This window comes from Gaoshiqia sediminis (genome assembly GCF_025907915.1).
Lineage (GTDB): Bacteria > Bacteroidota > Bacteroidia > Bacteroidales > Prolixibacteraceae > Gaoshiqia > Gaoshiqia sediminis.
The window spans coordinates 1-57,671 of record NZ_JAPAAF010000009.1; the positions used below are offsets into that span (position 1 = coordinate 1).

A 57,671-nucleotide genomic window follows, 5' to 3' on the forward strand; every position below is an offset into this window, starting at 1 on the left:
CCTTCAGGTTTCAAAACCAACCCTCCATTTTTTCAGTGAACTCTTGTTTTTTGCGGCTGCAAAGTAAAGGACTTTATTTGTAACTTCCAAACACTCTTTAAAAGTTTTTTCCATTGCCAAAATCACCCAAAACCCTTACAGAACGCTGCTTCCAGATCTCCCGGCCTAACCCGGGTGGCTCTCAAAGCGGCTGCAAATATAGAGAGCTTTTTTTGTTCTGCAACATATTTTGCAACATTTTTCTAATCTATTTTTGCTACAAAACACATACACACTGACCATCAATACATTAAAGAGAAAACTTTTCCTATTTAAATTTTACCATTTCCTGGAAACAAAAACAGGCCACCTTAAAATCGGGTGGCCTGCCGTTGTTTTATGTACCGAGGAATGTTATTCCATTTCGTATTTATAGGTGCCCAAATCGCTCAAATCTGAGGTGCGAATAAATTCAGCGTGAGCTTTTACCTGTGCTTTTGCCATGCGAAGAAAGTTTTTTGCCGACTTCAGGAAGGACGGTTCCCGGTTACTATCCAGCACCAACAGGTAGCTCATAATAATATATCCGGCCATTTCAACCATCCGGCGGGCGTGGAAATCAACGAACTCGTTATCTTCAACTGCCAATACCTTGTTAACGGCATGTTCATAATCATCAGTTAGAATAATCAACGCGCGGCGCAGGTGCTCCAGCTCGGGCGAAACTTTTTCAGCTTCATAAACGCGGATTTGATCCAGGTAAGCACCGGTAGTTACGCCGCGAATGGCTGCAACAACCTGTAATTGGGTGGTTCCTTCGTAAATGGATGTAATACGGGCATCACGATAGATCCGTTCAACCGGATAATCTTTCATAAAACCAGAACCGCCATGAATTTGGACCGCATCGTAAGCCAGCTGGTTGCAGAACTCGGAAGACATTCCTTTGACCAAAGGTGTATAAAAATCGGCCAGCTTTTGGTATTTCTTCATTTCATCGCGTTCGTCTTTCTCCAATTTACGCTCCTCGGCAATATGCATGTAGGTTTTATATACATCAACAAAGCGGGCTGTTTCATACAATAAAGTACGCGAGGCATCCAACTTGGCCTTCATCGTGGCCAGCATTTCGTAAACTGCGGGGAAACGCATAATGGCTTTCCCAAATTGAGTACGTTCTTTGGCATAGGCCAAGGCTTCGCGATAGGCCGCTTCGGCAACACCTACCGATTGAGCTGCAATCCCTAAACGAGCACCATTCATCAGGGCCATCACATATTTTATGAGGCCCATTTTGCGGTCGCCCACCAATTCAGCGGGAGCATCCTTAAATACCAGTTCGCATGTTGGCGAACCGATGATGCCCATTTTGTGTTCGATGCGCCGTACCGTTACGCCACCATCATTTTTATCATAGATGAACATGGACAAGCCGCGACCATCTTTTGTGCCGGGTTCGGAACGTGCCAGCACCAGCGAAATGTGGCCATCACCGTTTGTAATGAACCGTTTTACACCATTCAACAACCACTTACCTGATTTTTCGTCGAAGGTAGCTTTCAGCTGAACTGCCTGCAGGTCTGAACCGGCATCGGGTTCGGTCAGGTCCATTGCCATGGTATCGCCCTGGCAAACGCGGGTGAGGTATTTTTCCTTTTGTTCTTCAGAAGCAAACTCATTGATGGTTTCAGCACAGTCTTGCAAACCCCAGATATTAACAAATCCGGCATCGGCCCGCGAAACAATATCAGCCGCCATAATATAAGGGACGATCGGAAAATTCAGGCCGCCGTATTTACGGGGTAATGACATTCCCATCAAGCCGGCTTTATTCAGCGCTTGAATATTCTCCTCTGTCCCACGGGCATAAATAACATGCCCGTCAACCACACTCGGTCCCTCTGCATCAATAGACTCGGCGTTGGGACCTACAATTTCCCCACATATTTCGCCAACCACTTCCAGTACCTTGTCGAAGTTGTCCATGGCATCTTCGTGGTCCATTGGTGCAAAATCAAATTTTCCTTTTTCCGAGAAATTCCTTTCCTTCAAACGGACGATTTTTTCCATCAGAGGATGATCGAGGTGGAATTTCAGATCCTTATTATCGGTATAAAAATTAGCCATTTCTAAAAAGTTTTAAAAGATAATTACTTGGTATTCCTTTTATAATACTTGATCATTTTCGGAATTATGTCCGCCACATCACCGGTGATGACATAGTCGGCAATGGCATTGATCGGAGCTTCCGGATCAGTATTAATGGCAATGATCTGAGCAGATTCTTCCATACCGGCACGGTGCTGGATCTGCCCTGAAATTCCACAGGCAATATATAACTTTGGACGAACGGTTACCCCGGTTTGACCGATCTGACGTTCGTGAGCGGCATAGCCGGCATCAACAGCTGCCCGCGAAGCCCCAACTTCACCGCCAAGCACATCGGCCAAATCGTAAAGCAACTGAAAGTTTTCCTTGGAACCCATTCCGTAACCACCAGCCACCACAATCGGCGCTGCTTTCATGTTCACTTTGCTTTTTTCCATATGCCGTTCGATGATTTCCACGGCGAAATCGGCATCAGTTACGTATTTAGAAACATCGAGCTTAACCACTTTCCCTTTATATTTTGGGTCGAGAATTTCTTTTTTCATCACCCCTTCACGAACAGTTGCCATCTGGGGACGGCAATCGGGGTTGATAATGGTGGCAATGATGTTACCGCCAAAAGCCGGACGGATTTGGTAAAGCAGATTCTCGTAAACCTTCCCCTGCTTCTTATCTTCGTGATCACCAATTACCAGGCTGGTGCAATCAGCAGTCAACCCGCTGTGCAGAGCCGACGAAACCCGGGGACCAAGGTCACGACCAATGGAAGATGCACCCATCAAAGCCACCTGCGGCTTTTGTTCTTCAAATAATTTTACAATAATGGATGTGTGCGGAAGCGTTGTGAACGGATACAACCGCTTATCATCGGCTACATATAATACATCAACCCCGTAAGGGAAGATATGACTTTCAATTCCATCGAGGTTGTGGCCAATAGCAACCGCCTCTAATTTACAGCCCAACTCGTTGGCCAGACCACGTCCTTTGGTCATCAGCTCCTGACTAACTTCGGCTACCTGACCTTCTTCAATTTCGCAATATACAAAAACACTGTTCATAATCAGATTTAATTAGAGGGTTAACCAATGGTATGGCTTTCAATCAGTTCGCGCATCAACTCGTCAATTTCGCTGTCAGCCGAAGTAATCACTTTTGCTTCTTTAGCCTGGAGGACTACGTTCTCGACAGTTTTTACTTTGGTCGGCGAACCGCTCAATCCCAGCTCTGCCAGGTTCACCTCAATGTCGTTTACCGACCACTCCGGAATGTTCAGGTATGGACGATCGTTGTACAGGTGCAGGTAATCTTCGTTGGAGCTCTGAAGTTCGGAAACCGTTTTAGCATGTTTGTATTTCATCAACAGTTTGGCGTTACGGGCGCGGCAGTCGGGTGCCGATCCGTTTACAGTCATCACCATTGGCAGTGGGCAACTCACTACTTCCACACCCCGTTCAAGGCGGCGTTTCAGAAAAATCTTTCCACCTTCAATTTTTTGTACTTCTTCCACATAAGTTACTTGCGGGAGACCCAATTTTTCGGCCACCTGGGGACCAACTTGCGCCGTATCGCCATCAATAGCCTGACGGCCCGCAATGATAATATCAACGTCATTCACCTTTTTTAGCGCCTGTGAAATGGCATAAGAAGTAGCCAGGGTGTCGGATCCGGCAAATGCACGATCGGACAGCAAAATGCCATCATCGGCACCGCGGAACATTGCTTCGCGAATGATTTCGGCGGCACGGCCTGGTCCCATGGTGAGAATGGTTACTGTTGTTCCGGGAAAATTTTCCTTGATTCGCAGTGCCTGCTCCAGCGCATTTAAATCCTCGGGATTAAAGATAGCCGGCAAAGCGGCACGGTTAATCGTACCATCGGCTTTCATCGCGTCCTTGCCAACGTTCCGGGTATCGGGAACCTGTTTGGCCAGTACGATAATTTTGTAAGCTTTCATCGTATTTAAATTTATCAGTTCTATTGATTGGTTTGGCCAATCATCCCTGGTTAATCTTTACTACCGCACGATCTTACTACCGGTAAACAACGCCCAAACAGGACGGTATTTTTCCGGATGATCACACAATAAGCATGTAAGAACTAGGGCTGATTGGTCTTGCAAAGGCTTTCGAAACACGGCAGCAGCTTTGCAAGGCAGGCAAATATAGCCAAACAGGAAAAAGAAATCAAGATTTTGGACTGGGGTAGAAAAACAGACAGATCGTTCAAAACCTGAGAATAGAAGCACAAAATGAAATTTCACTCATACCGGATTTGCTAAAAATCTTTGCCAACGCGGATTTAGAACAATCATCCCTATTTTTCAAAAAATCCTATTCCTGAAATATTCGCTTTTATTTATAATCATTTTAATCTGGAAGTCCGTTTTATTTAAACAAACATGGATACTTTAAAAAAAGAGAGATAACTCCAATTGTCTTCCATCGAGAACAACCAAATAATAATACTTTTACCGTGCAAGACTGCACACTATCCATTAAAAAGAAAAAATGAATATTGTTATGAGAGTGAGATTATTCTTGTTGATGATTACGGCATTGGGCCTTTTTTCTTGTTCGAAAAATAATGTAGAAGATAATCCGGTAATGCCCCCTACCGAAGAAGTAACTCCGGACAACAATGCAGATACGACTCCATTTGCTGCATTTCCAGGTGCCGAAGGATACGGGAAATTTACAACCGGAGGCCGGGGTGGCCATGTATATTATGTAACGACACTTCAGGATGATAATTCGGCCGGTTCACTTCGTTATGCCATCAACCAAAGCGGGGCCCGTACCATTGTATTTGCAGTTTCGGGCGAAATAAAACTAAAATCGAACCTGACAATTTCGAACGGCGACCTCACGATTGCCGGGCAAAGCGCCCCGGGTGAAGGTATTTGCATCCGCGACCATTCGGTCGTAGTGAATGCCAGTAATGTAATTATTCGTTTTTTGCGCTTCCGGCTAGGCGACGAAACAAAAACCGAAAACGACGCCTTTTGGGGCCGAAATCAGTCCAACATCATTATCGACCACTGCAGCATGAGCTGGAGCACCGACGAGTGCAGTTCTTTTTACGACAATGCAAACTTTACCATGCAATGGTGCATTCTTTCGGAAAGCTTGCGAAATTCGGTGCATGACAAAGGGACACACGGCTACGGTGGTATTTGGGGCGGTAAAAAAGCATCATTCCACCACAACTTGCTAGCCCATCACGATAGTCGCAACCCGCGTTTCTGCGGTAGTCGCTACTCGAACAAACCAGATGAAGAAATGGTGGACTTCCGCAATAATGTTTTTTTCAATTGGGGAGGTAACACGGCATACGCGGCAGAAGGTGGTTCGTACAACCTCATCAATAACTACTACAAAGCCGGGCCGGCAAGTTCCAACAAAGGCCGAATCGTTCAACCGTATGCCGATGGCGGAAGCAATGCTCAACCTGCCGGAATCTATGGTAAATTTTATGTGAGCGGAAATGTATTGACCGCCAGCAGCGCCAACACTACCGACAATTGGCTGGGCGTTAACATGCATAATTCTTCCTTTTCTTCTTATGCTCCGGGAGTAACCCTCAATGACTTAAAGTTGACTGCCCCAGTGAACGAACCCGAAATTACCACACATACTGCAACGAATGCCTTCGCTCAAGTGTTGGCTTATGCCGGCGCCGGTTTGACGCGTGACGCCGTGGACAGCCGAATTGTTTCTGAAACTGAATCAGGAATACCAACCTACATGGAGGGTGGAAACGGAAGCACCAACGGATTGATTGATACCCAATCGGCGGTGGGCGGATGGCCGGCACTGGCTACCGGCGACATCCCGACAGATACTGACCTCGACGGCATGCCCGACACTTGGGAAACTGCCAAAAACCTAAACCCTGCGGATACTTCGGATGGCAATCAAAAAAAGCTGGATGGCAAATACACCAACCTCGAAGTGTATCTGAACAGTCTGGTGAAAGTTGTTACCGAGAAGCAAACGGAAGGAGGAACTCCAAATTATTAGCCCCTGTAAGGAGATTTATTAGGATATAAACTATATGAGGCTGTTTTCAAGATTGAAAACAGCCTCGTTTTATTGGGCATAACATGCAGCCAAATAGTCAATAATAGAATGATAAATGATCACAGCCACTGAATCAGACCTGCTTCCTGACAGTCAAACTATGTTTTATCGATATGTCCTCACAAGATACCTGTTTGTCCTCATTGATGACAAGTAATAGAATTATCTTGGTATCCCTGATAAATGAGCCTTGTAAAATGTACACCGACTGAACCAAGCCGAGACGACTCAGGGGCCAATAGTAAAAAGATGTTATAAAACTCATTCCATAAGAGTACGATATACTTTTATTATTTTTGGACATCATCAAATTTCTAAATCATGAAGAAGAATACCATCTACTCAATCATTCTCTTATCTCTGATCAGCCTAAGCACACTGGCTCAAAGCAGCTTAACCCTGCATACTGATCAAGCAGAAACAAAAATCAACCGTGAAATCTACGGTCATTTTGCAGAACACCTGGGGCATTGTATTTACGGTGGAATTTATGTAGGCGAAGATTCTGACATTCCCAACATCCGGGGATTTCGGCTAGACGTAATCGGTGCGTTGAAAGACATGAATATTCCACTGCTCCGCTGGCCGGGCGGCTGTTTTGCCGACACCTACAATTGGAAAGACGGCATTGGCCCAAAACACAAACGCCCTTCAATGGTGAATGTACACTGGGGCGGAGTTACCGAAGACAACAGCTTTGGTACACACGAATTTCTGGACTTTTGCGAACTGATCAACGCCGAGCCTTACATCAACCTGAATGTTGGCTCGGGAACCGTACGCGAAGCTGCCGAGTGGGTCGAGTATGTTACCTCTGCCAACATCAGTCCGATGACCGACCTGCGCAAACAAAACGGACGTGAAGAACCCTGGAACGTGAAGTACTGGGGCATTGGCAATGAGAACTGGGGTTGCGGCGGCAATATGACTCCCGAATATTACGCCGACCTTTATAACCGGTTTGCCGGCTATTGCCGTGGTGATTTGTACCGCATTGCCGGAGGCCCGAATGTGGATGATTACAACTGGATGGAAGTACTGATGCAGAAAACTACCCGCCACCGTCAACTGGTACAGGGAGTTTCGTTGCACAATTATACCTTCACCACCAGCTGGAACGACAAAGGTTCCGCCACTGATTTCGACGAAAAAGGATGGATTTCGGTATTGGACAATACCCTGAGAATGGAAACGCTGATTGAACGGCATTCCACCATTATGGATAAATACGATCCCGAGAAACGTATTGGCCTGATCGTTGACGAATGGGGTAACTGGTTCAATGTAGAGCCCGGAACAAATCCCGGCTTCCTTTATCAGCAAAATACCCTGCGCGATGCGTTGGTGGCCGGTATCAACCTGAACCTGTTCAACAACCACGCAGACCGTGTAAAAATGGCCAACATCGCACAAACCGTAAACGTGCTGCAATCTGTCATCCTGACAAAAGAGGAACAAATGGTACTCACCCCTACCTATTATGTGTTCAAAATGTACAGCGTACACCAGGATGCCAACCTTATTCCTGCTAACCTGAAAACCGGGAAATACGAATTGGATGGTAAATCAGTTCCTGCCGTTCATGCTTCGGCTTCAACCAAAGACGGCCAGGTTTCCATCACATTGTGCAACCTCAACCCGAATAAAGCCGAAAGCATTGACATCACCCTTACCGGCCAGGAAGTATCTTCGGCCAGCGGACAAATTGTGACAGCCAAAAACATGAATGATTACAACGACTTTGGTCAGGAAGAAAAAGTCACCTTAAAGTCATTCGACGTTAAAAAACCGAAAGATGGCAAACTGACTGTTGAAATTCCAGCAAAATCAGTTGTGCTGGTCCAGCTTAAATAAGATCAGAATTTTCATGAAACAGAAAAGGGTGCCCCGTCGGACACCCTTTTTTCGTAGGATAAAAATTATTGCTTTTCCCGGATTTCAACACGCCTTATTTTCCCGGAAATTGTTTTGGGTAACTCCGTCACAAACTCCACAATACGCGGGTATTTATACGGAGCAGTAATGCGCTTGACATGATCCTGAATTTCCTTTACCAAATGATCAGAACCGGGACGGTATTCCTGAGATAAAATAATGCTGGCTTTTACAACCTGTCCACGGATTTCATCCGGGACAGCGGTTACGGCACACTCCACCACTGCCGGATGCTCCATCAAAGCGCTTTCCACTTCGAAAGGGCCAATGCGATAACCCGAACTCTTAATGACATCATCAACCCGACCAACAAACCAGAAATAGCCATCTTCATCTCGCCAGGCCAGGTCACCGGTATGGTAATAACCATCATACCAAACGGCTGCAGTTTGAGCCGGATCCCGGTAATATTCTGCAAACAGTCCAACCGGTAATTCTGCGCCGGTGTAAACCACAATCTCCCCGATCTCTCCATCTTCGCAAAGGCGGTCTTCGGGGTGGAGCAACTGCACATCATAGGCGGGATTCGGAACTCCCATGGAGCCCGGCTTTGTTTCCATCCAGGGGAACGTAGCGATGGAGACAACCGTTTCCGTCTGGCCAAAGCCTTCTTTCAGGCAAATGCCGGTCAATTTCAGAAAACGGTTGTAAACCTCTGCATTTAGCGGTTCGCCAGCCACGGTGCAATATTTCAGCGATGACAAATCGTATCTTGAGAAATCTTCGCGAATCATAAACCGGTAAACGGTTGGCGGAGCACAAAAAGAAGTCACCCTGTACTTGCTGATGACTTCAAGCATATCAGCCGGAGTGAATTTGTCGTGGTCATAAACAAACACGGCGCAACCAGCCAACCACTGGCCATATAATTTACCCCAAACAGCTTTCCCCCACCCCGTATCGGCAACCGTGAGGTGCAATCCATTTTCTTTCACATTTTGCCAATACGATGCCGTGATAATATGCCCAATCGGATAAGTAAAATCGTGAGCTACCATTTTAGGATTCCCTGTAGTCCCGGAAGTAAAATACAACAGGGAAATATCTCTGTTATCAGAAGCGTTCGCAGGTTTCACAAAAGCTGGGGCCGAAGAAATCCCCGCAGAAAAATCACTCCATCCGTCTGGAATCTGCGGACCGACAGAGATTTTCTGCTCCACGGTGGGCGACTCCACCATCGCCTGATCAATCTGATGCAATACATTTTCATCGCCCACCGACACAATAGCTTTTATTCCGGCGGCATTGTTCCGAAAAACGATATCCTTTTTCATCAGCAAGTGAGTGGCCGGAATGCATACAGCCCCGATTTTATGCAAGGCGATGATCGAAAACCAAAACTCAAAACGACGCTTTAAGATCAACATCACCTTGTCGCCCCGGCCAACTCCGAGCGACTGAAAATAAGAAGCGGTCTGGTCGCTGTATGTTTTCAAATCAGCAAAGGTAAAATCCCGGTGTTCACCTTGGTCGTTTGTCCAAACCAGCGCTAATTTATTCGGTTCCATGCGAGCGTATTCATCCACCACATCATAACCGAAGTTAAAATTGTCCGGAACCACAAACTCCAGGTTTTCCTTAAAATCAGACAGGCTCTCAAACCTGCTTTTTTTCAAATATTTTTCACTAAAAACCATATCAACAAATTAAAAAATCATAGCTAAAAATTCGGCTTCTTGTCCGTCCAGGGCTTTCATCCCGTGGGGCAATCCGGAATTAAACCAAAGCGAATCACCCTCTTCCATCACCAACTCCTTTCCATTCAGGACAACCATCAGTCGCCCCTTCAGCACCAAGTTGAATTCCTGCCCCTGGTGCTGATAAACCGCAATTGGTTTCGGTTCCGAATCGGGAGAAACAGTTACCACAAAGGGTTGGGCTTTTTTGTGGATAAAACTTTCGTTCAACGCCTGATATTTATATTCCTTGCGGCGTTCGGCCACCACTCCGGTTCCTTTGCGGGTGAGCGAATAACCAGCCATTCTCGGCATGTCGCCAGTAAGCAGCGCAGTGATTTCAATATCAAAAGTTGTTGAAAACCGATACAAAAAACTCACCGGAATGTCGGTATTTCCGGCTTCGTAATCGTTGTACTGCTCAACACTTATGCCACAAGCAGCGGCACAACTGTCTTCCGAAAGGTCTAAGGCATCACGAAAACCTCTTAGCCGATCGGCAATCTCTCGAATTTTCAGATCCATAATATGGGTGATTTTTGGTGTATGCGATTATAATTATTACCTGATGGATAAAAGTAATAATTTCAGAATAAAACACCGGGTTCCCGGACAAAATAGCACATTGGTCCGATAAATAAACAAATCAACCTGTAATGCGAAAGAGAAAAATCAAAAGGGATATCCAATAGCAAACGACAGGTTCAAATGATCGCCCGTGATCGGGTAATTCCCGATAATGAACCGTTTCCCTTGGGGCAAAGCCGGATCGCGCAGTTTCATTCCCAGATCGAGCCGGAAAATGAAGTAGGTAAAATCGAAGCGGAGGCCGGTTCCGGTCCCAATAGCTACTTGCTTGTAAAAATTATCAAACTGAAACAGTGCCCCGGGCCGGTTATCTTTGTTATTGATGGCCCAGATATTCCCGGCATCCAGGAAAAAAGCGCCTTCCACGCGCCCCACCAAGCGGTAACGATACTCCAGGTTGGCTTCCAGCTTGATGTCGCCCGACTGGTTTGGATAAACATTTTCGGGAGCCTTGTAGCTGCCGGGACCCAGGGTGCGTACCTGCCAGGCCCGGATTCCGTTGGCACCGCCGGTAAAATATTTCTTTTCAAACGGAAGCACATCAAAGTTGCCGTATGGAAGCCCGACCCCGGCAAAAGCACGGCCAACAATGGAGTTGTATTTGTTTATGGTATAACCGTAACGGTATTCAAGGTCTGTTTTCAGGTATTGGGCAAAGCGAGTATTAAAAATCTTGTAAAAATGAGATTCCCGGTTGGTAATCGAATCCATCTCAACGGCCTCCTGCTTTCCCACGAGTTTGGCATAGGCCGACAACAAATTTCCCGCCGCCTCAAACGACCACTTGAAATAATGATAATTGTCTTTCCGGCTTACCGACTGTGTGTTGTCAACCAACGTGTAGTTCATCGCCATAATCAAGTGATCGGTGAAACTGCTTTTGATGTACAAATCCTCAATTGAATTGATAAATTCCGGGTTAAACTCGTACAAATTCACATAATTGAAATCGATCAAATTCAGGAAATGGGTCCTGAAGGCCTTGCTTTTCCAGTTGTACCCAAACCGAAAGTTGGTGATGGTACGCGTGTAATCGGGCCGTCGCTGATAATTATACCCCAGCGTAAAACTCGTCTGTGGCACCTGAAAGCTGAACAAGCGCCGGTCGTCGAGCGGACTGAAAAACTTGGGTAAGGTCAGCGACCCTTCCAGCCCAAACTCCCGGGTATTGAAATTAAGTCGGCTCTCGCTCACCAGTGCCTGCTGGCGTTCGATAGCGCCCTTCAGTGTAACATTGAATATTTCGGCCCCGCGTAACAAGTTCCGGTGCTGGTAGTTCAGGTTCCCGGCCATGCCCAGGTTCCCCGAGCTGTTAGTTCCCTCCACATCTACCGAAAAGCCTTGGCGCGACAAGGGCGTCAACTGGAAATTGCAGTCCAGCACACCAATCGAATCATTACCAAGTGAGTCAACCACGTTAAAATTCAGGTTCACCACTTTAAATTGTTGTAACTGGTTAAGTGACCGGTACGTTTTTTCCACGTTTCGCAGAGAATATTCCGTACTGTCTTTTATCCGGTTCAGGTTTTCGAACAATTCCGGTTTGTACTTCAGCTTCTCCCTAAAAATAAAGGTGTAAGGCGGTTCAAAAATCGTGTCGGGCATCGCACGATTATTTGCTTCTGCCAGTTGTGGCGGCACATAATCCGGATTTACGCGGTAATTACGGACCACGTATTTCTTGTGAGCAACCACCGAATCGGACAGTCCGGCCTGATCTGCATCGGCCACCACCACGGTCAAATCCACCTGCTTTGTATTTAAGCTGCTATCGGCCAGGCAGCTGATATAGTCAGTCGAAAACCGGTAATAGCCATGATTTCGCAGCAAGGCAGACAAGCGATTGCGTTCTTCATTCAGGCGGTCAATATCAAAAATATCATTGATTCCCACCAGCTGACGGGCAGTATCGGCCATGATCAATGGAACCAGTTTTTCATCTTCAATTTGATATTCATATTTTCTGATTCGGTAAGGCTCACCGGCTTTTACATTAAACACCAGATTAACCTTGGGTTTCCGGGCATGCTGAATGACCGTATCGGTAATTATGCCGTCATAAAATCCTTTATTCTTCAAATAAATGCCCAATTGTTCTTTGGATCGAACGGTTTGGAAATCCTGATATAGGACCGGTGCTTCGCCAATACGCTTAAACCAGTTATTGTCCTTCTTCTTCGACGACAGATTATACAAAGCCAAATGAAACTTGAAAAACCCCAGAATCTTCAAGTTCTCCTTTTGCCGTACCTGACCTTTCAGTTCTTCTTTGTTGATGGACCGGTGATCGACTTTAATGTCCACATCATTTAACAGATACTTCCCTTCCGGCACATAGCGGGTAGATGAACAAGCCGCCAGCAGACTCAACGCCACAAGCAGAACCGGTAGCCGGTAGGACGATATGTTTAGATTTCCCTTCATAAAAAGTATCTCACCAAAAAACTGATCGTTTGTGAAAAAATTTTGCCGCTTCAACATATTCTTCCGGGCATTCCATTATCCCGCAAAACCGTCGATAAATGTCAACAATACCGGGCATCCTGTAACCAGCCGTGAAATGCCCCCTAAGAAGTACGGCTCCACAAAAATAAACACTCTGGATAGCAAACAAATCAAGCGGGCTTTTTATTTTTACAAAATGTTTAGTCAAACCAGTCATGCTAAGTAAAAACAAAATAAGGTTCATCCAATCGCTTGCCCGTAAAAAAATCCGGGAACAGGAAAAAGTGTTTCTTGTTGAAGGAAATAAGATGGTGCTGGAAGCCATTGAGGCCGGCAGGCAACTAAAAACACTCTGCGCCACGTCCGGTTTTCTTGCGGAGAATAACATTTCCCCCCAAATGGCTACTGAAGTTATCGAAGTTTCGCCTGAGGAAATGCAAAAAGCCAGCTTGCTGCAAACACCGCAACAGGCGCTGGCTGTGGTAAACATGCCGGAACAGCATTTCAACCTGACAGATTCCACACAGGATTTGGCGCTGGCGCTCGACTTCATCCAGGATCCCGGCAATTTGGGGACCATCATCCGGCTGGCCGACTGGTTCGGGATCAGGCACATCCTTTGCTCCGAAAATACGGTGGATTGTTTCAATCCCAAAGTCATCCAATCCAGCATGGGCGCCATTTTCCGTGTCGAAGTTCATTACCTGAACTTGGTTGAAACCTTGAAAATGGCAGCAGCTTCGGGCACAAAAATATTCGGCACCTTTCTGGAAGGTGAAAACTTGTACAAACACCCGCTGAGCAAAAATGGGATTCTGGTAATGGGTAACGAAGGCAACGGAATTTCGGAAGAAGTGGCCCGCATGGTGACCGATAAAGTCCACATTCCGGCTTTTCCCGGAGGCCAAACGGGCAGCGAATCGCTTAACGTGGCAACGGCCACCGCCATCTGTTGTGCCGAATTCCGAAGAAGAATGATGGATTAAGGCCGCTATCCTTCCACATTGCACACCAACGCTTCGGCACAGCGTTCGCCATCCATCGCCGACGAAGCAATACCTCCGGCATAGCCAGCCCCCTCGCCGCAAGGATACAATCCGCGAATGCGGATATGCTGCATAGATACCTCATCGCGCGGAATACGCAATGGCGACGAGGTGCGCGATTCCACCCCAACAGCCACAGCCAGCTCGGTGTGAAATCCATGGGCTTTGCGGTCGATTTGTATAACCGCCTCACGCAGCCGCGACGAAATACGCTTGGGCAATTTCTCGTGCAAGGCCGAAGGGATCAACCCGGGTGTATAGGATGACTCGGGAAGGTCGGCAGACTTACGTCCGGTAACAAAGTCGGTTAGCCGCTGAGCAGGGGCAAACTGAGTATGGCCGTTCAGCTCAAAGCAAAGCCGCTCCACGCTTTTTTGAAATTCCAGCCCGGCAAATACGCCCAAATGTTTGAACTCGCGCAAATCTTCGGGGTGAATTTCCACCACCAACCCCGAATTGGCAAACGGTGAATTTCGTTTAGCGGGCGACATACCATTCACCACCAGCTCACCCGGCGCTGTTGCTGCCGGAACAATAAAACCGCCCGGGCACATGCAAAACGAATATACGCCGCGGTCGTTTACCTGCTCCACAAACGAATAGCTGGCAGCCGGCAAATACGGCCCGCGCACATCCTGGTGATATTGGATGCTGTCGATCAAGGCCTGCGGATGTTCTACCCTAACACCCATCGCAAACGACTTGGCCTCCAGGTTCACACCATTCCGGTGAAGCATTTCATAAATATCGCGGGCAGAATGGCCGGTAGCCAACAAAACGCCGACAAACTCAAAACGACTGCCATCAGCCAGCACCAACCCGTTGCATTCTTCATCGCAAATAATGAGGTCGGTTACCCGGCTGTTGAAATGAATTTCGCCACCGCAAGCCAGGATTTGCTCGCGCATCCGGGTAATTACGCCAGGCAACTTGTTGGTGCCAATATGCGGGTGGGCATCAATCAGAATTTGCGGATCGGCGCCAAACTGCACGAAGACTTCCAGTATCTTCTGCACATTCCCGCGCTTTTTGGAGCGGGTATATAATTTTCCATCAGAGAAAGTTCCTGCACCACCTTCGCCAAAGCCATAGTTGGAATCCGGATCAACCAAATGTTCGCGATGAATAAGGGCAATGTCGCGTTTGCGATCGCTGACATTTTTCCCGCGCTCGAAAATCACCGGCTTGTACCCAAGTTCGATCAGACGCAAAGCGGCAAACAAACCTGCCGGCCCTGCTCCCACAATGCCAACCGGCGGACAATGTTCAACCGATCCGTATTGATATTGCACAGCAGCCACTTCGGGTTCTTCCCCCACATAAACCATCACCCCCAGGTTAATTTTAATCTGTCGCTGGCGGGCGTCAATGGAGCGGCGCCGAACAACAATGGCGGTGATATCGTCGGGATTTATACCCAGCTTGGCAGCGACCAGTGGCCGGTAATACAGTTCGTCCGACGCCTGTTTAGGGGTCAGTGATAAGTTGAAATCTTTCTTCATGAAAATCCGGTTCCGGTTGCTATTCGAAATGAAAACTCAGGGTAAAAACATTCGATGTCATCCGCTGGATGGCATGTGTATAGTAGGCGCGCTGGGTTTCGTCAGGAGCATCGCCAAGGATATTGCCCAATCCAAGGCTGACTTTTAGCTCGGTTGACAGGCGGAAGAAACGCAGGTAACTATCTAGGCCAATGCCTCCTTCCAGATAAAAACCGGCGCGTTTTGTACGTACCAACTCCTCACTGCCCGATTTTGAAATATCCAACCGCAAGGCAGGCCCGGCAATCAGGTACGGCCGTTGGTTGTTCAACCGGCTCGATTTGTATTTGACCAACACGGGCAAATCGATAAACGTTGCTTTGGTTGAGTAAAATTCCACATCCTGGTTACCGGCATTGTTGTCATAAACCGGCACATTATACACCAGCTTGCGTTCGCCAAACGATAATCCGGGCAAAACCCGCAAATCGAAATATTCACCCAACCTCAAATTGGTAACAATTCCCACCGTCAGACCCGGCACCAAATCAGGCATCCCGGCACGAATGTTGTCTGATGCAGTAATTTCATGGCCATCGGGATTTCCCCAGACTTTCTCAACAAAATCCGGATTCTTGCCAATGAGCGACCAATGCCGCAACGAAAAGTCCATGGTATTGATACCAATCGAAAACCCAAAATGAATTTTCTTGTCATCAAAAGTGGTTAGGTGTTTCACGTGGGCCAACTGTGCAACGCCTTGCAAGCTGATCAGCAGAAATAATATGGCACTAATTTGCTTTTTCACAGGATTTGTTTGTACACTATTTCAAAACAACAAGTTTACAAAAATATTGTCTGCCTGTTTACCAATAATCTCACTATTTTTCGGCCAGGTAAATGGTGGCAATGCCAAAAGTGAGCCGGTACTGGCGATAGCTGGAAAATCCAAGCGTTTCAAGAATATTCAGAAAATCATGATCGTCGGGAAAAGCCATCACCGATTCGGGCAAATAATTATAGGCAGAACCGTCTTTGGATACCATTCCTCCAATGAGCGGCAAAATATGGAAAAAATAAAACTTATACAGTTGTTTGAACGGGAAATACCGGGGTTTCGAAAACTCGAGGATGACAGCGGCGCCACCCGGTTTTAACACCCGCTTAAATTCGGCCAGCCCTTTTTCGAGGTTCTCGAAGTTCCGCACGCCAAAAGCAACAGTAATCGCATCAAACGAATCACTTTCAAAAGGCATATTTTCCGAGTCGCCTTTTTGAAAATGAATGACACCATCCAGTTTGAGCCGTTTCACTTTTTCGGCCCCCACGCGGATCATCTGTTCCGAGAGGTCAAAACCAACAATTTCGCCCGGATTTATTTTGGCCGTTGCAATGGCGAAGTCGCCGGTTCCCGTGGCTACATCCAGCACCCGGTCCGGCTGATAGGTTTTCAGCAAACGTACCGCCTTTTTGCGCCATAACTTATCAATGCCCAAGCTCAACAGATGGTTTAGAAAATCGTATTTGGGCGCAATATTGTCGAACATCTGCTCGACCTGCTGTTTCTTATTTTTATCTGAATCCTGATAGGGAGCTACCGTCATTAGGCGTTGGGTATCATTTTATCAATAAAACCGTATGATTCGTCGTCGATGCGAATTTCACCTTTCGTAGCATGTCCCAGAGTGAAAAACGGCAAGTTGGTAGTCCGCATAAAATCCACGAAGTCGTCCACATTCTGTTTGGGCACCCCAACAATCAGGCGGCCCATCGATTCGCCAAACAAGAAAGCGTCTTTGCGGATCTCGGCATCAGTGGTAATATCGAAGCCCAGGCCCGACGGCATGCCGGCCCGCAACAGGGAGAAAAACAAACCGCCTTTACCAACCGGACTGGCCGAGGTAATCAGGCCTTTGTCGATCAAACTGGCCATTACCCGGTGCAAACGGACTTCCATGTCAATATCGAAAACAGGAAGCGGCGAGTCGTCAATTTCGTGGTAAAATTCGAGATATTCGGATGAATTAAGGTCGTCATACGAGTGGCCAATCATGAAAATATTGTTTCCCTTCGATTTTAGCTGATGGGTGAGCACCTTTTCTTTGTTGTCAACGCTGCCAATCATGCTGATGATGATGGTTGGTGACACGGGCCCGTGAGCCGAAAAATAATCGAACCGGATTTTGCGGTCAGAAACCTTCAGCCCGAATTTGGCGCTGGCATTTTCGAGCCCCTTTTTAGCGCCCGAAGCGATAAACTGCCCGTTCGGATCGGCAATATTGATATGATATAAAAATGCACTGACAGCCTGAGGCTTTGCCCCATAGCAAACCATGCGGCGTGCTGCCCGGCTGATCAGAATCTCCGTGGCTGTTTTCGGATCATTCTCCAGGTGATGATGGAAGGCATGTGTCGTCATCGACATGATCTGCCCACTATCGGTGGTGAAAATACCGGCATCATCGGTATCATCGTTGGCCAGGTTATCCAGTTCAAACCCATCCTCACTGAAATCATTGAAATAATTGACCGGTGCCAAATTTGGGTTCACCATTAGGTTAAAAACAATATCATGAATATCTTTGGGCTCTTCAATCTGTTCAATAGAAAAGACTTCTTTGTTTTCAATTACTTCGGCCATATCGTTTCGTTTAAAGCTTGAATAATGGAAACAAAAATAGTCAAGTAGTTGATTTTTCCATACCAATTAAGGATTTTAATTGACGAATGAATTTTAAAACATGATACCATGGAACAACCTATTGCCTTGATCACGGGGGCAACAGCCGGAATCGGACTCGAAACGGCCCGCCTGCTGGCACAGCATAATTATGCCCTGATTTTGACCGGACGCCGGATGGACCGCTTGGAAACGCTGAAAGACGAACTGGAGCAAAACGGCGCCAAAATTTACCTCCTGAATTTTGACATCCGCTCGAAGCAGGAAGTGGACCAAGCGCTGGCCTCGCTGCCCGAAGAATGGAAAGCCGTGGATGTGTTGCTGAACAATGCCGGGCTGGCAGCCGGCCTGGATACCGTATCCCATGCCGATGTGGATGATTGGGAAACGATGATCGACACCAACGTGAAAGGATTGCTGTACATCACACAAACGGTTTCGAACTGGATGATCGAACGACAACGCGGCCACATCATCAGCATTTCGTCAATCGCCGGAAAAGAAGCCTACCCGATGGGCTCGGTTTACTGCGGGACCAAACATGCGGTAAATGCCATCAGCAAAGCCATGCGCATTGAGTTGGCGCCGCACAATATTAAGGTGAGCACCATCAGCCCGGGCGCGGTGGAAACCGAGTTTTCGCTGGTCCGTTTTCATGGCGATCAGGAAAAAGCCGATAAGGTATATGAAGGATTTACGCCCCTATGCGCAAAAGACATAGCAGAAACTATTTACTTTGTGCTCTCGCGGCCGGCCCATGTGAACATCGACGATATCCTGATCATGCCTACAGCGCAAGCCTCGGCCCGCGACATTTTTAAAAAAAAGTAGCAAGTAGTTAATGATAATTAGTTGGAAACAATCAATAAATGATTAGAAATAACTAATAAATAGTTAGAATTAATCAATAAACAACCGATAATAACCAATATTTACTTGTTTTCAACCAATTAATAAACGAAAACAAGTAATAAATAAATAATAATGAGTAATAAATACTCAGAAATAAGCAATAAGAACTCGGAAATGAGCAATAAATGCATGGAAATTAGCAATAAATGATTGGCAATGAGTAATGAAATGACTATCCCGGCATCGTACTTAAAAGAATTTACCAAACAAGTATTTGAACGAATGGGATGCCCTCCGGCCCAAGCCGAAGAAGCAGCCGACTGCCTGAACCAGGCCGATTTGCGCGGCGTGGATTCGCACGGCGTGGCCCGGTTGAGCGGTTATATCCGCCTGTGGGAGCAAAAAAGGTTGAATGCCGTCCCGCAAATGAAAATCGTTCACGAAACCCCGTCAACTGCCGTGTTGGACGGCGATTTGGGGCTGGGCCTGGTGACCGCCCCCGAAGCGATGCGCATTGCCATGCAAAAAGCCAGAAACGTGGGAAGCGGCTGGGTGGCCGTGAAAAACTCGAACCACTACGGCATTGCCGGTTATCATGCCATGATGGCCCTCAGTGAAGATATGATCGGCATTTCGCTCACCAATGCCAGCCCGCTGGTTTCGCCCACCTTTTCGAAAAGTCGCTTCCTGGGGACCAATCCGATTGCAGTGGCCATTCCGGCGCAGCAAGAACCTCCCTTTGTGATGGACATGGCTACTACTACCGTGGCCAACGGAAAGCTGGAAGTGTTGCAACGAAAAGGAGAAGATGCCCCGCTGGGCTGGGCGCAGGATCAGGAAGGCCAGCCAACCACCGATGCTTTTGTACTGAAAAAAGGCGGCTCCATGCTTCCGCTTGGGGGCGACCGTTTGCACGGCGGGCACAAAGGTTATTGCCTGGGCGCCATGGTCGATATTTTTTCGGCCGTTTTGTCGGGAGCAAACTACGGCCCGTGGGTGCCGCCCTTTGTAGCGTTTCTGGAACCGCCTGCCAACCCGGTGGGCGACGGGATCGGCCATTTCCTGGGCGCCTTCCGGATCGATGCCTTCCGCCCGGCCAGCGAATTTAAAGCCCACATGGACAACTGGATCCGCACCTTTCGAAATGCCGAAGTGGTGGCGGGTGAAGAAAAAGTGCTGATCCCCGGCGACCCCGAACGCGAAATGACCGAAGAACGCCTGAAAAACGGTATCCCCGTACAAAACGCGGTTGTGGAAGACCTGCAACAACTGGCACAAAAATTCAACTTAACTTTTAACCCAACGCAACATGACTGATATACTCGTCATTACTCCGGTAAAGGACTCCATCGACACCACCATGCAAACCATAAAAGCAGTGCATGAAGCCGAAGGAAACCACCACCATATTATTTTCAACGATTTCAGCTCGCCCGAAACCAAAGCTGTATTGGAAAAAAATAAGAGCAAATTTGGCTACGAACTGGTCAATCTGGAAGATATCACCCAAACGCCTTCACCCAACTACCGGCTGGTGCTTCAGCTGGCACAACAAAAGGCCGTTGAAATGAATGTTCCGCTGGTTATCATCGAGTCGGACGTGATCATCAAAAAAGACACCTTATCGAAAATGCTGGAACTGAGCAAAACGCAAAAGCAATGCGGGATGTTGGGGGCCATTACAACCGACGAGGACGGTGCGGTAAACTTTCCGTACCTCAACTTTAAAAACGAAAAAGCGCCCATTGCCGACACCTCGCACAGCCTGAGCTTTTGCTGCACCCTGCTGACGGTTGACCTGCTGAAAAGCTTTTCTTTTAAGGAACTGTCGGCGGAAAAAGATTGGTACGATGTTTTCATTTCGCGCAAATCGAAAAGCCAGGGCTTCCGCAACTACCTGGTAACAACCTTGCCGGTAGTGCACAAACCGCACAGCAGCCGCCCGTGGAAGCAACTGAAATATACCAATCCGGTAAAATACTATTTCAGAAAGCTGATTAACCGAAAAGACCGCATTTAATGACCCTCAGCAAAAGATACCGCAGGCTAAAAAATGCCGGCCACCTGTTGTTTTGGCTGGCCAGCCTCGGTTTTGCGCTATCGGCTTTTTACGTGGTTTCGGAGCACCAGCTCGGGTTGACCCCCGACATCATGCTGCGGGCGCTGATCATCAACCTCGGTTTTGCCGTGGCTGTTTACACCAACTTTTACCTGCTCATCCCGCGCTTGCTCAAAAAGAAAAACTACATCTTTTATGTGTTCTGGCTCATCATCACGCTGTCGGCCTCGTCGCTGATCATCATTTCGCTTTTCTTTTTGCTGAACCAGCAAGCTTTCTCGAAACACCTGTTTTCTACGCACTTTTTCACTTCGGCAGCCTACGTGGCCATTACCTCGCTGGCCAAATTCGTAACCGACTGGATCGAACTACAGGACATTTCGCTGCGCTACCACAAAGTGGAACGCGAAAAGCTGGAGGCAGAGCTCAACACCCTGAAATCACAGATTAACCCGCACTTCCTGTTCAACAGCCTGAATAATATTTATTCGCTCTCGCTGATGAACTCGGACAAAACGCCGCAACTAATCCTGAAACTGTCGGACCTGATGCGGCACGTGCTGTACGAATCGCGCGAAAACTTTATCCCCCTGAAAAGAGAGATTGAGTTTGTCCGCAACTTCATTGAGCTACAGCGTATCCGGCTGAACGAAAAAACCGACATCCGGTTTAACTTGAAGGGCGATATCTCTAATCAGAAAATCATCCCCCTTATCTTTGAGCCGTTTATCGACAACGCCTTTAAGCATGGGCCGCGATCGTTCTCCGAGCAAGCGTTCATACACATCTTTATTACGATTGAAGGCAAACAACTACTATTCGAAGTAGAAAACAGCTGCGACTGCCAAGAGCCGGAAAAACAAGGAACCGCGCACGGGATCGGCCTGGCCAATGTGCGTCAGCGCCTGGCCTATCTGTATAAAAATGAAGAATATGATTTAGACATCAGCAAAAAAGCGAATATCTTTACGGTTCGTTTAAAATTGATGCTGAAATAAACGAAAAACCCAAACTATGAACGTGAAAGCCATCATTGTTGACGACGAACCCCTGGCACAGCAAGTGATTGTGCAGTACGCCATGGACATTCCCAACCTCGAAATTGTATGTGCATGCAACAACGCCATTGAGGCCAATCAAATGCTCCGGGAAAACGAGATCGATCTCATGTTTCTGGATGTGAACATGCCCAAGCTTTCGGGGCTCGATTTCCTGAAAAACCTGAAAAACCCGCCACTGGTAGTGCTGACCACCGCCTACACCGATTACGCCCTGGAAGGATACGAGCTCAACATTCTGGATTATCTGAAAAAGCCATTCAGCTTCGACCGCTTTTTTAAAGCTTTTCAAAAAGCCGAAGAACAGCTGGCGCTGCTCAACCAACGAAACGAACCGAAAAGCAACGCTGAATACATGTTCATCAAGGCCAACAAGAAGGCCGTGCGTGTTGGCTTTGAGGATATTTTTTTTATTGAAGGACTGGGCGATTACATCAAAATCCACCTGAAAGACACCCACCTGGTAACCAACCTGTCGATGAAAAAAATGGAAGATTTGTTACCGGCAAATGAGTTTTTCCGCATCCATAAATCCTTCATCATCCGCCTCGACCGCATTCAATCCATCGAAGGCAACCAGGTAGAGATTGGCAAACACAAATTGCCGGTAGGCAACCTTTTCCGCCAGGCGTTTAACGACCTGATCGAACAGCGTTTTGTTAAATGAAAGAAAAGACCGCGAAAAGAAAAAACAGGTCCGTGACCTTATTCCGAAAACTGCATAAATGGCCAGGCATCGTGATTGCTATTCTGGCCGTTTTGTTTGCCCTGTCGGGCATAATTCTCAACCACCGCCCGGTGTTTTCGGGCATCGATATCAACCGCAACCTGATGCCACCCGGTTACCAATACGACAACTGGAACCTGGCAGCCGTCCGCGGCGGGCTTCCGCTCGATTCGGCCAACTTCCTGTTTTACGGGAACATCGGCGTCTGGAAAAAAACAGAATCGGGAATCAGCGATTTCAACCAGGGCTTTCCGAAAGGAATCGACCAACGTAAAATATACAACACGGTACTTTTTAACGGCAGAAAATTGTTTGCTGCCACCCACTTCGGGCTGTACCAGCGCGAGTTGAATAGCAGGATCTGGGAAAAAGTACCGCTCCCGCTGAAAGAAGAACGGCTCGCAGATATTTTCATCAAGCAAGACAGCCTGATGGTTTTGAGCCGCCACTACCTGCTTAAATCCGGCAACGGCAGGCAGTTTGAAACCATCCAACTTCCGGCGCCCATAAATTACCGCCGCGAAACCGGCTTATTCAACACCCTGTGGGAGCTGCACAGTGGTGAGTTGTTCGGGCTTACCGGAAAACTGGTGGTCGATTTATTGGGAATCGTAACCATCGTTTTATCCGTGACCGGCTTGCTGCATTTCTTTTTTCCGAAAATTGCCAAACGCCGTAAACAAAAACAAAAAGACAACTCGAAACTCACCGCTGCCCGCCGCTTAAACCTGCGCTGGCACAATGTTGTGGGATACGTGTTTGTAGCGTTTCTGATGATCAACACGACGGCCGGTATCTTTTTACGGCCCCCCTTGCTCATTCCGGTAGCAGGCGTAAAAGTCGGCCTGATTCCGGGTACGCATCTCGATTCGCCTAACCCGTGGTTCGACAAGCTGCGCCGCGCCACCTGGGACGATCATTTGCAGCGTTACCTGTTCTCCACTTCTGACGGCATTTACCTGGCAGACGAATCGCTGAAAAAGCCTTTGGAAAAACCGGCCATACAGCCACCCGTGAGCGTGATGGGCTGCAATGTGCTCGAAAAAACCGGTGCAGCACAATACCTGGTCGGCTCTTTCTCCGGCCTGTTTGTTTGGGACATCCCAGCCGGTTATGTACTGGATGCTTTCACGCAACAACCTCCGGTGGCCGGCAGCGGACGTCCCGTATCCAACCACATGGTATCCGGATATTTCGAAACGCCAAGCCAGGACCATTATCTGTTTTACTACGACCGGGGTATGTTTAGCTTTGAGGGCCAACCAAACTGGGAAATGCCGAAAGAATTGCTGGACAAATCCTCCATATCGCTGTGGAATGCAGCGCTGGAGGTGCATACCGGCCGCATTTTCGAACACCTGATCGGGGCGTTTTACATCCTTTATGTACCGCTTTCCGGATTGTGCCTGCTGATGGTGCTCATCAGCGGCTTTCTGATTTGGTGGAAAGCCTACCGAAAAACGAAAAAGCCGCAAGCAAAAGCATCAACCCGATAATCGTTTTTTCTAAAAATCCCCCTATTTAAGCGAAATATAAGGACTTTCATGGCGTTGTCGAAAACCCTGTTTCAAAACAAATGTCTTATCAGACGGATTTTACTTTTTGTCTTAACACAAAAAGTAAACAAAAAAGTCAAGGCTGATTTTTATCTGCAACCTCCATCTTCCGAAAAGCTAAGTTCGGCGGGTGATTTCCTCCTGTCGTCGGAACTTCCCGCCTGCACTAAGCTTTCCGTTTGATTCCGATTTTGATAAAAATAGGCCCGCTCCCATCGAAGAGCATCGAATCAACTTGAAAAGATTTCGTTCAATCTACTTTCGTCCCTGTAGGCGAATCCGGGAATCATGCTTATTTTTGCAGCCTGAAAACAGCCTATGTACACACGGGAAGAAGCCAAACAACTGCGTAAAAAATTCTGGACGCTTTTTGGCCAGCGGTGCGAAATTGTGCCCGAGCTGGCCGGACGAAAAAAGAAATGGGTTTTGTACGACACCAAAATCAGCGGACTGGACCTGAAATTCGACATCGACCGGAACGAAGCGATGGTGATGATCGAAATAAACCACCGCGACGAAGACCGACGCCTCGCCATGTTTGAACTGCTGGAAAAGTACAAGCCTTTGCTCGAAGATGGCTTTGACGAAGGACTTCACTGGGAACTTTGCTACACGCGGGACAGCGGCGAGCAGGTCTGCCGCATATTTACAACGCAACAGGGACTCGATATTCACCGGCAAAACCAGTGGCCCGACATTTATAACTTCTTTATCGAAAAGATGCTCATTCTGGAACGAAATTTTATGGATATCCGCGACGTCATTCAGGAAGAACTTAGAGATTGATGATTGGTGAATGATAAATGATGATTATCGACATGACAAGCATCGGTCCCAAAACGATAGGGTGCCCTTGTCTAACAAAAGCCGGAACCGGAAATTCCGGGAACCCGGAGTTTGAAAATCTTTCTTTTTCCCGCCTATTCGCATAGCCAGGCAACTGCATTTTCTTCGGATGAAAAAATCCGGTAGTCCACGTTCATTCCTTGAAACTGATCAAAAAACAAAAAGCTATAGGCGGTTTCTACCGGACGGTTTTGCACCACTGCCAGCTTTACCCGTGGATATTGGTCGGTCAGTATCTTGATCAATTCCCGGCTGTTCCCAATCACTTGCTCCGTTTCCGGGAATGTCGCCCTTTGCTCATCCTGAAGGATTCTCAGTACAGCTACATGAGGGTAAAACCGCACAATCTCCTTGTAGAAATTTTCCAGTTCGTTCCAACCAATCTCTCCCGTAAAGTTTGCGTAAATGGTTTCGTCAGCTTGATTGAAAAAGTAAAAAACCGTATTGTTCTCTTCGTTCTTCATGGACTGGCAAAATTAGCAATTATCCACCGCACTGATGGCTAACCGGGCCAGCTTTTAGATAAAAAAATAGCCCCGCGAACAACGGAGCCATTTTTTCAGCACTGATTATGCGCCACTTACATTCTTATCAAGCAGATTGTGCACTCGCACAACCATCCTGGTATTCGGCAATTATTTTTGAAACCTGCTGGGGTGAAACACGTCCGTAAACCTTTTCGCCCACCAGCACTACCGGGGCCAAACCACAAGCACCCACGCACCGCAGGCAGCTCAGCGAAAATTTTCCATCGGCCGAAGTTTGGCCCACCTCAATGCCAAGCTGACGCTTAAACTCAGTAAGCACTTTTTCGGCGCCCCGCACATAGCAGGCCGTCCCCATGCAAATAGAAATGGGGTGTTGTCCTTGAGGCAACATGGTGAAAAACGAATAAAAAGTAACTACACCATAAACTTTAGCCACAGAAGCATTCAGTTCTTTGGCAATAACTTCCTGCACCTCGGCAGGCAAGTAACCCAATTTGTGCTGCACCTGGTGAAGCACATTGATCAGCTCGGTTTCCTGGTTATTGAATTGTGCGCAGATTTCCCGGATCAATTCTACGGTCTTTTCTGCAAGTTTTATTTTTGGCATTTTGTTTCAATTTTGATATTAATGATCTCCTTAGCTTCTGTCGAAATATTGCGTGTGCAACAGGTGATGGGCTTTTTCGCTGAGCGGTTCGCCCAAAAATTCTTCATACAACTTCAGAATGTACGGATTTTCGTGCGATTTGCGCAGCACCTTGTTTTTGTCCTCGGCATAAATAGCCCGCTGACGTTTTTTCAATATTTCGACGTCGCCGTGGTGATATGGCTGGCCACCGCCGCCAATACACCCGCCAGGGCACGACATAATCTCGATCGCATGAAACTCACTATGTCCGGCTTTGATTTCTTCCAGCAACTTACGCGCATTCCCCAAACCATGGGCGATTCCGATGTGGATGAGCGTTCCGTCAAAGTCGATCGTTGCTTTACGTAAGCCTTCCATTCCCCGGAGTTCTTCAAAGTCCAGCCGCTTCAGTGCTTTCCCGGTCTGCACTTCGTAGGCGGTGCGCACAGCTGCCTCGATGACCCCTCCGGTAGTACCAAAAATCACCCCGGCACCGGTTGATTCGCCCAGCGGGTTGTCGAACTCTTCGTTCGGCAGCGATTTAAAATCGATGTTGCCCAGGTTGATCAGGTGGGCCAATTCGCGGGTTGTCAGTGCGTAGTCCACATCCGGGTTGCCATTCACAGCAAACTCGTCGCGCCCGCTTTCGTATTTTTTAGCGACGCAGGGCATGATGGAGACCACCACCAGGTCATCGCGTTTGATGTTCATTTTATCGGCGAAATACGTTTTGGCAATAGCCCCGAACATCTGTTGCGGCGAGCGGGCCGTGGAAGGAATGTCCTTCAGCTCGGGAAACTGATGTTCGAAAAATTTCACCCAGGCCGGACAACAGGAAGTCAGAATAGGCAGTTTTACCTGCTTGTCGCCCGCCAGATATTTATTGAGACGACCAAGCAGCTCCGTGCCTTCCTCCATGATAGTCAGGTCGGCGGCAAAGTCGGTGTCGAACACATAATCGAAACCCAGGCGGCGCAGGGCAGCGGCCATTTTCCCGGTGACAAGCGTTCCTGGCTCCATGCCAAATTCTTCGCCCAATGCGGCCCGGACGGCTGGTGCGGTTTGCACCACTACCGTTTTGGTGGGATCAGACAAGGCCCGGATGACAGCGCCGGTGTGATCTACTTCGGTTAGCGCACCGGTAGGGCAAACGGCCACACACTGTCCGCAATAAGTACAGGTAGAGTGGTCAAGGTTCATTTCGAAAGCTGGTGAAACCACCGAATGAAAGCCCCGGTTGATGGTGGAAAGCACACCTACAGTTTGCACCTCGTTGCACATCATTTCGCATCGGCGGCACAAAATACATTTGTCCATTTCGCGGATAATGGCCGGCGAAGTGTCTTCGCGGTAGTGCGATTGCGATCCCTGATAATGGATTTCGCGAATGCCGAGATGCTGGGCCAGGTCCTGCAAGTCGCAGTTCCCGGATTTGGCACACACCAGACAGTCGGCCGGGTGGTCCGACAGGATTAGCTCCACCACGGTGCGCCGGGCATTGACGGCGCGCAGCGAGTGTGAGTTTATTTCCATCCCCTCGGTAGCTTCGGTGCAGCAAGCCGGTGCCAGGTTGCGGCGTCCTTTTACTTCCACCACGCAAACGCGGCAGCCACCGGGTTTGTTTTCAATGTTCATATCGTGCAACTTCATATGGCAAAGCGTGGGAATGTCGATGCCAATGCTTGATGCCGCATCCAAAATTGTCGTTCCTTTTTTAACGACGATGGGTTTATTATCGATGGTTAAATTGATCATTTCCATAGTTCTTCCTCTTTTTATACAATTTTAATGGCATCAAACTTACACTTCTCGAAACACACCCCGCATTTGATACACAAGGTTTGGTCGATGTAATGCGGACTGCGTTTCTCGCCCGAGATGGCGCCAACCGGACAATTACGGAAACACAGCGTGCAGCCGGTACATTTTTCATCATCGATCACATATTGCATCAACGCTTTGCATTGTCCTGCCGGACATTTTTTTGAATCCACGTGAGCTTCATACTCATGCAGGAAGTTGTCGAGGGTGGAAAGCACCGGGTTGGGCGAGGTTTGTCCCAGTCCGCACAAAGAGGTATCTTTTATTACCTGACTCAACATGCGCAGCTTGTCGATGTCTTCGCGGGTTCCTTTTCCTTCGGTAATTTTCACCAAAATCTCGTGCAGGCGTTTGTTGCCAATCCGGCAGGGCGTGCATTTCCCGCAAGATTCGTCCAGGGTAAATTCGAGGTAAAATTTGGCAATCGAAACCATGCAATCGTCTTCGTCCATCACAATCATACCGCCCGAGCCCATCATGGAGCCGGCGGCCAGCAGGTTGTCGTAATCGATGGGCGTATCCAGGAACGCGGTGGTGAGACAACCGCCTGACGGCCCTCCTGTTTGTACGGCTTTGAATTTTTTGCCGTCTTTAATGCCGCCGCCGATATCGTAAATCACTTCGCGCAGGGTGGTACCCATGGGCACTTCAATCAGCCCCACATTGTTGATTTTGCCGGCCAGCGCAAACACTTTGGTGCCTTTTGATTTTTCGGTGCCAATGCTGCTGAACCAAGCCGCCCCTTTGTTGATGATGGGCGGAATGTTGGCAAAGGTTTCCACATTGTTCACGTTGGTAGGTTTTCCCATGTAGCCCGACTCGGAGGGGAATGGTGGTTTAAAAGTAGGCTCGCCGCGTTTGCCTTCCATCGAATGGATCAGAGCAGTTTCTTCGCCACACACAAAAGCGCCCGCCCCGTAACGGATTTCGATTTCGAAACCGAAGCCGGAGCCCAGGACATTTTCACCCAGCAGACCATATTCGCGGGCTTGTGCCAAGGCCGTTTTCAGACGCTGAATGGCCAGCGGATATTCGGCCCGAATATATACCAACCCCTTACTGGCGCCGATGCAATAACCGCAAATGGCCATCGCTTCGATCACCGAGTGTGGGTCGCCTTCGAGGATGGAGCGGTCCATAAACGCGCCCGGGTCGCCTTCGTCAGCATTGCAAACAACGTATTTTTGATCGGCCTGCACCTTGCGGGTAATCTCCCATTTCAAACCTGTTGGAAAACCGCCGCCGCCCCGACCACGCAGGCCCGAGTCTTTGATAACCTGAATAGTTTCTTCCGGGCTGTATTCTTCCAAGCATTTCCCCAGTGCCGAATAACCATCATTCCCGATATATTCTTCAATATTTTCGGGATTGATGAAGCCGCAATTGCGCAGGGCCACACGAACTTGTTTTTTGTAAAAGTCCATGTTTTTACTTTCGGTGACCTGTTCCTGGGTTTTCGGATTTTTATACAGCAGGCGTTCCACCTTGCGTCCTTTGATGAGATGTTCTTCGATGATTTCTTTGGTATCCTCGGGGCGCACGGTGACATAAAACGTATTATCGGGCTGGATTTTCACGATCGGCCCCTTTTCACAAAAACCAAAACAGCCGGTGTGGATCACCTGGACGTCATCGTCCAGTCCCAGTTCGGCCAATTGGTTCTTGAAATTCAATTTGATCAGTTCGCTTTCGGAGGCCTTACAGCCCGTACCTCCGCAAACCAAAATATGCGTATTGTATGCAGTCATTTTTCTGATGAAGTTTATTATTCGTCAATCTTTTTGTAGGTAACCGGAATGATGCCATCCACCATTTCGTTCAGCTTGATGTGCTTATCGATGATCTCTCGGGCCTTGACCTTGTCCACGTAACCGTAAATCACCGGTTCCTGGCCGGGGATCAGCAGTTCGATGGTGGGTTCGGCATAGCAATAGCCCATGCATCCCGTTTGGGTAACAACGGCATCAATTCCTTGGTGGTCTAGTTCTTCAATCAGAAAGTTCATCGTGTCTTTTGCGCCGGATGCAATTCCGCAGGTAGCCATTGACACTTTGATCTGGATCAGGTTCTCCGGGTGGTCGCCTTTTTCTCTCAGCTTAATTTTCGACTGAACTTCGTCCTTCAGCTTTTTCAGGTCAGCCAGTGATTTGATTTTTGTCATTTTTAAAAGATGTCAGTTGTGTTTTAATTTGTTGGTTATGTGTTTGTTGATTCTTCAAAGATCTGTCAATCGGGTCAATAAATATCTAATAATTATCATCATTCGCTTATTTGGATTTGTTCCAGGTTTTCGCGAATCATTTCCAGCAAAAAATTGCGGATTCCAGGCGAGTTGATCGATGCTCCTTCCAGTACTTTTTTTACTTCGCGCGAGTCGAATTCGTAGTCGCCTTTCGGTGTTTGATGTTTATATACGATTTCTGTTTGGTTTTCGTTGGTCATCAAAATCAATAAGGTGCCGGCCATATCGCCCAGAATGGGGCGGTCAACATGGTGAAAGCCGAAAATGGCCTTTAGGTGAGTGCCTTTGCCGGGTTCGGATTCGATTTGGAGCGCGCCACCTGCCAGTTCGGCATTTTGCCGGAACAGCGGGATACCCAGCCCCACCTTGCGGGTTGTCCGCGAAGTAAAAAAAGGATCGCCCACCCGTGTCAGAGTATGTTCGTCCATACCGGGACCGTTGTCCAAAATTTCGATCACATAGCGGTCTTGTTGCGGCTCTTCGGCAATGGTGATTTCAACCATCGACGCTTTTGCCCGAATGGAGTTTTGTGCAATATCGAGTATATGCAATGCCAGTTCTGTCATGCTTCAATTTTTACCGACCGTCCGTTTTTTTGATTGAGGGCCCAGCGTATTTCCTGAAAAGTGGGTTCATTCAGAAAGAAAACAGAACAGGCCGAACCAATGTCTTCCGGATAATGGGCATCCGAGGCCTTGATGAGCGTAATGTCGTCGTGAATGTCGTAGAGTCTTCGGATGTGGGCTTCGTCCGACTGCCGGCTGATTTGTAAGGCATCAACGTGCAGCTCGTGGGGCAAAAAACCCAGCTGGCTGAAAATGCTGTTGATTGGCCGATCGATGTGCGCCGGGATGAACAGGCCATTCAATTGATGGGTAAATTTTTCAATCTCCTCCAGTCCAACATCCAGTCCGTTGCCCAGGAAAAATGGAATTTCTTCAGTGATGCCGTTGTTTTCGTCCACCAGAATCTGATAGCCCGAATATTCAGGCTGATTGGGCAGTTTCGGCAAGTAATGATCCAGAAACTTCTGGAACTCGTTGCGTGTGTAATCGTCTTCGAACAGGCAGAGGGCATGGACTTCTTCGCGGCTGTTTACCTCGCAACCATTAATCACGATCAATCCGGAACCTTCGGCCACTTTTCTGACCATGTCGCACTGCCTGGTGCTGTTATGGTCGGTTATGGCAATGATGTCGATCCCTCGTTTTTTGGCCAGCCGCACTAGTTGATCGGGACTCATTTCCAGATCGGCGCAGGGGGACAAAACCGTGTGCAGATGGAGATCAGCCCTGTATTTTTTCATTTTTCAGCATGCAACAATTCATACAATTTACCAGCCATATCAAAGGTTGAAAGCGTGGTTGAGAGAATGGGTATTTGTTCCTCATTACTGTGCTGAATGGTATTTTCGTTCGCGGTAAGTCCTTTCACCAGAATGACTGCCGCCAGGTCCTTCAGCGAGGCTATAGCCATGACATTCTGATGGACCTGCAGGGTAATCCACACCTGATTTTCGCGGGCATTCCCCATCACATCACTCAACAAATCGGAAACGTATGCTCCGTCCACTACGCGGTTAAGCCCTTTCTCGCCGGAAATGACTTTCAACCCTAATTTTTCTACCAGATCAGAAACCTTCATTTCTTTTTCCTCTTTTATTACAATCAGCTTTAAAACGGTCTTTCCCCCACTTGCGCTCCACATTTTGCAAAGCTTTGGAGGTACTTATTTTATGTTCGTCCTGCCACAATTGTTGCAGGAATATACAGTCGGACATTTTTGCCTGCCCGCAAGCCATATCTTCGGCCAGGGCCTGGCAATTGGGCGCTCCGCACGATCCGCAATCGATGCCGGGCAAAAAGCAGATGATGCGCTGTGCCTTGTTCATTTTTTCGAGCGCCCGCTCGCGGTCTTCATCGAGTTGGAATACCGGCTTGGGCTGAATTTTATCGGCCACCAACTTCTGCTTAATACTTGAGGCATCCTGTTGCACGGGGTGGTCTTTAAACTTGAAGGCAGGCGGATAGCGTTTGGCGCGGTTTTCCAGGCGTTCCACGGTGAGGAATCGGTTCCCCGACATCAGGTTGCCACCCGCGCAACTCTGGTCGCACGCGCGCAGTTCCAGGAAGTCCAGTTCGGGGACTTCTTCATTTTCCAATCGCTCCAAAAACTTGATCACGTTGTGGATGCCGTCGATCGCCATGCTGCGTTCGCCAAAATGTTTGGCCTCGCCACGGGTAAGGCTCCACAGGATGCCGTCGCGCGTGAGCATTTCCCGCTGGTCGCTAATGTCGGGCGCCTCTTTGGTGCTGATAATTTTCATCACCCGGTTGTACAACTCGTTCATGTTGATAATGCCGTCAACAATCGATTCCTTTTCGCCCAGCGGACTTTTCACCGAGGTCATTTTGGCAATGCAGGGCGTAACGTAAAACAAGCCAATCTCGTCTTCGGTGGCACCTTGCTTTTTCAGTTGTTCGATGGCAAAGTGGGCGCCCAGGTCGTGCGGCGCTTTCCGCAAAATCAGGTGGTCGATCAGCGACGGGTATCGTAGCTGGATGAGCCGGACTACCGAGGGGCAGAAAGTGGAAATGTGCGGTTTGTGCTTTTTATTGCGACGCCGGTACTCACGGATCGAGTCTTTCAGAAAACCAATCGGCTGCTCCACCTCAAACACATGGGTGAATCCCACCTTCAGCACGGCATCGTATATCTGGTCTTCGGTATATTTCTCAGGAAACTGGCCAATCATCACCGAGGGGAACAGCACCACGCGGTACTTGAAGGCTTTTATTTTATCCAGGTCGTCCTGCTCCACATAAATGGCATGGGCCGGACAAGCCCGCATGCAGTTGCCGCAATCCACACAGCGCTTTTGCTGAATGGCAGCCAGCCCATTGCGTACACGGATGGCCTCGGTAGGGCACACCTGCATACAGTGGGTGCAACCGATACATTTTCGGGCATCTACTTTCAGCGCATGATATATGGGTGTAGCGGGCATCAAAAATAATTGATCATGGTTACTGTGGTTCCTTCTCCAACCACCGATTCAATGTTCAGCACGTCGGTGTTCTTTTTCATGTTCGACAGCCCCATCCCGGCGCCAAACCCCATTTCTCTCACCTTCTTGCTGGCGGTGGAATAACCTTCCTGCATGGCCAGTCCAATATCGGGAATTCCGGGCCCTTTATCCGTGATTTTTGTCTGTATTTTGTCTTTATCGATTTCTACCCGGATATCACCGCTCCAGGCATGAGCCACTACATTTACCTCGGCTTCGTAAAGGGCAATAACAATGCTTTTGATACATTTGGCGTCGATTCCCAATTGCTTCAACTTTTTTTTCACTTCACTCGATGCGTGTCCTGCCCGCGTGAAATCCCCTCCTTGAATCGAAAAGCTCAGTTCCATTAATAAACGGGTTTTAATCCGGCCATATACAGCAAACCGCTAGCCTTAAACAGGGTGAAAGGCGATTCCATGATGCAGATGCCATGTTCCCTGGCCAGTACCAGCATTTCTTCGCTGGCCTTTTTGTTTCGCACAAAAACAATAAACCGGATGTCTGCCACTTCGGCCGTGCGGATGGTTTGCAAGTTGCACATCCCGGTAATCAGCAACAAGTTGTCCGTGTCCAGGGTCAGCACGTCGCTCATTAAATCGGAGCTGTACCCTTTTTCCAGTTGAACGTTGCCATGTTTGTTTCCGCAAATCACTGTGGCCGACAGTAACTCGCAGATTTCAGCGACTCTCATGTGTGTTTGGTTGTTTGTGCAAATATGATTGAAAACCGGCAAATGGCAGAAAATTTCAACGAGATTATTCGCTAAAGCCTGAAATTTAGACTGATTTGAAATAGTGTGGGATTTCCAGTTATCAGTCTCAGGCATTGATCAATGATTACCATCTTTATCATCTGCCTTTCTACTTTCAACTTGGCCCCAGGAAGGCAACGCGTGCCCGACCGCCATCTGGCTGTCCGGTTTAAAACCCGTATAAATTATCGAAACCAACCGGATTAATTCTGAGCGATTTTGTAATTTGGGGACGGGAAAATGTTCACTTCAAAAAATTACGCATTCCCTTTCTGAGGAAAGATATCGGATGCTTTGGAAGAGATAAAAATGAGCTGGTGGCAAGGCTAAGAAAAAAGATATACATTTGGGATAACTAAAAATAAATAATATGACACTTGACACTGAAATTTTAGACATAGAAAGAGAACAAGATGATGATAGTGACGTACTGATCGAATATGATATTACATCTTATCCTTCAGACTTCACTTTAAGTGGGTTAGCCAAAATGTGGAAAGATGGGGATATTGCAATCCCAGATTATCAAAGAGAATTTGTGTGGTCAATTAAACAATCTTCTTTACTAATAGAATCATTTCTAATAGGCTTACCAGTCCCTCCAGTATTTTTCTACGTTGACGATTTTAATAAAAACCTAGTAATTGATGGTCAACAAAGATTACTCTCTATATTTTTCTTCTTTGAAGGATATTTTGGATATGAGAATGAAAAAGGAAAGAGACAAACATTTAGGCTAACAGGTTTGAGCGAGAAAAATCCTTATTATAACAAGAGATTTATTGATTTAGATGAAAAAGACAGAAGAAAGTTAGAAACATCAGTATTAAGAGCAATTAATATTCGCCAACTTTCCCCAAAAGAACAAACAACAAGTGTCTATCATATTTTTGAAAGACTTAATACTGGCGGTACTCCATTAAAACCTCAAGAAATAAGAAATTGTGTATTTCGTGGTGAATTTTTAAATAAACTCAGGGAATTAAATGAAAACAAACATTGGCGTTCAATTCTTGGTAAAAAGTTAATTGATAAGCACCAAAATGATGTAGAACTTATTTTAAGAGCGTTTGGTTTATGTTACCATCTGAGTGAGTATGACAAACCAATGAAAGAATTTCTAAGTAAAGTTGCAAAAAGATATCAAAACCAAACTTCAGGCAAGGTTGAAACATTTGCTCACGATTTTTTAAAAACTACTCAAATAATTAATGAAAAATTGCGCCCTAAACCATTTTCTGTTAGAGGCCCTTTAAATACTTCCTTATTTGATTCAATATTTTGTACGGTATTGAATAGCGTAAATAATCTACCCAATGATTTATCTGACAGGTACGAACAATTACTTAATGATGAGACATTCTTCGAATATACAACCTTAGCAACTACTGATGCAAAAATTGTTAAAGAACGCTTTGCATACGTTAAGAATTTTTTAATCAATAAGTAATGGCTTATCAAAATAGATTCATTGCTACTGACAATTTAATTATTCACTTAAATCCATTAATAAGTGGCATAACGGATTCTGCATTAAAATCAAATTATGCTGGATTTTTATCTGTTAGTGCAGTTACAGTATTTGAACTGGCTATAAAAGATATATTTATTGAATTTGCTCAAAAAAAGAATCCTGTTTTTGGAGGTTTTATTGAAAAGCATTTTGCTAATATTAATGGAAGGATAAGGATTGACGAATTGAAAAGTCAACATATAAAACCCTTTGGCGCTAAATATTTAGAAAAGTTTGAAAAAAAATTACGCAAAAGAGAAAAAATTGTCTTTACAGCTTCAAGAAAAAACGTGAGGTCAGATTATTCAAATTTGATAATTTGTAGACATAAATATGTACATGTTGGAAGCCCATCTTTAACATTTGAGGAAGTATTAGATAATTATCAAGTTGGAAAAGAAGTTATACATTCTCTTTATGAAGCAATGCAAAGATAATAAAGGGCAACTGCCATCTATTAAACTATCAATCTCGTCGCTGGAACCGATTTATAATCGGTTCCGTGTCTGTAAAGCAGTTTTAAGTGTTTTACATTTCATCTTTCTACCAAGCACAAATTGCTGTTAGTGCCTGCTGAAGAAACGTATCAAGAGATAGTACAATACAAATTTCATGAAAAAGACAAAAAATCAATGATTATAAAAAAGCTACTTCTGGCCTTATGCAGTTTATTGGCCTTTATCACCCCGCATGCGCAGAATTACCCGTACCAAAGCGATGTGTTGTGGGTAACCGCTCCCGACCATCCTAATTGGCTCTATCAGCTAAACGAGGAAGCAAAAATTACCGTGTCGCTTTTCGAATATGGGATTTTGCAGGACAATTTGGAAATTTACTACAGCATCGGCCCCGAAATGATGCCAAGCGAGAAAACCGGAACAGCGATGCTGAAGAATAGCCAAGCGGTAATTTCGATCGGCACCATGTCGCAACCCGGCTTTAAAGATTGCCAGCTGAAGGTTTCGCTGAATGAGAAGGAGTATAAGCACCACATCAAAGTAGGCTTTGAGCCTGAAAAATTGACTCCCTACACCGAATTCCCGAATGATTTTGTCAGTTTCTGGAAAAAAGCAAAGGCGGATGCCGACGAATGCCCAATGAAATTGGAAAAAACTTTCGCACCCGAATATTCCAACGACTTGGTGGACTGTTACCTGGTAAAGTTACAGGCCTACAAAAAAGGAAGTTATGTGTATGGCTACCTCACTCTTCCCAAAAAGGGAGGCAAGTACCCTGTCGTATTTTCGCCACCCGGCGCAGGGATCAAGCCTATGAACCCGCTGAAGGATCTTTTTTATGCCGAAAGCGGCTTCATCCGGTTCGATATGGAAATTCATGGCATTCGGCCCAATCTGGATGCTGAAACGTATAAAGAGGTCAGTCAGGCTTTTGGTAACGGGAACAACAGCTACTTGGTGAACGGACTGGAAAACAGGGACTCTTATTACATGAAAAAAGTGTACCTGGCGTGTTTGCGTGCTTTGGATTATTTAACCACCCTACCCGAGTGGGACGGAAAAAACCTGATTGTCCAGGGAGGGAGCCAGGGAGGGGCTTTGGCCCTGGTTACCGCCGGATTGGATGAAAGGGTGACCGCCTGCGCCGCAAATCATCCCGCCTTAAGCGATATGGCCGGGTATAAAGCCGGACGTGCCGGAGGCTATCCGCATCTTTTCACCAATTACGAGGGCATGGACACCCCTGAAAAGCTGAAAACACTGGAATACTATGATGTGGTGAATTTCGCCAAACGGATCAACGTACCCGTGTTTATGACCTGGGGGTACAACGACAATGTTTGTCCGCCCACTACCAGCTACATCGTTTACAATATATTGAACTGCGAGAAGGAAGCCTTGATTACACCGGTAAATGAACATTGGATTTCGCTAACAGCCCGTCATCAGATTTTGGATTGGATAAAGCAAAATCTTCGGTAGCAGCCCGGTCCCGAAACTTTTGCCAGTGCCTCCGCTCACATTCCGCGGCTTTTTATACCTTTAGGTAGCTGAAACAACACCGGTGACCTGCTACACCCGAAAAAACCAAACGCATGATCTACGACGAAAAATCATTCCTGCCCGACATGTTCGACAGCCCGGAGCTGCACCAGAAAATTATAGATGCCCTGCCCATCCCCATCTTTTACCGCGATGTACATGGCATTTATCGCTCTACCAACAAGGCACACGAAAGTTTTATCGGCCTCACCAAGGAGCAAATTATCGGCAAAACCGTGTTTGACGTGCAGCCGCCCGAAATTGCTGAAATTTATGCCCGCCGCGACCAGGAACTGTTCGACAGTCCCGGCAACCAGATTTACGAAACCAAGTTTCGCTTGCCCGACGGCACCATGCGCGATGTGGTGTTCAACAAGGCGGTGATCCGCGACGACGCGGGCAAAATTATGGGTATCGTAGGTTCCATCTTCGATGTCACCGACCGCAAAAAAGCCGAGCGCAAGCTCGAAAAAGCGCAGGAAGCTACCGTGATTGCCTCGGCCATGCTGCACAAAATCAGGGCCGGTGTCATCATTGTTGACAACGAGTACAAGGTGATCGACTCGAACCAGGGTTTTGCCCGTTTGTTTGGCGAAGAAATCGAAGAGCTTTACGAAACCATCCCTGGACTGATTGGCGCCGACCTGAAAGAGCTGGTCCCGGAGGTGGTGTACAAAATGTTTTCCTCCATCATGGTTTCGGGCGAAAATATGCTGGAGCGCGACCTGAAAATTCAAAGCCGTCTGCTGCACATCTCGGTGGTTAGCATCTACAAAAACCGGGTGGTGGGCGCTCTTATCCGCGACATGTCGGCCCCCTCGCTGGTGCGCGAGGAAATCATCAGCCGGGCACAACGGGTTAACAAGCAAAATCTGGAAACCGTGCAAAAAATCGCTTTCCTGCTGGGCGAAAATGCCTCGCTCACCGAAGAATTACTTAACTCCATCATCGAATCATACAAATACGGGGAGGACGAAAACTGATGGCTGACTTTCATGTTGAGATCGACTTTCAGCAAAAACAAGCCAAGGGCGAAGTGGTTTGCGGCGATGTGTTCCACACCCGGCGCATCAGCGAGGAAGGGCGTACCATCCTGGTGCTTTCGGATGGCATTGGCCACGGCGTGAAGGCCAACGTGCTGGCCACCCTCACCGCCTCGATGGCGCTCAACTACACCTCGTTCCACACCAAACCTGAAATTGCCGCTAACATTTTCATGCGGGTGCTTCCCCGCAGCAGCGAGGGAAAAGAGAGCTATGCCACCTTCACCATTATTGAAATCGACAACGACGAGCTGGTGCGCATCATCAACTACGACAACCCGCCCACCATCATCCTGCGCAACGGAAAACCCTTTGCCCCACGCGAGATTGAAATGAACATCCGCGGCGAGGAAAACGTGGGCAAAATTCTGCGTATCCGCGAATTCAAGCCAGTCAAAGAAGACCGTATCCTCTTTTTAACCGATGGAGTTACCCAAAGCGGCTTGGGCGGAAAGCGTCACCCCATGGGTTGGGGACAACCGGAAGTTTCGCTGTTTGCCCAAAAGCAAATCGCCCGCGAACCGGAAATATCGGCCACCCGCCTGGCCCGAAAAATCCTGAACCATGCAGCCATGAACGATAACTTTGAGATGAAGGACGACACCAGCTGCGGAGTGGTTTATTTTCGTCAACCCCGCGAGTTTATGCTGATCACCGGCCCGCCCTTTTACAAGATCAAAGACTTCGAGTTTGTGAAACGGGTACAGGATTTCCCCGGGAAGAAAATCATTTGCGGGGGTACCACGGCCGAAATCATTGCCCGTGAACTTAACCTGGAAGTGACCATCCAACACCGGTATGCCGATGCTTCCATCCCGCCGGTGGCTCACATGGAAGGCTTCGAAATGGTCACCGAAGGCATCCTGACCATGGGTAAAGTGGAAGAAATCCTGGAAACTTACACCAGCGACACCCGCCTGGGCAATTCGCCGCCCGATGAGGTGGTGAAACTGTTGATGGAGCACGACACCATCCACATCATTGTGGGTACCCGCATCAACTGGGCTCACCAGGACCCCGACCAGCCGGTGGAACTGGAGATCCGCAAATTTGTGGTCAAGCGGATTGTCAAGTTGCTGGAAGAACGCTTCTTCAAGAAAGTACAACTTGAATTTGTCTAAGACATTCCATATTAAGCATGTTTCCGATTTTTAATTCCGAAGAACTTATTGTATTTTGCACAGTCTGTTTTTGCTTTCAGCTGCCCAAATAGCTTCCTCCATCCCGGAAATACTTTTGGAATTCAGTTTCCTGATCGGAAGAATCTATACAGGCTGCCGGGTAAAGCGAACATACATTAAACCCAAAACTAAACTAACATGAAAAACCTATTGATTGTTCTGACTTTTTTGGTGGTCACAGCTTGCCAGCCAGAGAAAAAGACCGGAATCACGATCCATCTCAACTCAATTGGCTTTCTTCCTTCCGCGAAAAAAACAGCCTCGATTGTTGGCGAAGTAAAATCTTTCGTATTGAAACGCGAAGACGACCATGCCGTTGTTTTCAAAGGCGAAACTACCGTCCCCGTTCTTCAGCAGGATGTTGATCAGCACGTGTGTCTGGCCGATTTTTCCAGCTTCACGGAAGAAGGGAAATATTATCTGGAGACCCAGGATGGAAGCCGCTCTGTCTCCGTTGAAATTTCGCCAACCGTTTACCACGATGCCTTTTATACCAGCATGCGGGCTTTTTACCTGTGGCGCTGCGGAACGGCTGTGGAAGGCGAACACAACGGCCAGATTTTTTCGCATGGCCCGTGCCATCTGCACGATGGCTATGACGATTTCACCGGAAATCCCGGTCAGTGGCGCGATGGCACCGGAGGCTGGCACGATGCCGGCGACTACGGGAAATACACCGTCAATGCCGGGATCACTTTGGGCATGCTGTTCCTGGCCTGGGACCAATTTCAGCCTCAACTGGAACAGTTTCCGCTAAACCTACCCGAAACCGCTCCCGGGTTCCCGGATTACCTGAAAGAGCTGAAATGGGAAACCGACTGGCTGTTTTCGATGCAATACCCGGATGGTTCGGGACGCGTGTCGCATAAACTTACCCGGTTGAACTTTGCGCCCTTCATCGCCGCCGATGCGGACACGGCCAGACGGTATTTTACGGAATGGAGTTCGGCTGCAACAGCCAGCTTTACGGGCATGATGGCCCAGGCAGCGCGTTACTTTCAGCCTTATGATGCCGACTACGCTCAAAAATGCCTGGATGCGGCCTTGCTGAGTTACGATTTTTTGCAAAAGAACCCCGAATACAAGCGGTTTGAGCAGGGCGATTTCAAAACCGGGGGCTACCAGTCGCCCGACGAGGACGACCGCCTGTGGGCAGCAGCCGAGTTATGGGAAACTACCGACGAAAGCAAATACCTGACCGATTTTGAGGAACGCGCTGCTGCCATGGACTGTCAAGTTGATGAAGACTGGGATTGGGCCGACGTTTCCAACCTGGCCATGTTTACTTACGCGCTTTCGGAAAAAGAAGGCAAAACGCCCGAAGTGTCCGAAAAAATCACACAAAACATAGTAACTGTTGCCAACGAGATTACCGAGAAAGGACGTCAGGATGTGTACGGGCGCCCACTGGGTGGTCGCTATTACTGGGGCTGCAACGGCACCGTTGCCCGGCAGGCGATCAACTTACAGGTGGCTAACCGCCTTTCGCCAAACCCGGCATATCGTCAAACCGCGCTCGATGCCATTTCCCATCTGCTTGGCCGAAATTACTACAACCGCTCTTTCGTAACCGGCCTGGGCATTTCACCCGCCATGCACCCGCATGACCGGCGTTCGGGCGCCGACGAGCTTACTGATCCCTGGCCCGGCTACCTGGTAGGCGGCGGCCACTCGGCAACCGGCTGGAACGATCTGGAAGAAGATTATGCCACCAACGAAATCGCGATCAACTGGCAGGGGGCGCTGGTGTATGCCCTGGCCGGCTTTCTGGCAGATGAATAAATCAGCAACAAATATCAAGGCAAAAGTTAAAAGGTAAAAGACTGGAAACAGTCTGATATTGAAAACGATCCTCCGGGAAAAAGTTTTCAGACAAGAAATTCTCGTAAAAGAGGTTCACGAAGCTTTCCAAGGTGACAACGAAACGCAAACAATAGCCATAAAAAATGCCCCGTGGTACGAACCTCGGGGCATTCAACAATCAACATCTGCCAATTTCTTTTGATTTTTTCCCTTTTGACTTATGACTTGACTTTTTCCTTAAAACTGTTTACACCATCGGGTATTTTTTAAATACTTCTTCCGCTTTCATCAGGATATCAACATACTGGGCCCGTTGATAGGTGAACGGGTCCTTCATGTTTTTGCGCGATAATTTGCCGCGGAAATCGGCCAACGATTTGTATCCTTTGTCATTCATCCAAGTAGTCAAATCATTCAGCATGGTAGTTACGCAAGCAGGCTGTTTGCGGTAAATGGCCGAAACCACCTGTACGGTATCCACTCCGGCGAGCAACATTTTAACAATATCCTCGGCTCCGGAAATACCTCGTGTACCGCAAATGCTGGCATCCATATTACCATACAGCAAACCCGCATAACGAAGGGCAAGCTGATAATCTTTTTCACGGGTTAATTCCCACGGATAAAAGAAAATTTCGTCCTGAATATCAATATCCGGCTGAAAAAAACGGTTGAAAAGCACATAGCCATCGGCCCCGACCTCATCCAGTTTTTTAATGAAATTCAGCGTGTTGGTGTAAAACGGGCTCAACTTCACGCTTACCGGAATTTTCACAGCCTTTTTTACGCTTTCAACAATTTGCACCTGCTTGTATTCCACCTTTTCACCTTCCACCTCAAAATAGCCCGGCGTGGCATACAAGTTTATTTCCAGTGCATCAACGCCGGTTTGTTCCAGTTCGCGGGCATAATCCACCCAAGTAGGTTCGTAGATGGCATTTAAACTGGCGATTACCGGAACTCTTACGTTGTTCTTCAAGGTCTTCAGGTTGAACAGGTGTTCCTTCGGACCAGCATGTTCCATATTCGGGAAAAGCCTCGTCATTTCGGCATTGCGCTCTTCGTATTCGTGCAGCTCTTCTTCCATCTGGATGGATTCGAGCTGGATCTGCTCTTCGAACAGCGACTTGTAAACGATGGCGGCGATACCGGCTTCTTCCAGTTCTTCGATAATTTCGGGCTTACTGACAAGGTTACTGGCTCCCAGGATAATCGGGTTTTTCAGCTTTAACCCCATGTAGTTGGTGGATAGATCTGCCATAATATTGATTTTTTTGGGTTATTTTCTGCTAGTAAAACTTAATTTAACAAGCTTTTGTTCAAGGTTGAAAAAGAAAAATCGGCCAGCTTGGAAAATATTGGCAAGCATAATCCCGAGAATGACTACTTTCATAACCGGAATAATATCCACACCGGTTGAAATCTTACTTGCCCGAATTACTGACAAAAGCAATCTGTTTGCTATCGGGCGACCAGGATGGAACGTTGATCGTTCCCTGTCCGCCGTACAAATAACCAATCACTCTGGGTGCGCCTCCGGCTGTTGGCATCAGGCGCAGCATCACCCGTTTATAGGAAGGGTGCGAATTGAATTCGATATCGGGTGGAAACGAAATAAAAGCAATCCATTTTCCATCGGGCGAAATGTGTGGAAACCAATCGTTATATTCGTCAAAAGTCAGTTGTTCTTTTCCGCTTCCATCGGGTTTCATGCGCCACAACTGCATGGCACCTGTCTGGCTCCCGTTGTAGTAAATGCAGCGTCCGTCGGGCGAATATTCGCAGCCATCCACATGCTCTCCGGGTTTGTTGTCGGTCAAGGCCACTTCGGCACCACCGTCAATGGATTTCCTGTAAATGTTGTAAACAGGGCTGCCTTCGCGCTGTGCCACGTAAACCACCTCTTTGTTGTTGGGTGCCCAACCATGCCAATAGGAAGGAGTTTCTTTCGTAACCAACTGAGGCTCTCCTCCTTCCAGCGGCAGCACATACACGGTTGAACCTCCACCGGGCATTCCTTCGCGGTGATGACTGATGGCCAGCAGTTTTCCGTTGAAGGAAATGCCGTGGTCGTTATTGTTTCGGTTGGCAAAACCGGTATTCAGCAATTCCAGGTCACCGCCTTCCACCGGAATTTTATATAGCAAGCCATCCATATTAAACAACAATTTCTTTCCGTCGGGCATCCAGTTTGGCGCTTCAAAACGATCTTCCGTTTCATAAATCACCCTACGTACACCATTAAACACATTCATCGTTTCGAGACGGCAGCCCAGCCAGCCTTCCGTATTCGGGTCATAGCCGTCGGCAACCGGACGGTCGATGCGTACGTTCCAAATCCTGGCCTGTTCCACAACTTCCGGGTTGTGCGAGCTGATGAAAATACCGGCCAGCACTTCATTGGGCAGGTTCTCCATTTCCTTTTTACCAATCAACAGGAGTGGCTCTCCCGGATGAGCAGCACGCATGATAAGCGCTTTTCCGGAGCGCTCCAGTTGTATGATCTGATAATTGGGTTTAGGTGCAAAAATCTGATCCTGCGGATCGCGCATAAAAGCACCACGCAGAGGGCGGCACTGCATCAACGTAAGCCCGTCGCCATGTAAAACTGCCGAGCAATGTACATCCTGCTCATCATCCGAAGCCCTCACCATCCAACCAACTTTTCGGTGCGGATCAACACCTTCGCCCACAAACGAAAAGTTTGCAGTTAGGATGAAATCGCCCTTCAATTCGTTGAACAAATAGTGAAACTCGTCGCGCTCAAACCAAATGTTGTAGCCTGAGCCGGACAACGTGTACGTTTGTGAAACTTCATCGTAAGCGGATGACCCTGCCAGTTTTGGGGAACCAATATCCCGGTTAAACCGAAAAATATCGGCAGGCTGCTGGGAAAACGCAGGAGAAGAAAGCATACAAAACAGAAGTAAAGCCGCTGGTTTCATAGGAAGTTGTTTAGGTTTATGAATCGTATTATAACGATTAAAGGTAATAAATCCTTTACAAAACCCGAGCTCTATCGCTGTCTACTTCAAGCGCTTTTACCGTTTATTATCAAAAAGAATGGCGGTCATTTTTCCGGTAAACCAAGCCATTGAACCGGGCAATCACCTCGTCTGCCTCGTCAGTCACAAGCACATCATAAGCGCCGATTCGTTTAGGATCGGCCAGCTCAGTGGCGGTGGCATACAAGGTACCGTTTGACTTTCCTTTCAAAAATGAAATATTTACATTCACCGCCAGCGCCAGCTGCCCTCGGCTGTTTGATGCCACAGCAAAAGCCAGGTCGGCCAGTGTAAAAATAGCGCCGCCCTGCACCACGTTTGCAGCATTCAGGTGCTTTTCTTCAATGCCAAGTTTTGCTTTGCAAAAACCAGGACCGGCTTCCATGATTTCAACCCCGGTTAGGGCCGCATAACGATCGTTTTTAAAATAATTCTTCAAATTTTCGGTCATTTGTCTTTTTATTAAGAAGAAAAACCTGCGAACGGCAGCTCACAGGTTTTCCCAAATCATGCATTAATTTCTTTTTACATCAGGCTTAATGTCACGGTTAAACCGGCCATAACCACTGACACCATGGTCATCAGTTTGATGAGGATGTTCAACGATGGACCCGAAGTATCCTTGAACGGATCGCCAACAGTGTCGCCCACCACACTGGCTTTGTGGGTTTCGCCACCTTTACCGCCATAATTTCCTTTTTCGACAAACTTTTTAGCATTGTCCCAAGCGCCACCGGCATTGTTCAGCATCACCGCCAAGGTAAAACCGGAAGTCAAGCCACCTGCCAACAAGCCTACTACACCAGCAACGCCCAAAATAGCGCCAACTACCACAGGTACGATAATGGCGATCAGCGAAGGCAACAGCATTTCGCGCTGGGCCCCTTTGGTTGAAATTTCAACACATTTGGCGTATTCCGGTGTGCCGGTACCTTCGAGAATCCCTTTAATTTCGCGGAACTGACGACGAACCTCGTCAACCATTGCACCGGCCGCCCGACCCACCGCTTTCATGGTCATGGCACAGAAAACAAAGGCCATCATGGAACCGATAAAAATACCACCCAGGAAAAAAGGATTAAACAGTGTAATATCATAAGCAGCGGAGAAATCTTTCACCGAAGCAGCCGAAATCTGGATGGCCTCAATACCTTCTGCAACTGCTGGTTTTATGCTGGTATAAAAGACAAATTCGCCTTTTGTAACAAAACCTTCAGGACCGGCAATCTTTCCAAACCACAAGCGAATTTCTTCCATGTAAGCCGAGATCAATGCCATAGCCGTCAACGCAGCCGAGCCAATGGCAAAACCTTTCCCGGTTGCAGCCGTGGTGTTTCCAAGCATATCCAGCGCATCGGTACGTTCGCGGACTTCTTTCGGCAGTTCGGCCATTTCGGCGTTTCCACCTGCGTTGTCAGCAATAGGGCCGAAAGCGTCGGTCGCGAGGGTGATTCCCAGTGTAGAAAGCATGCCCACAGCGGCAAAGCCAATCCCGTAAACGCCCATCGCAAAATGTTGCATGCCGCCTGCCGACCAGAAGGAGCCGATAATACCCAACACGATAGTTACCACCGGAATCCAGGTTGAGTACATCCCAACGGCAATCCCGTCGATGATGGTCGTTGCCGGACCTTGTTGCGCTTGTTTGGCAATCCCTTTAGTCGGCCCGTATTCATCCGATGTATAATACTCAGTAGCCTGTCCGATAATAACACCGGCCGCCAAACCGATCACCACCGAACCAAACACGCCGTAGGTAATCCATCCCATAGCAGCCATGCCGAGCATCGCCAATAAAATCAGAAGCGAAGATCCGCCGGTTCCCAGCAGCAAAGCGTTCAGCAGGTTTTTCTGGGTAGCTGATTCTTTTGTGCGAACCATGAAAATGCCCATGATCGAAAAGATGATCCCAATAGCCGCCACAATCATCGGGGCAATAACGGCCATTTCAGTTTCCATGCCCGAGGCCTGAAGCGCTACAGCCGGAAGGGCCGCCCCCAGAGCGGCAGTTGCCAATATAGAACCGCAATACGATTCGTACAGGTCGGCGCCCATCCCGGCCACATCCCCAACGTTGTCGCCCACATTGTCGGCAATGGTTGCCGGGTTGCGCGGGTCATCTTCGGGAATACCGGCTTCAACTTTTCCCACCAGGTCGGCGCCCACGTCGGCTGCTTTGGTATAAATGCCGCCACCTACACGGGCAAACAAGGCTTGTGTGGAAGCACCCATCCCGAAGGTCAGCATGGTAGTGGTAATTTCAACCAGCTTCTGGTGTTCGTTTGTGTTGGGATGAACAAATTCGAGACCGGCAAAGTGCAGTCCGCTCACCATGTTTTCGGGAGTGAAAATAACCTGGGTAAGGAACAAATACCAAGCAGCAATGTCGAGCAAACCAAAGCCAACCACCACCAATCCCATCACGGCGCCACTGCGAAAAGCCACTTTCAACCCCTGGTTAAGCGATTGAGAAGCACCATGAGCCGTACGGGCCGAAGCATAAGTAGCCGTTTTCATACCCAAAAAGCCGCAAAGCCCGGAGAAAAATCCACCGGTAAGAAAAGCCACGGGAACAAACGGGTTTTGAACACCCAAATAAGCCAACAACAATAAAATCAGCATGATGATAAGGAATACAATCCCAACAACTTTATACTGTCGGTAAAGGTAAGCCATGGCCCCTTCGCGCACGTATTGGGCAATTTCCATCATACGTGGGGTACCTTCCGAATTTTTCATCATGGACTTAAAGAAGAACCATGCGAAAACCAATGCCAATAATGAGCAAAAAGGAACTATCCAGAATATCGCATTCATAAGTTTATTATTTTATGCAACCAAGTTGCGGTTAGAGTTTTCGTTTTTTTTACAGGCCATTAAAATAACGATAAATGATGTTGACCAGCATAAAACCGCAATGTTCTATGGCAGGCCGGTTCAAAATCTGATCGTTAACAAAGATAAAAGAAGCGGCTTAAATTGAACGCATTTCAACTCTTTCATAATTAATTTGTAATTATTCTAAACCAATACCTATCGTTCTGACAATTAGCGCAAACCACACAAATAGCCGAAGGCCCTTTTACAGAAAAGTTGTTCCGGCGGGGTCAAGCTCCTTTCACGACACCCTTTCCCCTCCATTTTCCCGAAAAATAATAAACAATCAGGATGGTCATGCCAGCCAGCCAACCAGCTGGTTCGGCCCACCAAATGCCGTTCACGCCAATTTCGCCCGAAAGGAAATAGGCCATGGGGATGCGGAACAGATAAAGTGACGTAAGCGTAGTGAGCATGGGCACAAAAGTGGCGCCGGCGCCGCGCAAAAAACCGGTAAAGGTGAACATCACCGACAGCAGCAGATAAAACGACGAAACGATTACCAGGTAATCCTGCCCGATGGCAATAACGCCCGGATCGGGTGTAAAAAGCTGAATGAGGTATTTGCCGAACAGGATGATGAGAATGGACACAAACAACGAATACCCCAGCGAAAAAAGCAAAGTAATCTTCAGGCCTTTCATGGCACGGTCCTCCCGAAAAGCCCCCAGGTTTTGTCCCACAAAAGTTGACAACGCCGAACTGAATGTAATGGCCGGCATCTTGGCAAACGAGTCCACGCGCATCGCCGCAGTGTATGCGGCCACGGCGTTAGTGCCAAACGTGTTCACGATGCCCATAATGGCCATCATACCAAAAGCCACAAACGATTGCTGAAAACCGGTGGGGAGCCCGATCCGGACACAACTTTTGAAAATTTCACGATCGAAAATATACCTGCGAAAACGCAACTTGATAACCGGGTGTTTTTTATTGAGGTACCAGGTGGCCGTAAAAAATGCCCCGGCTTGCGAAATCACCGTCGCCAGCGCCACCCCTTCAATTCCCCACTTGAAAACCACGACAAAAAGCAAATCAAAAAACACATTGTTGATCGTGGACACGATCATAAAATAAAGTGGCGTTTTCGAATCGCCCATCCCACGCAGAATTGAGGTAATCCCGGCAAAACCAAAAAAGAAGAACATGCCCAGCAGGTAGATGTTCAGATAGCTAACCGCTTGGGGTAAAATTTCTTCGGGAAGCTGCAGCAGCATAAAGATGTGCCTGCTAAAACCGATGCCAATAGCGGTTACAAAAATTGAAGAGACCAGAAAGAAGATAAAAATTGTGTCGATGGTGCGGCGAACCTGTTCCATTTGTTTGGCGCCAAAATATTGTGACACGACAGTCGAAGCGCCCGACCCCACCCCGATCACCAACGAAATCAGCGTAAAAATAATGGGGAACGAAGCACCCACGGCCCCCAGCGCTTCTTTGCCCAGGTAGTTGCCCACAATAATGCTGTCAACAATATTGTACAGGTTCTGGAAAATGTTGCCGATAACCAACGGAATCGAAAATCGCAAAATCAGCTGTGCTTCCCTTCCCTCCGTAAAGTCTTTCATATTTCTGAATAAAAGATGTCAAAGCTCTTCAAAATTTGCAGAATTTCAAAATCACCGGTTGTAAGTTAATGTTGGGTTAAGTTTTCCGATTCCTTTTTCACACTGTCAGTATTCCGCTAATTTTGCCGCAAATCAATTTGTATATGAAAAAAAGAGTGTTATTTGTTTGCCTTGGCAATATATGCCGTTCTCCGAGTGCAGAGGCGGTCTTTAACGGGATGGTGAAAATGGAAGGTCTTGAACATTTAATTGAATGCGATTCGGCCGGCACTGCCGGATACCATGTCGGCGAACCTGCCGACAAACGTATGCAAAGCCATGCCATGAGACGCGGCTACCGCCTGACTTCTATCGCGCGGAAATTCGACCCGGGAACCGACTTTGACCGTTTCGATTATATCATCGGCATGGATGATGACTTGGTGAATGATTTGCAGGACCTGGCTTCAAGCACAGACGAGCTGGACAAGATTTTCAAAATGACCGACTTCTGTTCATCCGGCGGATACCATTCGGTACCTGACCCGTACTATGGTGGATCGGACGGTTTTGAACTGGTGCTGGACATTCTGGAGGATGCCTGCGAAGGTTTATTGAATGAAGTTAAGGGATAAGCAGCTTGTTTTTAAACAGAACAGGGCTTGAAACTTTCCATTGGCAGGAACTGTTTTTATGAAAAAGGGGAGTGAGGAGATGGATCAGGAGCGTTTTTACAGTTCGATAGCCAATTACTACGAACATATTTTCCCGCTGAACAAGCAACAAGTCGAATTCGTGTTATCTGAATTCGACTCACTGGAAGAACTTTATTTTCTGGATGCAGGCTGCTCCACCGGCCAGTTGGCCAACGAATTATGCCAACTGGGAGCACTGGGCATTGGCATCGATCTGAACAGCGACATGATCAGCCGGGCAGCTTCTCTTTTTCCTTCACCTTCGCTCAGTTTCCGCAAGATGAACATGCTTCAGTTGGCCAAAACACTTCCGGAGCATTATTTCGATGCGGTAATCTGTTTCGGCAATACTATCGTCCACCTCGACAACATCACCCAGGTGAAAGACTTTTTTAAACAGGCTGCGACGGTATTAAAACCTGGAGGCAAGTTGCTCCTGCAACTGCTCAATTACGATTATATCCTCGACCGGCAACTTACCGAATTACCACTGATTGACAACGAGCACATCCGCTTTGTTCGCGAATATGTTCTGCCAAAAGGCAATCACAAAGTTGAATTTAAAACCCGGCTAACCCTGAAAGAAACCGGCGAAACCCTGGAAAACAGCACCCTGCTGCTGCCCGTCAGAAAAAACGAACTGGAGAAACTGTTGATCCTGGCCGGCTTTTCCAACCTCCACTTTTACGCCAACTTTGCCAAAGCCCCTGCCGGTGGCGACCACCTTCCGTTGGTGGTAACGGGAGAATATTAGCGGGCAAATACCGGCGCTTTCTCTTTCTATTTCACTCTTCAGACTGCCTTCCGGGTCCATGATAATAGGGTCATGCATGAACAATCTCCCTATTCATTTTGTCTTTCTTTTCGCCGGGAACAAAAAACGCCGGTTTGCCTACTCTGATGAAACAAATACTTGCATTTTTGCTTATTGCTGCTATCAACTGGCATTTATTTGCCAGTACCGCTGTTTATGTTTCATTCAAATTAAACCAGGATTATATCGCCAAATACCTGTGCATCAACCGGGAGGATCCGGAATCGACCTGTAAAGGGTGCTGCCGGTTAAAGATGGAATTGGAAAAGCAACAAGAACAGAAAGAGGATTTACCACAAACAGAAAACAAAAAGAATGAGATCCATTATTTAACCGGCCACATTCAGCATATTATACCTCCTTATCAATTCATATCAGTGTCTTCTTTTGCATACTTCGATAAGATCTGCATTTCAAATCCAGTAAAAATCTTCCATCCGCCTCAGATATAACTTGCTTAACCATCTTTTTCAATTAATTCTTTAGCGCTATTCAGCCTAAAGAACATTACAAACGATTAAGCATGATATCATGAATAGAATAATTCTGTCGGTTGGGAGAAAGAAATACCGATTTTTCATCTGCTCACTTCTGATACTGACAACAAGCCTGACGGCCTTCGCCCAGGACCAGCAAACGCGCCTTCGGCTTACCGACCAGACAAGTCGCGAACCCGTCAGCGGCGCCACCTTCGAGTGTGGTAATACAAAAGGTATATCAGACGAGTCAGGCTTCATCCGGATAGGCCTTACCGAAAGTTCCACGCTGATTATTTCACACGTGCAGTACGGCAAACAGACATTTACCGCCGCACAAATAAAACAGGCAAAAAAAACAGGCCTTCTTGAATTAACCGCCAAATCACATCTGCTGCAACCGGTAACCTTTTTGCAGCTTCACGCCAGTGCAGGCGAACAGGAAAGTATGTATTTCCGGGTGGAAGATCAATTGGCACACGATGCGGGCCAGCTACTTGAGCAATTCAGCAGCATTTCAGGAATCCGAAAAAGCGGCGCCTATGGCTTCGATCCGGTTCTGCGCGGTTTTAAATACGACCAAATCAACCTGGTAATCGATGGCGTTCAGGGAGCCACGGCTGGCTGCCCCAACCGGATGGACCCGGCATCGAGCCAGGTACCGCTAAACATGATTGTCCGGGCAGAAGTACTGAAAGGCCCGCACAGCCTGCGCTACGGAAGTGCCTTTGGCGGCACCGTCAACTTTAAAAGCGCTGATCTGTGGTTCTCTGATCAGCCCCATCTATCCGGCCGGATAAGCAGCAGCTACGAAACCAACGGAAATATTTACCGGGCTGAAGGCGTGGCCGGCTTCTCATCAAAAGTGACCGATCTGAAACTCTTCGGGTCCTATTCGACCGGAACTGACTACACCGATGGCGACGGCATCGACATTCCGGCCAACTTTAACCGGAGGAATGTGGGTGGTAAATTGGGAGTGAAACTCAGCGGTTCGCAAAACCTGAGTGTAATGGTGGCCAATAATTACGCCAGCAATGTCGATTTCCCGTCATTGGCCATGGATTTGCGCAAAGACAACACCTGGCTTTTTAACCTGGCCCATGCTGCACAATTTCATAAACGCAAACTTACCTCCTGGCATACACATTTATACACCACCCTGGTTGACCACCTGATGGATAACCTGGACAAGGTAATGACCCCGCGCATGGTCGATGCCAATACCGCCGCAAAAACCTACAACGCGGGCGGGCGCACCGAATTGCGCTTCGATTTCAATTTGGGCTGGCTGTATGCCGGAACTGATATGCGGATAGAAAATGCCGAAGGCAATCGTGACCGGACGATGTTGATGGGGCCTATGACCGGACAAACGCTAACCGACCATGTTTGGCAAGATGCCTTGGTGCGAAAAAATGGTTTGTTTGCCGAATATCACTACCAGCAGTCAAACTACCATCTCGTATTCTCGGGAAGATTGGAATTGAATCATGCCGAGGCACAAAATCCGGACACAAACTTCAAGAACCTTTACGGTGATCTGGCTTCAGATCTGATTAACCCATCATTCAGTGCAGGTGGCACTTATATGCTTAGCCAATCCGCTTCGGTTGGACTTTGGCTGGGAAGTGCCCAACGCAGCCCCGGACTGGCCGAGCGGTACATCAACTTCTTCCCCATCGGGCTCGATCCGTATGAATTGGTGGGCAACCCCGACTTAAAAGCGGAAACCAACAACCAGGCCGATATTGTTTTCAGCTACAAAAAGGAAAAAACGGATATCAATATCACCGTTTATGCGTCCTTGCTTCAACATTACATTTCATCTGAAATACGCAGCGATTTGCAGCCACGGATGGCGACTGCACCGGGAGTCCGCCAGTTTGTCAATATTGACAAAGCGGTCCATACCGGTTTTGAATTTAGCTGGACGCAAATGTTCGGAACCCACTTTCAACAGATTACAGAACTGGCTTATACCTATGGCAAGAACCGGGTTACAGATGAAGCCTTGCCCGAAATTCCGCCGATGGAGTTCCGCTACCGATTGATGGGGTCCTTTATTCAGCAAAAATTACAGGCTGAAATCAGTTTCCGTCATTCCTTCAAGCAAGACCGCATTGCAGCCAGCTACGGTGAAAATAAAACACCGACCTTTCAGGTTATTGATTTGAAAACAAGCTATCGAATTACTCCAGACCTCAGTTTCCGAACAGGAATAAACAACCTGCTAAATGAAGCATATTACGAACACCTGAGCCGAAATATCAACGGCTCAACCCGACCGCTTTATTCACCGGGACGAAGCTTTTATTTCAGTCTGGCTTTCAACTTTCCATGATGATCAGATGCAGGACGGAAAGAACTAACGGATATTCCTTTGCAGATGCATCTAAATAAAAAGCCGCTTCCCTTTCGGAGAGCGGCTTTCGTATATCGGGTATTCAGAATTACTTCTTATATACTTTTTTGTAACCGTAGATGGCAGCTTCGCCCAGTTGCTCTTCGATGCGGAGCAATTGGTTGTATTTAGCCATCCTGTCAGAGCGGCTCAATGAGCCTGTTTTGATCTGACCAGAGTTGGTAGCAACAGCGATGTCGGCAATCGTTGAATCTTCAGTTTCACCCGAACGATGTGACGTTACTGAAGTATAACCGGCACGGTGGGCCATTTCGATAGCATCCAACGTTTCGGTCAGCGTACCGATTTGGTTCACTTTGATCAGGATTGAGTTGGCAGCACCCAGTTCGATACCTTTTTTCAGGTATTCTACGTTGGTTACGAACAAGTCGTCGCCAACCAACTGGCACTTGTCGCCAATCGCGGCGTTCAGTTTTACCCAGCCATCCCAGTCACCTTCGTGGCAACCATCTTCGATGGAGTCAATCGGGAACTTTTCAACCAATTCAGCCAGGTAAGCAACTTGTTCTTCGCGGGTACGTTTGGCACCGTTAGCGCCTTCAAATTTGGTATAATCGTAAATTCCGTCTTCGTAGAATTCAGAAGCAGCGCAGTCCAATGCGATCGACACATCGCCGCCATCTTCTTTACGACCTGGTTTGTAACCGGCGTTTTTGATGGCTTCGATGATTGAGTTCAATGCATCTTCGGTTCCATCCAGAGCAGGGGCAAAACCACCTTCATCACCCACAGCAGTGCTCAAACCACGTTTGTGCAACACTTTTTTCAAGCTGTGGAAAACCTCAGCACCCATACGCAGACCTTCGCGGAACGAAGGAGCGCCGATTGGGCGAATCATGAATTCCTGGAAAGCGATAGGAGCATCAGAGTGAGAACCACCGTTGATGATATTCATCATTGGAACAGGCAACGTTTTGGCGTTTGTGCCACCGATGTAGCGGTACAATGGCAAACCCAGTGCATTTGCAGCAGCTTTGGCAACAGCCAAAGAAACACCCAACATAGCGTTGGCACCCAATTTTGATTTGGTTTTTGTTCCGTCAAGAGCAAGCAATTTTTTATCGAGGGCTACCTGCTCAGAAGCGTCCATGCCAATGATTTCTTTGGCAATTACTGTGTTTACGTTTTCAACGGCTTTCAAAACACCTTTACCCAGGTAACGACCTTTGTCGCCGTCACGCAATTCAAGCGCTTCGTTTTCACCTGTTGAAGCACCGGATGGAACAGCGGCCAAACCAATTGCGCCACACTCCAGTGTAATTTCAACTTCTACTGTGGGGTTACCACGTGAGTCAAGAATTTCTCTACCAACTACGTTACGAATTAACATGATTTATGGTTTTGAATTAAACTTAATATATTACCTAAAAATTCTGATTGATAATAGCTTTCAGAAAAGCCGCAACAAAGATAATAAATCCGCAGGATTTTAGCCGGTTTTTAAAAAAAGCCATAACCTAAATTTAACCCGGTTTGCGGCCTAAAAAGAACCAAACTCGTTGTACTTATCTCCCGGCTTGTACTCCACCACTTCAACCGGATGAATGGTCACCAATGCCCCCTTTTGCGAGAGATCGATCAGCTCATGGACCCGTTCCGCAAACCGGCGGATGGGCTCCTCCGCATCAACAATTTCAATAATGACCGGTAAGTGCTCCGGCTGATAAAAAGCTTTGTCGGTTTGCACCGAGTGACTGGCCCCAAACGACAACACGCCCCGGTAAACCGTTGCCCCGGCCAGGCCAAACTCCCGGGCTTCTTTGACAATCTCTTCAAACAGTTGGGCCGAATTAATCTTATCCAATTCTGAGATGTAAATTTTCAAAACACTTGCTTTTCCTTTCATCGCTTTTCTGTTTTATAAAGTGTATTTTCTAAATCCGTCAAGTTACGCTATTTCGGACAAACGGAAATCGGCCTCACATTCGTGTTAACCAGAATTTAAACAAATTGTTACCTTTTCGCTACAAATATTTCGCGCGCTATTGAAACCTGCACCAAGTGCTATTCCTGAAAACAGCAATCGTTGTTTTGAACATGGCCTTTTAAAATTGCATTGAAATCAATACCTTGACCACCAAATTTACGAGTAAAAACCGTTGCAACATATGAATCGCCCCTTAAAATACTGGGTATTAACCTGCTTTCTCGTCACCTGTTTTGTGAGCGGAAAAGCACAGGAAAAAGTGCCCTTGTCCCACTTTTTTAGCCGTTGGGCCAACCAGGAAATCTTGGAACATGCCAGCATTGGCCTGTACGTACAGGATGCCAAAACAGGTGAAGGGGTCCTTCAATCCAGCCCGCAAGTGAGCCTGACACCTGCTTCTACCCTGAAACTATTAACCACCGCAGCGGCGCTCGAACTGCTTGGCCCGGATTATCGGTTCGAAACCCGGCTGGCTTACCAAGGCTACATTCAAAACGACACCTTGTTTGGCGACCTAAACATCCTGGGAGGCGGCGATCCGGCCCTGGGCTCGATATACTTTAAGGAACACTACCTGAAAAACCATTTTCAGGACACTTGGGTGAAGGCGCTGAAAGACTTAAACGTCCGGCACATCACCGGCAAATTGGTGGCCGATGCGTCCGTCTATGACGACCAATTCATCCCGAACACCTGGATCTGGGAAGACCTGGGAAATTATTACGGGGCCGGCGCTTGCGGGCTTTCGGTGTACGACAACCTGTATGAAATCCACCTCTCATCTCCGGCCACCGCAGGAAAGACCACCAAATTTCTGTCAACCAAGCCCCAGATCCCCGGGCTGGAATTCGACAATCGTGTACTTTCAGCCGACGACCCGCGCGACCAGGCTTATGTATTTGGCAGCCCCCTCAACAACCAGCGAACCATCCGCGGAAGCATCCCAAAAGGCAAAGCCGATTTTGTGGTGAAGGCCTCCATCCCCAATCCGCCCTTTCTGCTGGCATGGCAACTAAAAAACAGGTTAGCAGAAGCAGATATTCAGCTTACCGGAGAAATACAGGTGATCTGGGAAAAACAGAAAAATGCAGAAGACAAAGAAATGCAGAAATTGAAGGTGATCGCGACGACGATTTCCCCTCCCCTTTCCGACATCGTGAGTGTAACCAACCACGAGAGTGTGAACCTGTTTGCCGAACACCTGCTAAAACACCTGGCTTACCTGAAAACCGGACTGGGAAGTACGAAGGAAGGAATAGAGGTAGTAACTGATTTCTGGAAAGAAAAGGGAATCGACACGCGCGGTTTGTATCTGGCCGATGGCAGCGGACTGTCGCACTTCAACGCCATGACCGCCGAACAAATGGTACAGGTGCTGCACTACATGAAAACAAAAAGCGCCTCGGGGAGCTACCTGTTTCAATCGCTGCCCACGGTGCCAAACGGTACCCTGTGGTATTTTCGCCCGGAATTGTTTCCCCGGAACACGCTGCTGGCCAAAAGCGGGAGCATGACCCGCGTGCGTTGTTTCGCCGGACAGCTGACAACCATCACGGGGCGGGAACTGCTATTTGCCGTTTTCGTGAACAACTTTTCGTGCACCCAACGACAGGCTATCCAGGCCATTGAAGAACTACTGGCCGAACTGGCCAAAAGGTAGCGATGGCACCATTCAATGACCCATCATCTTCCCAACCATTTCCTTGAGGGTCCGGTTCTCTATTTCAAGCTCTTTGATCCGCTCCTTCAGGGCATTGGTTTCCGGATGGTCAACAACTTCCGGTTCATCATAGGGGAGCTTTCCGTCCAGTTCCCGAAAAAAATTATAGCCCAGCAATTCCGACAGTTCGGCCAAACGCTGCACCTGAATGGTAGGCCGCAAAAACATGCGGTGTGCTGCTGTATAGCTCAACCCAAGACTTTTGGAAATGTCAGCGGGATTGAGCTTTTTCCGCTTCATCTCCCGGTTAATCAGCTGCATGACGGGTAGTTTTTCCATGATTGAAATCAGTATTGGCCCTGCCTGCAACCAAGTTGACAACAGGCAGAAATGGTTATTTATTACTCAAATTTAACTATTTAATACACAATACCAATTAATAATTACCATACAATAAGTACTTACTAAATCTTTATTTGTATTTCTTACCCGATTATCAGTATTTTTTAAATAATCTCAATTAATAAATACAAATAAAAGAGCAATAAATACTCATTATTGAGTATTTATTGCTCTTTTATAAATA

The 57,671-nt window shown here is 47.6% G+C and carries 50 protein-coding genes; 21 read left to right on the forward strand and 29 right to left on the reverse strand.

Annotation, left to right across the window (positions count from 1 at the left end; translation table 11 throughout):
- Positions 1-393: 393 nt before the first annotated feature.
- From N2K84_RS08355 to N2K84_RS08365, 3 genes are read right to left on the reverse strand one after another with little or no spacing between them, the layout of a single operon-like run.
- Positions 394-2,106, reverse strand: coding sequence for an acyl-CoA dehydrogenase family protein (locus N2K84_RS08355; RefSeq protein ID WP_282591340.1), 1,713 nt, complete (start codon positions 2,104-2,106; stop codon positions 394-396).
- A 23-nt stretch (positions 2,107-2,129) separates the two neighbouring features.
- Positions 2,130-3,149: an electron transfer flavoprotein subunit alpha/FixB family protein gene (locus tag N2K84_RS08360; protein WP_282591341.1), complete on the reverse strand. Its 1,020-nt coding sequence runs from the start codon at positions 3,147-3,149 to the stop codon at positions 2,130-2,132.
- Between the two features lie 20 nt (positions 3,150-3,169).
- Entirely contained in the window at positions 3,170-4,045 is an 876-nt protein-coding gene (locus tag N2K84_RS08365) for an electron transfer flavoprotein subunit beta/FixA family protein (RefSeq protein WP_282591342.1), read from the reverse strand.
- 565 nt (positions 4,046-4,610) lie between these two features.
- Between N2K84_RS08365 and N2K84_RS08370 the strand changes: the two genes are divergently transcribed.
- Both N2K84_RS08370 and N2K84_RS08375 read left to right on the forward strand, forming a co-directional pair.
- On the forward strand, positions 4,611-6,110 hold the full coding sequence (locus N2K84_RS08370) for a pectate lyase family protein (protein ID WP_282591343.1): 1,500 nt from the start codon (positions 4,611-4,613) through the stop codon (positions 6,108-6,110).
- 381 nt (positions 6,111-6,491) lie between these two features.
- Positions 6,492-8,024, forward strand: a complete 1,533-nt coding sequence (locus N2K84_RS08375) for an alpha-N-arabinofuranosidase (protein WP_282591344.1) — start codon at positions 6,492-6,494, stop codon at positions 8,022-8,024.
- Between the two features lie 65 nt (positions 8,025-8,089).
- Here the strand turns inward: N2K84_RS08375 and N2K84_RS08380 are convergent, their stop codons facing one another.
- The 3 genes from N2K84_RS08380 to tamL form a co-directional block, all read right to left on the reverse strand.
- Positions 8,090-9,742, reverse strand: coding sequence for an AMP-binding protein (locus tag N2K84_RS08380; protein WP_282591345.1), 1,653 nt, complete (start codon positions 9,740-9,742; stop codon positions 8,090-8,092).
- Between the two features lie 9 nt (positions 9,743-9,751).
- Positions 9,752-10,306 (reverse strand): helix-turn-helix domain-containing protein, encoded by a 555-nt coding sequence (locus N2K84_RS08385; RefSeq protein WP_282591346.1) that lies wholly within the window; start codon positions 10,304-10,306, stop codon positions 9,752-9,754.
- A 147-nt stretch (positions 10,307-10,453) separates the two neighbouring features.
- Positions 10,454-12,793: a translocation and assembly module lipoprotein TamL gene (gene tamL / locus N2K84_RS08390; RefSeq protein ID WP_282591347.1), complete on the reverse strand. Its 2,340-nt coding sequence runs from the start codon at positions 12,791-12,793 to the stop codon at positions 10,454-10,456.
- 236 nt (positions 12,794-13,029) lie between these two features.
- On the opposite strand from tamL, the gene N2K84_RS08395 reads away from it, so the two are divergent.
- On the forward strand, positions 13,030-13,800 hold the full coding sequence (locus tag N2K84_RS08395; RefSeq protein ID WP_282591348.1) for a TrmH family RNA methyltransferase: 771 nt from the start codon (positions 13,030-13,032) through the stop codon (positions 13,798-13,800).
- A 5-nt stretch (positions 13,801-13,805) separates the two neighbouring features.
- Here the strand turns inward: N2K84_RS08395 and N2K84_RS08400 are convergent, their stop codons facing one another.
- From N2K84_RS08400 to N2K84_RS08415, 4 genes are all read right to left on the reverse strand, one after another.
- Complete coding sequence (locus N2K84_RS08400; RefSeq protein WP_282591349.1) at positions 13,806-15,362, reverse strand: NAD(P)/FAD-dependent oxidoreductase; 1,557 nt, start codon at positions 15,360-15,362, stop codon at positions 13,806-13,808.
- A gap of 19 nt (positions 15,363-15,381) precedes the next feature.
- Positions 15,382-16,149 carry a type IX secretion/gliding motility protein PorT/SprT gene (gene porT, locus N2K84_RS08405; RefSeq protein WP_282591350.1) on the reverse strand — a complete coding sequence of 256 codons (768 nt, stop codon included), beginning with the start codon at positions 16,147-16,149 and terminating at the stop codon, positions 15,382-15,384.
- Between the two features lie 73 nt (positions 16,150-16,222).
- Positions 16,223-16,945, reverse strand: coding sequence for a bifunctional demethylmenaquinone methyltransferase/2-methoxy-6-polyprenyl-1,4-benzoquinol methylase UbiE (gene ubiE / locus N2K84_RS08410; RefSeq protein ID WP_282591351.1), 723 nt, complete (start codon positions 16,943-16,945; stop codon positions 16,223-16,225).
- The gene (locus N2K84_RS08415) at positions 16,945-17,982 is read right to left on the reverse strand and encodes an AIR synthase-related protein (protein WP_282591352.1); all 1,038 of its coding nucleotides are present in this window, start codon (positions 17,980-17,982) and stop codon (positions 16,945-16,947) included. Before N2K84_RS08415 ends, ubiE begins: the two co-directional genes overlap by 1 nt.
- A 108-nt stretch (positions 17,983-18,090) precedes the next feature.
- Here N2K84_RS08415 and N2K84_RS08420 point away from each other — a divergent pair, with 108 nt between their 5' ends.
- From N2K84_RS08420 to N2K84_RS08450, 7 genes are all read left to right on the forward strand, one after another.
- On the forward strand, positions 18,091-18,852 hold the full coding sequence (locus N2K84_RS08420) for an SDR family oxidoreductase (protein ID WP_282591353.1): 762 nt from the start codon (positions 18,091-18,093) through the stop codon (positions 18,850-18,852).
- Positions 18,853-19,089: 237 nt separating this feature from the next.
- Positions 19,090-20,190, forward strand: coding sequence for an Ldh family oxidoreductase (locus N2K84_RS08425; protein ID WP_282591354.1), 1,101 nt, complete (start codon positions 19,090-19,092; stop codon positions 20,188-20,190).
- Positions 20,183-20,893, forward strand: a complete 711-nt coding sequence (locus tag N2K84_RS08430) for a glycosyltransferase family A protein (protein ID WP_282591355.1) — start codon at positions 20,183-20,185, stop codon at positions 20,891-20,893. Before N2K84_RS08425 ends, N2K84_RS08430 begins: the two co-directional genes overlap by 8 nt.
- Positions 20,893-21,930, forward strand: a complete 1,038-nt coding sequence (locus N2K84_RS08435; RefSeq protein ID WP_282591356.1) for a sensor histidine kinase — start codon at positions 20,893-20,895, stop codon at positions 21,928-21,930. The genes N2K84_RS08430 and N2K84_RS08435 overlap by 1 nt, the downstream gene beginning before the upstream one ends.
- 16 nt (positions 21,931-21,946) lie before the next feature.
- A complete protein-coding gene (locus tag N2K84_RS08440) occupies positions 21,947-22,657 on the forward strand; it encodes a LytR/AlgR family response regulator transcription factor (protein WP_282591357.1) in 711 nt (236 codons plus the stop codon).
- Positions 22,654-24,213, forward strand: coding sequence for a PepSY-associated TM helix domain-containing protein (locus N2K84_RS08445; RefSeq protein WP_282591358.1), 1,560 nt, complete (start codon positions 22,654-22,656; stop codon positions 24,211-24,213). The genes N2K84_RS08440 and N2K84_RS08445 overlap by 4 nt, the downstream gene beginning before the upstream one ends.
- 378 nt (positions 24,214-24,591) lie before the next feature.
- On the forward strand, positions 24,592-25,059 hold the full coding sequence (locus tag N2K84_RS08450) for a DUF4268 domain-containing protein (protein WP_282591359.1): 468 nt from the start codon (positions 24,592-24,594) through the stop codon (positions 25,057-25,059).
- A 134-nt stretch (positions 25,060-25,193) separates the two neighbouring features.
- On the opposite strand, the gene N2K84_RS08455 is transcribed toward N2K84_RS08450, so the two are convergent.
- The 11 genes from N2K84_RS08455 to N2K84_RS08505 form a co-directional block, all read right to left on the reverse strand.
- Positions 25,194-25,583: a hypothetical protein gene (locus tag N2K84_RS08455; protein WP_282591360.1), complete on the reverse strand. Its 390-nt coding sequence runs from the start codon at positions 25,581-25,583 to the stop codon at positions 25,194-25,196.
- A 127-nt stretch (positions 25,584-25,710) separates the two neighbouring features.
- A complete protein-coding gene (gene nuoE, locus N2K84_RS08460; RefSeq protein WP_282591361.1) occupies positions 25,711-26,214 on the reverse strand; it encodes an NADH-quinone oxidoreductase subunit NuoE in 504 nt (167 codons plus the stop codon).
- Positions 26,215-26,244: 30 nt separating this feature from the next.
- Complete coding sequence (locus N2K84_RS08465; RefSeq protein WP_282591362.1) at positions 26,245-27,996, reverse strand: NADH-dependent [FeFe] hydrogenase, group A6; 1,752 nt, start codon at positions 27,994-27,996, stop codon at positions 26,245-26,247.
- Between the two features lie 14 nt (positions 27,997-28,010).
- On the reverse strand, positions 28,011-29,804 hold the full coding sequence (locus N2K84_RS08470) for an NADH-quinone oxidoreductase subunit NuoF (protein WP_282591363.1): 1,794 nt from the start codon (positions 29,802-29,804) through the stop codon (positions 28,011-28,013).
- Between the two features lie 17 nt (positions 29,805-29,821).
- Positions 29,822-30,217 carry a (2Fe-2S) ferredoxin domain-containing protein gene (locus N2K84_RS08475; RefSeq protein WP_282591364.1) on the reverse strand — a complete coding sequence of 132 codons (396 nt, stop codon included), beginning with the start codon at positions 30,215-30,217 and terminating at the stop codon, positions 29,822-29,824.
- Between the two features lie 98 nt (positions 30,218-30,315).
- The gene (locus N2K84_RS08480; RefSeq protein WP_282591365.1) at positions 30,316-30,864 is read right to left on the reverse strand and encodes an ATP-binding protein; all 549 of its coding nucleotides are present in this window, start codon (positions 30,862-30,864) and stop codon (positions 30,316-30,318) included.
- Entirely contained in the window at positions 30,861-31,604 is a 744-nt protein-coding gene (locus N2K84_RS08485) for a PHP domain-containing protein (protein ID WP_282591366.1), read from the reverse strand. Before N2K84_RS08485 ends, N2K84_RS08480 begins: the two co-directional genes overlap by 4 nt.
- Positions 31,601-31,942: a DRTGG domain-containing protein gene (locus N2K84_RS08490; protein ID WP_282591367.1), complete on the reverse strand. Its 342-nt coding sequence runs from the start codon at positions 31,940-31,942 to the stop codon at positions 31,601-31,603. The genes N2K84_RS08485 and N2K84_RS08490 overlap by 4 nt, the downstream gene beginning before the upstream one ends.
- Positions 31,929-33,305, reverse strand: coding sequence for a [Fe-Fe] hydrogenase large subunit C-terminal domain-containing protein (locus tag N2K84_RS08495; RefSeq protein WP_282591368.1), 1,377 nt, complete (start codon positions 33,303-33,305; stop codon positions 31,929-31,931). The genes N2K84_RS08490 and N2K84_RS08495 overlap by 14 nt, the downstream gene beginning before the upstream one ends.
- A complete protein-coding gene (locus N2K84_RS08500) occupies positions 33,305-33,715 on the reverse strand; it encodes an ATP-binding protein (protein WP_282591369.1) in 411 nt (136 codons plus the stop codon). The genes N2K84_RS08495 and N2K84_RS08500 overlap by 1 nt, the downstream gene beginning before the upstream one ends.
- Positions 33,715-34,059: a hypothetical protein gene (locus N2K84_RS08505; protein ID WP_282591370.1), complete on the reverse strand. Its 345-nt coding sequence runs from the start codon at positions 34,057-34,059 to the stop codon at positions 33,715-33,717. The genes N2K84_RS08500 and N2K84_RS08505 overlap by 1 nt, the downstream gene beginning before the upstream one ends.
- Before the next feature lie 430 nt (positions 34,060-34,489).
- Here N2K84_RS08505 and N2K84_RS08510 point away from each other — a divergent pair, with 430 nt between their 5' ends.
- The 6 genes from N2K84_RS08510 to N2K84_RS08535 all read left to right on the forward strand — a co-directional run bounded on the left by N2K84_RS08510 (position 34,490) and on the right by N2K84_RS08535 (position 41,638).
- Positions 34,490-35,569: a DUF262 domain-containing protein gene (locus N2K84_RS08510; RefSeq protein WP_282591371.1), complete on the forward strand. Its 1,080-nt coding sequence runs from the start codon at positions 34,490-34,492 to the stop codon at positions 35,567-35,569.
- Positions 35,569-36,069: a HEPN domain-containing protein gene (locus tag N2K84_RS08515; RefSeq protein ID WP_282591372.1), complete on the forward strand. Its 501-nt coding sequence runs from the start codon at positions 35,569-35,571 to the stop codon at positions 36,067-36,069. The genes N2K84_RS08510 and N2K84_RS08515 overlap by 1 nt, the downstream gene beginning before the upstream one ends.
- A gap of 195 nt (positions 36,070-36,264) precedes the next feature.
- Positions 36,265-37,572 (forward strand): acetylxylan esterase, encoded by a 1,308-nt coding sequence (locus tag N2K84_RS08520; RefSeq protein ID WP_282591373.1) that lies wholly within the window; start codon positions 36,265-36,267, stop codon positions 37,570-37,572.
- A 113-nt stretch (positions 37,573-37,685) separates the two neighbouring features.
- Complete coding sequence (locus N2K84_RS08525) at positions 37,686-38,615, forward strand: PAS domain-containing protein (RefSeq protein ID WP_282591374.1); 930 nt, start codon at positions 37,686-37,688, stop codon at positions 38,613-38,615.
- Entirely contained in the window at positions 38,615-39,796 is a 1,182-nt protein-coding gene (locus tag N2K84_RS08530) for a SpoIIE family protein phosphatase (RefSeq protein WP_282591375.1), read from the forward strand. The genes N2K84_RS08525 and N2K84_RS08530 overlap by 1 nt, the downstream gene beginning before the upstream one ends.
- A gap of 198 nt (positions 39,797-39,994) precedes the next feature.
- Positions 39,995-41,638, forward strand: coding sequence for a glycoside hydrolase family 9 protein (locus N2K84_RS08535; protein WP_282591376.1), 1,644 nt, complete (start codon positions 39,995-39,997; stop codon positions 41,636-41,638).
- Between the two features lie 268 nt (positions 41,639-41,906).
- Here N2K84_RS08535 and N2K84_RS08540 read toward each other — a convergent pair whose 3' ends face one another.
- The 4 genes from N2K84_RS08540 to N2K84_RS08555 all read right to left on the reverse strand — a co-directional run bounded on the left by N2K84_RS08540 (position 41,907) and on the right by N2K84_RS08555 (position 47,481).
- Positions 41,907-42,920: a dihydroorotate dehydrogenase-like protein gene (locus N2K84_RS08540; RefSeq protein WP_282591377.1), complete on the reverse strand. Its 1,014-nt coding sequence runs from the start codon at positions 42,918-42,920 to the stop codon at positions 41,907-41,909.
- Between the two features lie 163 nt (positions 42,921-43,083).
- Positions 43,084-44,604, reverse strand: coding sequence for a TolB family protein (locus N2K84_RS08545; protein ID WP_282591378.1), 1,521 nt, complete (start codon positions 44,602-44,604; stop codon positions 43,084-43,086).
- Positions 44,605-44,713: 109 nt separating this feature from the next.
- Positions 44,714-45,115 (reverse strand): PaaI family thioesterase, encoded by a 402-nt coding sequence (locus N2K84_RS08550; protein ID WP_282591379.1) that lies wholly within the window; start codon positions 45,113-45,115, stop codon positions 44,714-44,716.
- 74 nt (positions 45,116-45,189) lie between these two features.
- Positions 45,190-47,481 (reverse strand): sodium-translocating pyrophosphatase, encoded by a 2,292-nt coding sequence (locus tag N2K84_RS08555; RefSeq protein ID WP_282591380.1) that lies wholly within the window; start codon positions 47,479-47,481, stop codon positions 45,190-45,192.
- On the opposite strand from N2K84_RS08555, the gene N2K84_RS08560 reads away from it, so the two are divergent.
- Entirely contained in the window at positions 47,405-47,647 is a 243-nt protein-coding gene (locus tag N2K84_RS08560) for a hypothetical protein (RefSeq protein WP_282591475.1), read from the forward strand. The two genes, N2K84_RS08555 and N2K84_RS08560, sit on opposite strands and share 77 nt — an antisense overlap.
- 124 nt (positions 47,648-47,771) lie before the next feature.
- On the opposite strand, the gene N2K84_RS08565 is transcribed toward N2K84_RS08560, so the two are convergent.
- The gene (locus N2K84_RS08565) at positions 47,772-49,109 is read right to left on the reverse strand and encodes an MATE family efflux transporter (RefSeq protein ID WP_282591381.1); all 1,338 of its coding nucleotides are present in this window, start codon (positions 49,107-49,109) and stop codon (positions 47,772-47,774) included.
- A 143-nt stretch (positions 49,110-49,252) separates the two neighbouring features.
- Between N2K84_RS08565 and N2K84_RS08570 the strand changes: the two genes are divergently transcribed.
- The 3 genes from N2K84_RS08570 (at position 49,253) to N2K84_RS08580 (ending at position 53,417) form a co-directional block, all read left to right on the forward strand.
- The gene (locus N2K84_RS08570; protein ID WP_282591382.1) at positions 49,253-49,723 is read left to right on the forward strand and encodes a low molecular weight protein-tyrosine-phosphatase; all 471 of its coding nucleotides are present in this window, start codon (positions 49,253-49,255) and stop codon (positions 49,721-49,723) included.
- Between the two features lie 58 nt (positions 49,724-49,781).
- Positions 49,782-50,537 (forward strand): class I SAM-dependent methyltransferase, encoded by a 756-nt coding sequence (locus tag N2K84_RS08575; RefSeq protein WP_282591383.1) that lies wholly within the window; start codon positions 49,782-49,784, stop codon positions 50,535-50,537.
- Positions 50,538-51,128: 591 nt separating this feature from the next.
- Positions 51,129-53,417, forward strand: coding sequence for a TonB-dependent receptor domain-containing protein (locus N2K84_RS08580; protein ID WP_282591384.1), 2,289 nt, complete (start codon positions 51,129-51,131; stop codon positions 53,415-53,417).
- A 109-nt stretch (positions 53,418-53,526) separates the two neighbouring features.
- On the opposite strand, the gene eno is transcribed toward N2K84_RS08580, so the two are convergent.
- A complete protein-coding gene (eno, locus tag N2K84_RS08585; protein WP_428221984.1) occupies positions 53,527-54,828 on the reverse strand; it encodes a phosphopyruvate hydratase in 1,302 nt (433 codons plus the stop codon).
- Positions 54,829-54,978: 150 nt separating this feature from the next.
- Positions 54,979-55,344 (reverse strand): DUF190 domain-containing protein, encoded by a 366-nt coding sequence (locus tag N2K84_RS08590; RefSeq protein WP_282591385.1) that lies wholly within the window; start codon positions 55,342-55,344, stop codon positions 54,979-54,981.
- Between the two features lie 262 nt (positions 55,345-55,606).
- Here N2K84_RS08590 and dacB point away from each other — a divergent pair, with 262 nt between their 5' ends.
- On the forward strand, positions 55,607-57,085 hold the full coding sequence (gene dacB / locus N2K84_RS08595) for a D-alanyl-D-alanine carboxypeptidase/D-alanyl-D-alanine endopeptidase (RefSeq protein WP_282591386.1): 1,479 nt from the start codon (positions 55,607-55,609) through the stop codon (positions 57,083-57,085).
- A gap of 12 nt (positions 57,086-57,097) precedes the next feature.
- Here the strand turns inward: dacB and N2K84_RS08600 are convergent, their stop codons facing one another.
- The gene (locus N2K84_RS08600) at positions 57,098-57,424 is read right to left on the reverse strand and encodes a hypothetical protein (protein ID WP_282591387.1); all 327 of its coding nucleotides are present in this window, start codon (positions 57,422-57,424) and stop codon (positions 57,098-57,100) included.
- Positions 57,425-57,671 lie beyond the last annotated feature (247 nt).

Coding starts and splice junctions, on each gene's coding strand:
- N2K84_RS08355 (WP_282591340.1), bottom strand. CDS start 2,106: ATGGCTAATTTTTATACCGATAATAAGGATCTGAAATTCCACCTCGAT.
- N2K84_RS08360 (WP_282591341.1), bottom strand. CDS start 3,149: ATGAACAGTGTTTTTGTATATTGCGAAATTGAAGAAGGTCAGGTAGCC.
- N2K84_RS08365 (WP_282591342.1), bottom strand. CDS start 4,045: ATGAAAGCTTACAAAATTATCGTACTGGCCAAACAGGTTCCCGATACC.
- N2K84_RS08370 (WP_282591343.1), top strand. CDS start 4,611: ATGAGAGTGAGATTATTCTTGTTGATGATTACGGCATTGGGCCTTTTT.
- N2K84_RS08375 (WP_282591344.1), top strand. CDS start 6,492: ATGAAGAAGAATACCATCTACTCAATCATTCTCTTATCTCTGATCAGC.
- N2K84_RS08380 (WP_282591345.1), bottom strand. CDS start 9,742: ATGGTTTTTAGTGAAAAATATTTGAAAAAAAGCAGGTTTGAGAGCCTG.
- N2K84_RS08385 (WP_282591346.1), bottom strand. CDS start 10,306: ATGGATCTGAAAATTCGAGAGATTGCCGATCGGCTAAGAGGTTTTCGT.
- tamL (WP_282591347.1), bottom strand. CDS start 12,793: ATGAAGGGAAATCTAAACATATCGTCCTACCGGCTACCGGTTCTGCTT.
- N2K84_RS08395 (WP_282591348.1), top strand. CDS start 13,030: ATGCTAAGTAAAAACAAAATAAGGTTCATCCAATCGCTTGCCCGTAAA.
- N2K84_RS08400 (WP_282591349.1), bottom strand. CDS start 15,362: ATGAAGAAAGATTTCAACTTATCACTGACCCCTAAACAGGCGTCGGAC.
- ubiE (WP_282591351.1), bottom strand. CDS start 16,945: ATGACGGTAGCTCCCTATCAGGATTCAGATAAAAATAAGAAACAGCAG.
- N2K84_RS08415 (WP_282591352.1), bottom strand. CDS start 17,982: ATGGCCGAAGTAATTGAAAACAAAGAAGTCTTTTCTATTGAACAGATT.
- N2K84_RS08420 (WP_282591353.1), top strand. CDS start 18,091: ATGGAACAACCTATTGCCTTGATCACGGGGGCAACAGCCGGAATCGGA.
- N2K84_RS08425 (WP_282591354.1), top strand. CDS start 19,090: ATGAGTAATGAAATGACTATCCCGGCATCGTACTTAAAAGAATTTACC.
- N2K84_RS08430 (WP_282591355.1), top strand. CDS start 20,183: ATGACTGATATACTCGTCATTACTCCGGTAAAGGACTCCATCGACACC.
- N2K84_RS08435 (WP_282591356.1), top strand. CDS start 20,893: ATGACCCTCAGCAAAAGATACCGCAGGCTAAAAAATGCCGGCCACCTG.
- N2K84_RS08440 (WP_282591357.1), top strand. CDS start 21,947: ATGAACGTGAAAGCCATCATTGTTGACGACGAACCCCTGGCACAGCAA.
- N2K84_RS08445 (WP_282591358.1), top strand. CDS start 22,654: ATGAAAGAAAAGACCGCGAAAAGAAAAAACAGGTCCGTGACCTTATTC.
- N2K84_RS08450 (WP_282591359.1), top strand. CDS start 24,592: ATGTACACACGGGAAGAAGCCAAACAACTGCGTAAAAAATTCTGGACG.
- N2K84_RS08455 (WP_282591360.1), bottom strand. CDS start 25,583: ATGAAGAACGAAGAGAACAATACGGTTTTTTACTTTTTCAATCAAGCT.
- nuoE (WP_282591361.1), bottom strand. CDS start 26,214: ATGCCAAAAATAAAACTTGCAGAAAAGACCGTAGAATTGATCCGGGAA.
- N2K84_RS08465 (WP_282591362.1), bottom strand. CDS start 27,996: ATGGAAATGATCAATTTAACCATCGATAATAAACCCATCGTCGTTAAA.
- N2K84_RS08470 (WP_282591363.1), bottom strand. CDS start 29,804: ATGACTGCATACAATACGCATATTTTGGTTTGCGGAGGTACGGGCTGT.
- N2K84_RS08475 (WP_282591364.1), bottom strand. CDS start 30,217: ATGACAAAAATCAAATCACTGGCTGACCTGAAAAAGCTGAAGGACGAA.
- N2K84_RS08480 (WP_282591365.1), bottom strand. CDS start 30,864: ATGACAGAACTGGCATTGCATATACTCGATATTGCACAAAACTCCATT.
- N2K84_RS08485 (WP_282591366.1), bottom strand. CDS start 31,604: ATGAAAAAATACAGGGCTGATCTCCATCTGCACACGGTTTTGTCCCCC.
- N2K84_RS08490 (WP_282591367.1), bottom strand. CDS start 31,942: ATGAAGGTTTCTGATCTGGTAGAAAAATTAGGGTTGAAAGTCATTTCC.
- N2K84_RS08495 (WP_282591368.1), bottom strand. CDS start 33,305: ATGCCCGCTACACCCATATATCATGCGCTGAAAGTAGATGCCCGAAAA.
- N2K84_RS08500 (WP_282591369.1), bottom strand. CDS start 33,715: ATGGAACTGAGCTTTTCGATTCAAGGAGGGGATTTCACGCGGGCAGGA.
- N2K84_RS08505 (WP_282591370.1), bottom strand. CDS start 34,059: ATGAGAGTCGCTGAAATCTGCGAGTTACTGTCGGCCACAGTGATTTGC.
- N2K84_RS08510 (WP_282591371.1), top strand. CDS start 34,490: ATGACACTTGACACTGAAATTTTAGACATAGAAAGAGAACAAGATGAT.
- N2K84_RS08515 (WP_282591372.1), top strand. CDS start 35,569: ATGGCTTATCAAAATAGATTCATTGCTACTGACAATTTAATTATTCAC.
- N2K84_RS08520 (WP_282591373.1), top strand. CDS start 36,265: ATGATTATAAAAAAGCTACTTCTGGCCTTATGCAGTTTATTGGCCTTT.
- N2K84_RS08525 (WP_282591374.1), top strand. CDS start 37,686: ATGATCTACGACGAAAAATCATTCCTGCCCGACATGTTCGACAGCCCG.
- N2K84_RS08530 (WP_282591375.1), top strand. CDS start 38,615: ATGGCTGACTTTCATGTTGAGATCGACTTTCAGCAAAAACAAGCCAAG.
- N2K84_RS08535 (WP_282591376.1), top strand. CDS start 39,995: ATGAAAAACCTATTGATTGTTCTGACTTTTTTGGTGGTCACAGCTTGC.
- N2K84_RS08540 (WP_282591377.1), bottom strand. CDS start 42,920: ATGGCAGATCTATCCACCAACTACATGGGGTTAAAGCTGAAAAACCCG.
- N2K84_RS08545 (WP_282591378.1), bottom strand. CDS start 44,604: ATGAAACCAGCGGCTTTACTTCTGTTTTGTATGCTTTCTTCTCCTGCG.
- N2K84_RS08550 (WP_282591379.1), bottom strand. CDS start 45,115: ATGACCGAAAATTTGAAGAATTATTTTAAAAACGATCGTTATGCGGCC.
- N2K84_RS08560 (WP_282591475.1), top strand. CDS start 47,405: ATGGACTTAAAGAAGAACCATGCGAAAACCAATGCCAATAATGAGCAA.
- N2K84_RS08555 (WP_282591380.1), bottom strand. CDS start 47,481: ATGAATGCGATATTCTGGATAGTTCCTTTTTGCTCATTATTGGCATTG.
- N2K84_RS08565 (WP_282591381.1), bottom strand. CDS start 49,109: ATGAAAGACTTTACGGAGGGAAGGGAAGCACAGCTGATTTTGCGATTT.
- N2K84_RS08570 (WP_282591382.1), top strand. CDS start 49,253: ATGAAAAAAAGAGTGTTATTTGTTTGCCTTGGCAATATATGCCGTTCT.
- N2K84_RS08575 (WP_282591383.1), top strand. CDS start 49,782: ATGAAAAAGGGGAGTGAGGAGATGGATCAGGAGCGTTTTTACAGTTCG.
- N2K84_RS08580 (WP_282591384.1), top strand. CDS start 51,129: ATGAATAGAATAATTCTGTCGGTTGGGAGAAAGAAATACCGATTTTTC.
- eno (WP_428221984.1), bottom strand. CDS start 54,828: ATGTTAATTCGTAACGTAGTTGGTAGAGAAATTCTTGACTCACGTGGT.
- N2K84_RS08590 (WP_282591385.1), bottom strand. CDS start 55,344: ATGAAAGGAAAAGCAAGTGTTTTGAAAATTTACATCTCAGAATTGGAT.
- dacB (WP_282591386.1), top strand. CDS start 55,607: ATGAATCGCCCCTTAAAATACTGGGTATTAACCTGCTTTCTCGTCACC.
- N2K84_RS08600 (WP_282591387.1), bottom strand. CDS start 57,424: ATGGAAAAACTACCCGTCATGCAGCTGATTAACCGGGAGATGAAGCGG.